General features: G+C 60.4%; 53 protein-coding genes (1 of these 53 running past the window's edge). 18 read left to right on the top strand and 35 right to left on the bottom strand.

The window, feature by feature from the left end; translation table 11 throughout:
- The 3 genes from clpB to rluD form a co-directional block, all read right to left on the bottom strand.
- A protein-coding gene (clpB, locus tag HX817_RS10625; protein WP_003215904.1) for an ATP-dependent chaperone ClpB crosses the window boundary here: on the bottom strand, positions 1-736 show its beginning. Its footprint begins 1829 nt before the window's first position; only the first 736 of its 2565 coding nucleotides appear in the window; its start codon is at positions 734-736; its stop codon lies beyond the left edge, outside the window.
- Positions 737-887: 151 nt separating this feature from the next.
- Complete coding sequence (pgeF, locus tag HX817_RS10620; RefSeq protein WP_177040205.1) at positions 888-1613, bottom strand: peptidoglycan editing factor PgeF; 726 nt, start codon at positions 1611-1613, stop codon at positions 888-890.
- Positions 1610-2572, bottom strand: coding sequence for a 23S rRNA pseudouridine(1911/1915/1917) synthase RluD (gene rluD, locus HX817_RS10615; protein WP_003215899.1), 963 nt, complete (start codon positions 2570-2572; stop codon positions 1610-1612). The genes pgeF and rluD overlap by 4 nt, the downstream gene beginning before the upstream one ends.
- Before the next feature lie 149 nt (positions 2573-2721).
- Here rluD and HX817_RS10610 point away from each other — a divergent pair, with 149 nt between their 5' ends.
- Positions 2722-3747, top strand: coding sequence for an outer membrane protein assembly factor BamD (locus tag HX817_RS10610; protein ID WP_102369923.1), 1026 nt, complete (start codon positions 2722-2724; stop codon positions 3745-3747).
- A gap of 126 nt (positions 3748-3873) precedes the next feature.
- On the top strand, positions 3874-4107 hold the full coding sequence (locus tag HX817_RS10605; RefSeq protein WP_003215896.1) for a PP0621 family protein: 234 nt from the start codon (positions 3874-3876) through the stop codon (positions 4105-4107).
- Here the strand turns inward: HX817_RS10605 and thiO are convergent.
- The 5 genes from thiO to pilV form a co-directional block, all read right to left on the bottom strand.
- Complete coding sequence (gene thiO / locus HX817_RS10600; protein ID WP_177040204.1) at positions 4094-5203, bottom strand: glycine oxidase ThiO; 1110 nt, start codon at positions 5201-5203, stop codon at positions 4094-4096. The two genes, HX817_RS10605 and thiO, sit on opposite strands and share 14 nt — an antisense overlap.
- Before the next feature lie 62 nt (positions 5204-5265).
- Positions 5266-5667 (bottom strand): type IV pilin protein, encoded by a 402-nt coding sequence (locus HX817_RS10595; RefSeq protein ID WP_177040203.1) that lies wholly within the window; start codon positions 5665-5667, stop codon positions 5266-5268.
- Positions 5668-5679: 12 nt separating this feature from the next.
- Positions 5680-6207, bottom strand: coding sequence for a PilX N-terminal domain-containing pilus assembly protein (locus tag HX817_RS10590; RefSeq protein ID WP_003215890.1), 528 nt, complete (start codon positions 6205-6207; stop codon positions 5680-5682).
- A 7-nt stretch (positions 6208-6214) separates the two neighbouring features.
- Positions 6215-6922: a PilW family protein gene (locus HX817_RS10585; protein WP_177040202.1), complete on the bottom strand. Its 708-nt coding sequence runs from the start codon at positions 6920-6922 to the stop codon at positions 6215-6217.
- A complete protein-coding gene (gene pilV, locus HX817_RS10580) occupies positions 6919-7395 on the bottom strand; it encodes a type IV pilus modification protein PilV (RefSeq protein ID WP_003215885.1) in 477 nt (158 codons plus the stop codon). Before pilV ends, HX817_RS10585 begins: the two co-directional genes overlap by 4 nt.
- Positions 7396-7613: 218 nt before the next feature.
- Between pilV and HX817_RS10575 the strand changes: the two genes are divergently transcribed.
- The gene (locus HX817_RS10575; RefSeq protein WP_003215883.1) at positions 7614-8195 is read left to right on the top strand and encodes a GspH/FimT family pseudopilin; all 582 of its coding nucleotides are present in this window, start codon (positions 7614-7616) and stop codon (positions 8193-8195) included.
- On the opposite strand, the gene ispH is transcribed toward HX817_RS10575, so the two are convergent.
- From ispH to murJ, 6 genes are all read right to left on the bottom strand, one after another.
- The gene (gene ispH, locus HX817_RS10570; protein WP_003215881.1) at positions 8149-9096 is read right to left on the bottom strand and encodes a 4-hydroxy-3-methylbut-2-enyl diphosphate reductase; all 948 of its coding nucleotides are present in this window, start codon (positions 9094-9096) and stop codon (positions 8149-8151) included. The two genes, HX817_RS10575 and ispH, sit on opposite strands and share 47 nt — an antisense overlap.
- Before the next feature lie 116 nt (positions 9097-9212).
- Positions 9213-9650 (bottom strand): FKBP-type peptidyl-prolyl cis-trans isomerase, encoded by a 438-nt coding sequence (fkpB, locus tag HX817_RS10565; protein ID WP_003215879.1) that lies wholly within the window; start codon positions 9648-9650, stop codon positions 9213-9215.
- A gap of 7 nt (positions 9651-9657) precedes the next feature.
- Entirely contained in the window at positions 9658-10167 is a 510-nt protein-coding gene (gene lspA, locus HX817_RS10560) for a signal peptidase II (protein WP_003215877.1), read from the bottom strand.
- Positions 10160-12991, bottom strand: a complete 2832-nt coding sequence (gene ileS, locus HX817_RS10555) for an isoleucine--tRNA ligase (protein WP_177040201.1) — start codon at positions 12989-12991, stop codon at positions 10160-10162. Before ileS ends, lspA begins: the two co-directional genes overlap by 8 nt.
- A gap of 13 nt (positions 12992-13004) precedes the next feature.
- Positions 13005-13943 carry a bifunctional riboflavin kinase/FAD synthetase gene (gene ribF, locus HX817_RS10550; RefSeq protein WP_003215874.1) on the bottom strand — a complete coding sequence of 313 codons (939 nt, stop codon included), beginning with the start codon at positions 13941-13943 and terminating at the stop codon, positions 13005-13007.
- 118 nt (positions 13944-14061) lie between these two features.
- A complete protein-coding gene (gene murJ / locus HX817_RS10545; protein WP_008432837.1) occupies positions 14062-15600 on the bottom strand; it encodes a murein biosynthesis integral membrane protein MurJ in 1539 nt (512 codons plus the stop codon).
- A gap of 254 nt (positions 15601-15854) precedes the next feature.
- Between murJ and rpsT the strand changes: the two genes are divergently transcribed.
- A complete protein-coding gene (gene rpsT / locus HX817_RS10540) occupies positions 15855-16133 on the top strand; it encodes a 30S ribosomal protein S20 (RefSeq protein WP_003215870.1) in 279 nt (92 codons plus the stop codon).
- 100 nt (positions 16134-16233) lie between these two features.
- On the opposite strand, the gene HX817_RS10535 is transcribed toward rpsT, so the two are convergent.
- The 5 genes from HX817_RS10535 to rplU all read right to left on the bottom strand — a co-directional run bounded on the left by HX817_RS10535 (position 16234) and on the right by rplU (position 19999).
- Entirely contained in the window at positions 16234-16698 is a 465-nt protein-coding gene (locus HX817_RS10535; RefSeq protein WP_008432835.1) for a CreA family protein, read from the bottom strand.
- Positions 16699-16715: 17 nt separating this feature from the next.
- Positions 16716-17834, bottom strand: coding sequence for a glutamate 5-kinase (gene proB, locus HX817_RS10530; protein ID WP_003215866.1), 1119 nt, complete (start codon positions 17832-17834; stop codon positions 16716-16718).
- Between the two features lie 123 nt (positions 17835-17957).
- Complete coding sequence (cgtA, locus tag HX817_RS10525; protein WP_003215864.1) at positions 17958-19181, bottom strand: Obg family GTPase CgtA; 1224 nt, start codon at positions 19179-19181, stop codon at positions 17958-17960.
- A gap of 193 nt (positions 19182-19374) precedes the next feature.
- Positions 19375-19650: a 50S ribosomal protein L27 gene (rpmA, locus tag HX817_RS10520; protein WP_003215862.1), complete on the bottom strand. Its 276-nt coding sequence runs from the start codon at positions 19648-19650 to the stop codon at positions 19375-19377.
- A gap of 34 nt (positions 19651-19684) precedes the next feature.
- Positions 19685-19999 (bottom strand): 50S ribosomal protein L21, encoded by a 315-nt coding sequence (gene rplU, locus HX817_RS10515; protein WP_003176051.1) that lies wholly within the window; start codon positions 19997-19999, stop codon positions 19685-19687.
- A gap of 239 nt (positions 20000-20238) precedes the next feature.
- Between rplU and HX817_RS10510 the strand changes: the two genes are divergently transcribed.
- The 3 genes from HX817_RS10510 to HX817_RS10500 all read left to right on the top strand — a co-directional run bounded on the left by HX817_RS10510 (position 20239) and on the right by HX817_RS10500 (position 22192).
- On the top strand, positions 20239-21207 hold the full coding sequence (locus HX817_RS10510; protein ID WP_003215860.1) for a polyprenyl synthetase family protein: 969 nt from the start codon (positions 20239-20241) through the stop codon (positions 21205-21207).
- A 188-nt stretch (positions 21208-21395) separates the two neighbouring features.
- Positions 21396-21737 carry a zinc ribbon domain-containing protein YjdM gene (locus HX817_RS10505; RefSeq protein WP_003215858.1) on the top strand — a complete coding sequence of 114 codons (342 nt, stop codon included), beginning with the start codon at positions 21396-21398 and terminating at the stop codon, positions 21735-21737.
- Between the two features lie 197 nt (positions 21738-21934).
- Positions 21935-22192, top strand: coding sequence for a hypothetical protein (locus tag HX817_RS10500; protein ID WP_003215856.1), 258 nt, complete (start codon positions 21935-21937; stop codon positions 22190-22192).
- 54 nt (positions 22193-22246) lie between these two features.
- On the opposite strand, the gene HX817_RS10495 is transcribed toward HX817_RS10500, so the two are convergent.
- Both HX817_RS10495 and HX817_RS10490 read right to left on the bottom strand, forming a co-directional pair.
- Complete coding sequence (locus tag HX817_RS10495) at positions 22247-22864, bottom strand: FKBP-type peptidyl-prolyl cis-trans isomerase (RefSeq protein WP_003215854.1); 618 nt, start codon at positions 22862-22864, stop codon at positions 22247-22249.
- Between the two features lie 113 nt (positions 22865-22977).
- Positions 22978-23466 (bottom strand): TIGR00645 family protein, encoded by a 489-nt coding sequence (locus HX817_RS10490; RefSeq protein WP_003215853.1) that lies wholly within the window; start codon positions 23464-23466, stop codon positions 22978-22980.
- Positions 23467-23632: 166 nt separating this feature from the next.
- Here HX817_RS10490 and HX817_RS10485 point away from each other — a divergent pair, with 166 nt between their 5' ends.
- Positions 23633-25468 carry a hypothetical protein gene (locus tag HX817_RS10485; protein ID WP_003215851.1) on the top strand — a complete coding sequence of 612 codons (1836 nt, stop codon included), beginning with the start codon at positions 23633-23635 and terminating at the stop codon, positions 25466-25468.
- A 57-nt stretch (positions 25469-25525) separates the two neighbouring features.
- Here HX817_RS10485 and HX817_RS10480 read toward each other — a convergent pair whose 3' ends face one another.
- Together HX817_RS10480 and HX817_RS10475 are read right to left on the bottom strand one after the other, a co-directional pair.
- On the bottom strand, positions 25526-25852 hold the full coding sequence (locus HX817_RS10480) for a hypothetical protein (protein WP_003215849.1): 327 nt from the start codon (positions 25850-25852) through the stop codon (positions 25526-25528).
- A 200-nt stretch (positions 25853-26052) separates the two neighbouring features.
- Entirely contained in the window at positions 26053-28491 is a 2439-nt protein-coding gene (locus HX817_RS10475; protein WP_003215847.1) for a Lon protease family protein, read from the bottom strand.
- Between the two features lie 267 nt (positions 28492-28758).
- On the opposite strand from HX817_RS10475, the gene HX817_RS10470 reads away from it, so the two are divergent.
- From HX817_RS10470 to HX817_RS10455, 4 genes are all read left to right on the top strand, one after another.
- Positions 28759-29247, top strand: a complete 489-nt coding sequence (locus tag HX817_RS10470) for a DUF3015 domain-containing protein (protein ID WP_003215845.1) — start codon at positions 28759-28761, stop codon at positions 29245-29247.
- A 93-nt stretch (positions 29248-29340) separates the two neighbouring features.
- Positions 29341-31194 carry a DUF4105 domain-containing protein gene (locus HX817_RS10465; RefSeq protein WP_177040200.1) on the top strand — a complete coding sequence of 618 codons (1854 nt, stop codon included), beginning with the start codon at positions 29341-29343 and terminating at the stop codon, positions 31192-31194.
- Between the two features lie 389 nt (positions 31195-31583).
- Positions 31584-31940 carry a hypothetical protein gene (locus HX817_RS10460; protein ID WP_003215838.1) on the top strand — a complete coding sequence of 119 codons (357 nt, stop codon included), beginning with the start codon at positions 31584-31586 and terminating at the stop codon, positions 31938-31940.
- A 70-nt stretch (positions 31941-32010) separates the two neighbouring features.
- Positions 32011-32508 (top strand): GreA/GreB family elongation factor, encoded by a 498-nt coding sequence (locus tag HX817_RS10455; protein WP_102606010.1) that lies wholly within the window; start codon positions 32011-32013, stop codon positions 32506-32508.
- Here HX817_RS10455 and gdhA read toward each other — a convergent pair.
- Together gdhA and ettA are read right to left on the bottom strand one after the other, a co-directional pair.
- Positions 32505-33842, bottom strand: a complete 1338-nt coding sequence (gene gdhA, locus HX817_RS10450; protein ID WP_003215835.1) for an NADP-specific glutamate dehydrogenase — start codon at positions 33840-33842, stop codon at positions 32505-32507. The genes HX817_RS10455 and gdhA overlap by 4 nt on opposite strands.
- A 349-nt stretch (positions 33843-34191) precedes the next feature.
- The gene (gene ettA / locus HX817_RS10445) at positions 34192-35856 is read right to left on the bottom strand and encodes an energy-dependent translational throttle protein EttA (RefSeq protein WP_003215833.1); all 1665 of its coding nucleotides are present in this window, start codon (positions 35854-35856) and stop codon (positions 34192-34194) included.
- A gap of 285 nt (positions 35857-36141) precedes the next feature.
- On the opposite strand from ettA, the gene HX817_RS10440 reads away from it, so the two are divergent.
- Both HX817_RS10440 and glyA read left to right on the top strand, forming a co-directional pair.
- Positions 36142-39993, top strand: coding sequence for a bifunctional diguanylate cyclase/phosphodiesterase (locus HX817_RS10440; RefSeq protein ID WP_023659180.1), 3852 nt, complete (start codon positions 36142-36144; stop codon positions 39991-39993).
- A 241-nt stretch (positions 39994-40234) separates the two neighbouring features.
- Positions 40235-41488, top strand: coding sequence for a serine hydroxymethyltransferase (glyA, locus tag HX817_RS10435; RefSeq protein WP_003215829.1), 1254 nt, complete (start codon positions 40235-40237; stop codon positions 41486-41488).
- A 197-nt stretch (positions 41489-41685) separates the two neighbouring features.
- Here the strand turns inward: glyA and yjiA are convergent, their stop codons facing one another.
- The 3 genes from yjiA to HX817_RS10420 form a co-directional block, all read right to left on the bottom strand.
- On the bottom strand, positions 41686-42645 hold the full coding sequence (yjiA, locus tag HX817_RS10430) for a GTPase (protein WP_177040199.1): 960 nt from the start codon (positions 42643-42645) through the stop codon (positions 41686-41688).
- 147 nt (positions 42646-42792) lie between these two features.
- Positions 42793-42990 (bottom strand): YbdD/YjiX family protein, encoded by a 198-nt coding sequence (locus tag HX817_RS10425; protein WP_003176208.1) that lies wholly within the window; start codon positions 42988-42990, stop codon positions 42793-42795.
- Positions 42991-43005: 15 nt separating this feature from the next.
- Positions 43006-45072, bottom strand: coding sequence for a carbon starvation CstA family protein (locus tag HX817_RS10420; protein ID WP_003215826.1), 2067 nt, complete (start codon positions 45070-45072; stop codon positions 43006-43008).
- 172 nt (positions 45073-45244) lie between these two features.
- Between HX817_RS10420 and HX817_RS10415 the strand changes: the two genes are divergently transcribed.
- Positions 45245-45613, top strand: a complete 369-nt coding sequence (locus tag HX817_RS10415) for a PilZ domain-containing protein (RefSeq protein ID WP_177040198.1) — start codon at positions 45245-45247, stop codon at positions 45611-45613.
- Positions 45614-45728: 115 nt separating this feature from the next.
- On the opposite strand, the gene radA is transcribed toward HX817_RS10415, so the two are convergent.
- The 3 genes from radA to katB all read right to left on the bottom strand — a co-directional run bounded on the left by radA (position 45729) and on the right by katB (position 49318).
- Positions 45729-47096, bottom strand: a complete 1368-nt coding sequence (gene radA, locus HX817_RS10410) for a DNA repair protein RadA (RefSeq protein WP_003215821.1) — start codon at positions 47094-47096, stop codon at positions 45729-45731.
- A 35-nt stretch (positions 47097-47131) separates the two neighbouring features.
- On the bottom strand, positions 47132-47671 hold the full coding sequence (locus HX817_RS10405) for an ankyrin repeat domain-containing protein (protein ID WP_008432819.1): 540 nt from the start codon (positions 47669-47671) through the stop codon (positions 47132-47134).
- A 105-nt stretch (positions 47672-47776) separates the two neighbouring features.
- A complete protein-coding gene (gene katB / locus HX817_RS10400; RefSeq protein WP_177040197.1) occupies positions 47777-49318 on the bottom strand; it encodes a catalase KatB in 1542 nt (513 codons plus the stop codon).
- Between the two features lie 286 nt (positions 49319-49604).
- Between katB and mscL the strand changes: the two genes are divergently transcribed.
- The gene (gene mscL, locus HX817_RS10395) at positions 49605-50021 is read left to right on the top strand and encodes a large-conductance mechanosensitive channel protein MscL (protein ID WP_087695253.1); all 417 of its coding nucleotides are present in this window, start codon (positions 49605-49607) and stop codon (positions 50019-50021) included.
- Between the two features lie 40 nt (positions 50022-50061).
- Here the strand turns inward: mscL and HX817_RS10390 are convergent, their stop codons facing one another.
- Positions 50062-50838, bottom strand: coding sequence for a ferredoxin--NADP reductase (locus HX817_RS10390; RefSeq protein WP_177040196.1), 777 nt, complete (start codon positions 50836-50838; stop codon positions 50062-50064).
- A 405-nt stretch (positions 50839-51243) separates the two neighbouring features.
- On the opposite strand from HX817_RS10390, the gene HX817_RS10385 reads away from it, so the two are divergent.
- Both HX817_RS10385 and HX817_RS10380 read left to right on the top strand, forming a co-directional pair.
- On the top strand, positions 51244-51954 hold the full coding sequence (locus tag HX817_RS10385; RefSeq protein WP_003215813.1) for a LuxR family transcriptional regulator: 711 nt from the start codon (positions 51244-51246) through the stop codon (positions 51952-51954).
- 128 nt (positions 51955-52082) lie between these two features.
- The gene (locus tag HX817_RS10380) at positions 52083-53207 is read left to right on the top strand and encodes a methyltransferase (protein WP_177040195.1); all 1125 of its coding nucleotides are present in this window, start codon (positions 52083-52085) and stop codon (positions 53205-53207) included.
- Positions 53208-53248: 41 nt separating this feature from the next.
- Here HX817_RS10380 and HX817_RS10375 read toward each other — a convergent pair whose 3' ends face one another.
- The 3 genes from HX817_RS10375 to HX817_RS10365 are packed head-to-tail and all read right to left on the bottom strand — an operon-like array spanning position 53249 to position 55879.
- On the bottom strand, positions 53249-53416 hold the full coding sequence (locus HX817_RS10375) for a DUF2474 domain-containing protein (RefSeq protein WP_003215809.1): 168 nt from the start codon (positions 53414-53416) through the stop codon (positions 53249-53251).
- Positions 53417-53428: 12 nt separating this feature from the next.
- Positions 53429-54436, bottom strand: coding sequence for a cytochrome d ubiquinol oxidase subunit II (cydB, locus tag HX817_RS10370; RefSeq protein ID WP_008432810.1), 1008 nt, complete (start codon positions 54434-54436; stop codon positions 53429-53431).
- A gap of 3 nt (positions 54437-54439) precedes the next feature.
- Positions 54440-55879 (bottom strand): cytochrome ubiquinol oxidase subunit I, encoded by a 1440-nt coding sequence (locus HX817_RS10365; protein WP_008432808.1) that lies wholly within the window; start codon positions 55877-55879, stop codon positions 54440-54442.
- Between the last annotated feature and the right edge of the window lie 400 nt (positions 55880-56279).

Below are 56279 nucleotides of genomic sequence, written 5' to 3'. Positions count from 1 at the left end.
TCAGCGACCCCATGTCCAGGGACAGCAGGCGCTTGCCTTTAAGGCCGTCCGGCACTTCACCATTAATGATGCGCTGGGCCAGGCCTTCGGCAATCGCGGTTTTACCCACGCCAGGTTCACCGATCAGCACCGGGTTGTTCTTGGTGCGACGCTGCAGGACCTGGATGGTGCGACGAATTTCGTCGTCACGACCGATCACCGGGTCAAGCTTGCCTTCTTCGGCGCGCTTGGTCAGGTCGACGGTGTATTTGTCCAGGGCCTGGCGGGACTCCTCGTGGTTAGGGTCATTTACCGCCTCGCCGCCGCGCAGGTTGTTGATGGCGTTTTCCAGGGCTTTTTTGCTCACGCCCTGGCCCAGCAACAATTTGCCAAGTTTGCTGTTGTCGTCCATCGCGGCGAGCAGCACCACTTCACTGGAGATGAACTGGTCACCCTTTTGCTGCGCCAGTCGATCCGCCTGGTTAAGCAGACGCGCCAGATCCTGGGACATGTTCACGTCGCCAGTCGGGTTTTGGATTTTCGGCAGTTGGTCGAGCTCTTTGCTCAACTCCTTGCGCAGGCTGTTGACGTCGAAGCCCACCTGCATCAGCAAGGGTTTGATGGAACCGCCTTGCTGCTCCAGGAGCGCTTGCATCAAGTGCGCAGGCTCGATGGCCGGATGATCCAGGCCAACCGCCAGAGATTGGGCATCGGATAAAGCCAACTGCAATTTGCTGGTTAAACGATCAATACGCATTAGTCACCTTCCTTTTGAGCAGGCCGGAGCTATGAACAAACACATCCTGAATGAAGAAACCTGCCAGATACCCTTATAGATGGGGTGGATTCTGGAAGATTCAAGCGGGCGACCGCTGACTTGCGTCAGGATTGACCCAAGTCAAAGGAGTCTAGCGTTCAAGCCAGACAAGGGAGGCAAACCGACCGGTGCGCGGGCTGCGACGGTAGGAATAGAAGCGGGGATCCGTCACGGTGCACAAGCCACCACCGTACACGGCAGTGACGCCGCGGGCGGCAAGCCGCAGGCGAGCCAGTTGGTAAATGTCGGCCATGAACTTGCCCGGGTTCTGACTGGGCACGAACGCCTCAATCGTTTCCGGAAGTTGCTGCATAAAGGCTTCACGCACTTCCGGGCCGACTTCAAAGGCTTGCGGACCGATGGCCGGCCCCAGCCACACCAATACGTCGGCAGGCTCGGTATCCAGGCTTTCAACGGTCGCTTCCAATACGCCAGCGGCCAGGCCACGCCAGCCGGCATGGGCTGCCGCGACGCGGGTACCGGCGCGATTGCAAAACAAGGCAGGCAGGCAATCAGCCGTCATCGAAGTGCAGGCGATGCCGGGAGTGCTGGTCCAACTGCCATCGGCTTCGGCAGTCCGGCCGGGATCCGCCTCAACTACAACCACGCCGTGAACCTGGCGCAACCAGGCGGGCTGGATATTGAAGGCAGCGCAGAGACGACGGCGATTTTCGAGCACGGCATCGAGGCTGTCCTCGACATGATCGCCGAGATTTAGCTTGTCGAACGGCGCCACGCTGACGCCGCCCGCACGGGTGGTAACGCAGGCTTTCACCCCGGCCGGCGCGGGCCAGTCAGGAATCAGCCAGTCACTCATCCGATAAACGCCTCGCGATCCTGCTTGAGCAGCGACAACAACCAGACAAAATCGTCTGGGAGTGGCGATTCCCAGCTCATCCGTTTACCGCTCGTCGGATGATCCAGCTCCAGGAAGCGTGCATGCAGCGCCTGGCGCGGGAAGGTTTTCAGCGAATCAACCATGGTTGCACTGGCCGCCGGCGGAATGCGGAAGCGCCCACCGTAGGCCGGATCTCCGACCAACGGGAAGTTGATGTGCGCCATGTGCACCCGAATCTGGTGGGTACGACCGGTTTCCAGCTTTACCCGCACGTGAGTGTGGGAGCGGAAACGCTCAAGCACGCGGTAGTGGCTGACGGCTTGCTTGCCGCCTTCCATCACCGCCATGCGCTGGCGCTGCTGGCCGTGGCGGCCGATCGGGGCATTGATTTTGCCACCGGCGGTTACCACGCCGATCACGATGCATTCGTAGATCCGGCTGACGCTGCGGCTCTGCAGTTGTGTGACCAGCTGCGTCTGCGCCTGAATGGTCTTGGCTACCACCATGAGGCCGGTGGTGTCCTTGTCCAGGCGGTGCACGATGCCGCAGCGCGGGACATTGATGATGTCCGGCACGTGGTGCAACAAGGCATTGAGCAGCGTGCCATCAGCGTGCCCGGCGGCCGGGTGAACCACCAGGCCGGCAGGTTTGTTGATCACCAGGATGTCGTCGTCTTCATAGACGATGTCCAGTTCAATGTCCTGGGCGATCCATTCTCCCTGGGCTTCCTGCTCGGCAGTCAGCTCAAGAATCGCACCACCATGGACTATGTCTCGCGGGCGGATAACCGCTCCATCCACAGTCAGGCGGCCGTCTTTGATCCAGGCGGAAAGGCGCGAGCGCGAGTGCTCAGCGAATAATTGTGCGGCGACTTGATCGAGGCGTTGGCCGCCCAATTCGGACGGCACCTCTGCGCGAAGTTCAATTTTATCGGACATGCTCAGACTAGGCGTGGCACAGCCTTTGGTTTCGGCTGCGCGCTTGTGGTTAAATACGGCGTCTTTTGCCCCGAGGCTTTCCAAGGGGCGCTCATCATAACAGGACGGCCCCGCCCAAGACAGCGGCCGTCATAGGGACGCAAGCCGCCATGCAAGTGAAACACCTGCTGCTGATCGCCATCCTCGCCATGACTGCTGCTTGCTCGTCAACAAAGGAAGTCGTCGACGAAAACCTGAGCGAGGTCGAGCTGTACCAACAAGCTCAGACCGACCTGAACAACCACAGCTACACCAGCGCCACGGCAAAACTGAAGGCACTGGAGTCGCGGTATCCGTTCGGGCGTTACGCCGACCAGGCCCAGCTCGAGCTGATCTACGCCAACTACAAGAACGCCGAGCCGGAAGCTGCCAAGTCCGCCGCCGAGCGTTTTATCCGCCTGCACCCGCAGCATCCGAACGTGGACTACGCCTACTACCTCAAGGGCCTGACCTCGTTTGACCAGGACGTTGGCCTGCTGGCGCGCTTCCTGCCGCTGGACATGACCAAGCGTGACCCGGGCGCTGCCCGCGACTCCTACAACGAGTTCGCCCAGTTGACCAGCCGCTACCCGAACAGCCGCTACGCGCCGGACGCCAAGCAGCGCATGATCTATCTGCGCAACCTGCTGGCTTCCTACGAGATCCACGTAGCCGACTACTACCTGACCCGCCAGGCGTATGTTGCTGCCGCCAACCGTGGCCGTTACGTAGTGGAAAACTTCCAGGAAACCCCATCGGTGGGTGACGGCCTGGCCGTGATGACCGAGGCTTACCAGCGCCTGCACCTGGACGCCCTGGCGGCCACCAGCCTGGAAACCCTGAAGCTCAACTACCCGGACCACCCAAGCCTGAAGGACGGCCAGTTCGTACCGCAGGTTGCCGAAGCGGACAACCGCTCGTGGTTGAGCAAGTACACCCTGGGCCTGATCGAGTCCCGTCCACCGCTGCCGCCGGGCGAAACCCGCGCCAACCAGGACATCATCAAGCAATACCAGGACGCCAAGGATTCGATTCCATCGGACCTCAAGCCGCGTGACGAAAACGGCGACATCATCGAAGAGCAAGGGCCTCAAGCCCTGGGCAATAACGAAGATCGCTCGTGGTTCAGCTACATGACTTTCGGCATCTTTGACTGATTGTTCGCCGCGATGCAAAAAGGGAGCTCTTCGGAGCTCCCTTTTTTATTGCGCTGCATAATTGCGCTGTGCGCCCATCACGTCCTTGGCTAAACTGCGGGATTCCTTGTCGAGAAGCTGCCCACCATGGTTCGTCTACTGTTCTGGATCGCCGTTATTGCTGCCGCGGTATGGTTTTGGCGCAAATTCAAAAGCCCGGCCGCCAAACAGCAGCGGCCCAGCGAACAGGGCCCGATCCAGATGGTTCGTTGCGCCCACTGTGGCCTTCACCTGCCACAGGATCGAGCCTTGAGCCTGCGCCAGGAATGGTATTGCACCCAGGCGCATCTGGAGCAAGGGCCGAAACCTATCCAGCGTTGATTCGGCCTGCCGGCGCATACGGGGCCGGATCAATGATCGGCTCATGTCCCAGCAACAAATCGGCAAACAGTTGGCAGGACGCCGGCGCCAGCACCAGGCCGTTGCGGTAATGCCCGCAGTTGAGCCACAGCCCGTCGAAACCTGGCACCTTGCCAATATACGGAATGCCCTCCGGCGAGCCGGGCCGCAAACCGGCCCAATGCCCCACCACTTCGGCATCGGCCAGGGCCGGAATCAACTCGACGGCAGAGGCTTTCAGGCTTTCCAGTGCAGAGTCGGTGGGCGTCTTGTCGAACCCCTCGTGCTCCAGCGTGCTACCAATCAGAATGTGCCCATCCCGCCGGGGAATCGCATAACGCCCCTTGGCCAGGACCATGCACGACAAGAAGTCCGACGCACACTTGTACAAGATCATCTGCCCCTTGACCGGCTCCACGGGCAACTCAAGCCCCAGGCGGCCCAGCAACTCACCGCTCCAGGCGCCGGCGGCCAGCACTACCTGATCGCCATGGATCGGCCCGAGCGCCGTATTCACCCCAACAACCTTGCCGCCCTGCTGAATAAACCCATCAACCGCACACTGCTCGTGAATCGTCACGCCCGGCAGGGCCAACAAGGCCGCCTTGAGGGATTTGACCAACCGCGGATTACGCACATTGGCCACATCCGCCATATAGATCGCCTGGGACAACCCGGCACCCAGCACCGGCACAGCGTCATGGGCAGCTGAAACATCCACCTTGCTCAGCGGGCGCCCTTCGCGGGCTGCCCAGGCAAGCGCCTCGGTTTCATCATCCAGGTCCAGCCAATACAGGCCGGTGGTGTGAACTTCCGGGTCAATGCCAGTAGCCGCGAACAGACGCTCTGCCAGTTGCGGGTAAAAATCCTGGGACCAGTGCGCCAGGGCCGTCACGGCCGGGCTGTAGCGCCACGGGTAGAGCGGGGAGACAATGCCGCCGCCGGCCCAGGAAGACTCCTGACCGACCGCCGAACGATCCAGCAGCACAACCGCTTGCCCTTGGGTCGCCAGGTTGAACGCCGTCAACAACCCGATTACCCCACCACCCACAACCACTACTTGCTGTTGCTTAGCCATTGTTCGATCCAGCCGATAAAAAGAAAAAGGCACGCCCGGCGCCCAATCGTCCAGCTTCCTCATCATTGCCCCCAGCACGCCTTGCGCGTCATATCAGGCGCGGCTCCCGGATTGCTTCGCGCACCGGTACTGCTCAGGCTGAAGGCGGCACAGGGATCGCCCGCCATCACCGAGTCAATTGCCGGCGTGGCAAGCAGAACGAAATCCTGAGGGTTCAATGCAGGGGTGATTCTATAGCGATCATTGCCGGCGATGACGCCAGTTGCATCAATAAAAGTGCCGTTCCTCGCGTAATAGCGCTCAAGGTACTGTGCCTGCTCACTCAGCAACCCGGCAATTTCCGCGCGATAGACCTTTTTCATATGGCTGAGATACCCGGGATAGGCGACGCCCGCCAGGAGTCCGACGATCGCCACGGCGATCATTAATTCGATCAGGGTGAAGCCTGTGCAATCCTTGCCCATCGTGCTGCTCACCTATTGAAGTTGTCGCCACATGATTCGTCGGAAACGCTCGCCGGGCCCGCTGCCCACACGGGCATACACAGACTCCAGGACCGAACGCGAGTGCCCACTGACGCCCACTGATGTCACGCGATAGACCGTGGCCTGGGCCTCTGCCGGGAGTTGAGCCAAACCCGTTCCCGGCCCCAGGTTTTGAATACCGTAGACGCCGTCTTTCATCCCTATCCAGGTCACAGTCGATACGGGATTCGTCCCCGGCCCCACTACCGAAACCGATTCGGCAGGTGGCGCGCACGCAGCCGTCGAGTGGCAAGGGCGCAGGGCGAAACCTGACGCCTGCACCAAAGACTCGCCAAGCCTGAGGCCGCTTTCGGCCTGCTGAAACGACTGGTTGCGCTGCCGAAGGCTGCCGGTAATTTTTTCTTGCGAGATTGCTCCCTGCATCGAAGACACTCCGAGGAGTGCCAACAACAGCAGGAATACCAGGCTGATCAGCAAAACCATGCCTGCCTGCCTCGAACGGGAGAGGTAATAACCCATGGGCACGCTACTCCAGGCGATTACGTAGTGCCGCGACCACGCTGTAGGCCTGGTCTTTCACCAACCCATTTGGATCCTGAAGTGTCAGCAGAATCCGCACGCTGCGGATGAGCGACTCATCGCCGGGGTTGGGGTCATATCGGCTGACAACCGTTGAGCCAGGCTTGTCGGCCACGCCGAAACTGATATCGAATGCCCCCACGTTATCCACCAGCACCGCTTTGCTCGGGGCCGCCAGCGTGCTGAACTTCAGCTGCCCGCCCTCAAAGGTGTAGGTCAGCTTGCGCAGTGGGAAGTGGATTTGCCCGGGCGTCGCTGCCGGCGGGCTTCCAACATAGGCGTGGGCAGAGCCGGTGCAATCGGAAAGCACCGTCCAGTCCGGCTTGCTGCCACCCTGCCCTACGTCGGCGGTCACCAGCGTCAGGGACCGGGAGCTGCCGGTGGTACTCCATCCAATGGGACGATCAAAACCTGCGGGAGCGTTGCTGATTGATGCAGCGGACAAGCAGCCAAACATGCCCGCCTGGCGTATTTCCTGAATCAGCTTGCCAAGGGCGAACCGTGCATCATCCTGCAACAGCGAAGCCGCACTCTGACTGGCATAAGTGGTTCGGGAGCTGAGTGCAATCTGGGTCACCCCCAGGATCAACATCAGGCCGAGGGCCAATGCCAGCAGCATCTCCACCAGGCTGAAACCGCATACTGGACCTCTCATGGCAACACCCTCGGGTCGACTGCAACCCGGCTGGTCAGGGTGAACGTTTCCCGGGTGCCTTGAGCCTTCGCTCCACGGGAGTCGTCCCAACTGATGCTGATGGTCACCTCTCGCTGATTGACCGCAACCGACCCCTTGGCGCTTTCCCCGGCGAACCCGACGATATTCGCTTCAAAGTCGTGCAGGTCCAGATCACGCACACTCGCGACCGAGGTGCTGGAGGGCGCGCGTTCACCCTGGCCCCAGGAGTAATCAGCACCCGAATTGGCGCGGATCCGGTCGAGCATGTCGTAGGCAATGAAACTGGCCTGACTGGTCATCCTGGAACTGTCGGTATATTTCAATGCATTGAGCTGAATGACTGCCGCCCCTAGCAGGCCGACAGCGAGGATCAGCACAGATACCAGGACCTCGATCAGCGTCATTCCGGCCTGGGTCGGTTGCGGGTGGGGCGTTACGGGGAAAGCGTTCATTACCATCGCCATCCATGTCGAAGGTCATCAGAAAGCAGCGCAAACCTGCTGTGCGACGCAAGACTAGCGCCGGTATTGCCTGAGCGCTGCCCCCCGGAACAAAGCGAAATACTTTGGACAGAATGGCCACCATTCGACCCGCCGGACTGGGCGCTATAACTATGTCTGCCATCCGGCACCGACTGAAAAAGCACACCGCGTCCACGGAGGGACGGCCCATGAAACAACGAGGTTTCTCGCTGATTGAACTGATACTCGGCCTGTTCCTGAGCGGCATCCTGGCCAATCTGGCAGTGCCGAGCCTCAAGGGGCTGCTCGAGTCGCAACGACGCCAGAGCGCCGCCGAATCCCTTGCCGGCGGACTGCGTTATGCCCGCACAGAAGCCATCGCACGCAATCGCACGGTGGTTATCCATGCATTGGACGATGACTGGAGCCGGGGTTGGAGGGTGATACTGGACCTGAACGGTCGCGGCCATCTGGACGACAAAAACCCGGTGCTGCTGGAGCGCCAGGACAGTGGGCAGATACCGATTGTGGGGAATACGCCGGTGAGAACCCAGATACGCTTCAGCAGCCTGGGTGAACCGCTGCTGTCAGCAGGGGCATTCAGCGCCGGCACCGTCCACGTGTGTGCGACGGACCAGCAACTGAGCCTGTATCAAATAGTGCTGGCCGCCAGCGGGCGTATCAGCCTGCGCAGTAACAAGACCGAGCAGGCTTTGTGCCGGGGATATGCCGGTACTCCGGGCCTCAGAGCAGCGAACGAACCCGCAGCTCCTTGGGCATGGAGAAAGTGATGTTCTCTTCACGGCCAGCCAGTTCATCAGCGCCCGTGGCGCCCCAGGCCTGCAGTTGCTGAATAACGCCACGCACCAGGACTTCCGGGGCCGAGGCTCCGGCAGTGATGCCAATGCGTTCGACACCGTCGAACCAGCTGCGCTGCATGTCTTCGGCACCATCGATCAGGTAGGCCGGGGTGGCCATGCGCTCGGCCAGTTCGCGCAGGCGGTTGGAGTTGGAGCTGTTGGGGCTCCCCACCACCAGCACAACATCGCATTCGTCGGCCAATTGCTTGACCGCATCCTGGCGGTTCTGGGTGGCGTAGCAGATGTCATCCTTGCGTGGACCGCCGATGGCCGGGAAGCGCGAGCGCAAGGCATCGATGACGCGGCTGGTGTCGTCCATGGACAAGGTGGTCTGGGTAACGAAAGCCAGCTTTTCAGGGTTGTGCACCTGCAATGCAGCGACGTCTTTTTCGTCTTCCACCAGGTAGATCGCACCACCATTGCTGCCATCGTACTGGCCCATGGTGCCTTCGACTTCCGGGTGGCCGGCGTGGCCGATCAGGATGCATTCACGACCATCACGGCTGTAGCGCGCGACCTCGATGTGCACCTTGGTCACCAGCGGGCAGGTGGCGTCGAACACTTTCAGGCCACGGCCTGCTGCTTCGGTGCGTACCGCCTGGGAAACGCCGTGAGCGCTGAAGATGACGATAACGTCGTCCGGCACCTGGTCCAGTTCTTCAACGAAGATGGCCCCGCGGCTGCGCAGGTCTTCGACCACAAACTTGTTGTGGACGACTTCATGGCGCACGTAAATCGGCGGCCCGAAAACTTCCAGGGCGCGGTTGACGATTTCAATCGCCCGGTCCACGCCGGCGCAGAAGCCACGGGGGTTGGCGAGTTTGATTTGCATGCTGTGCCTCGTGTCTTGCCCTGTAGGATCGAGCTTGTGTGGCGAGGGCGCTTGCTCCCGCTGGGCTGCGAAGCAGCCCCAACAAGCTCGCCCCTGCAGTAGGCCGATTTCGTTAGTTACAGCGCTTTAACGTCGATGATTTCAACATCAAAGGTCAAGGTTTTCCCGGCCAACGGGTGGTTGAAGTCGATGGTCACTTGCGCGTCATCAAAGGCTTTCACCACACCCGGCAGCTCGGTATTCGCCGCATCGTTGAAGATCACCAGCAAGCCTTCCGACAACTCCATGTCCTGGAACTGCGAACGCGGGATGATCTGCACGTTTTGCGGGTTGGGCTGGCCAAAGGCGTTTTCCGGCAGGATCTGCAGGTTGCGCTTGTCGCCGGCCTTGAAACCGAACAGTGCCGCTTCGAAACCCGGCAGCAGGTTGCCGTCGCCGACCTTGAAGGTCGCCGGGGCCTTGTCGAACGTGCTGTCGACCGTGTCGCCATTCTCCAGGCGCAATGCGAAATGCAAGGTGACTTCCGTGTTCTGGCCAATGCGTTGCTCAGCCAATACCTGTTCAGTCATGAACGGTCTCTCCGGTTTTCTTGCTTTTGAACATATCCAACGCCAGCATGATTGCACCGACGGTGATGGCGCTGTCGGCAAAGTTGAACGCCGGGAAGTACCAGCGGTTCTGCCAATGCACCAGAATAAAGTCGATCACATGGCCCAGGGCAATGCGGTCGTAGAGGTTGCCCAATGCGCCACCCAGCACCAGCGCCAACGCAACGGCCAGCCAGGTGTCGTTACGCCCCAGGCGCTTGAGCCAGACTACCAGCACGGCACTGACCACCACGGCGATCAGGGCAAACAGCCAGCGCTGCCAGCCGGAGCTGTCAGCCAGGAAGCTGAACGCAGCGCCGGTGTTGTAGGCCAGGGTCCAGCTGAAGTAGTCGGGAATCACCACGATCTGCTGGTACATCTCCAGGGCGCCTTCGAAGTGAGCCTTGCTGAGCTGGTCAATGACCAGCACCAGCACGCTCAACACGAGCAAGCCCAGGCGTCCAAAACGACTGGCTTCAGGCATAGTGACGAACCTCGCCAGCGCCAGAGATGTTGTCGACGCAACGACCGCAGATTTCCGGTTGCTCGGGGTTCACGCCGACATCTTCACGGCAGTGCCAGCAACGGGCGCACTTGGCGAAGGAGGACTTGACCACCTTGAGCTTGAGACCCGGGACTTCGGTCGCAACGGCATCTGCAGGCGCCTGGGCAAACGGCGCCAGGCTGGCGGTCGAGGTGATCAGGACGAAGCGCAGTTCGTTGCTCAGCTTGGCCAGGTCAGCGGTCAGGCCTTCCTCGGCAAACAGCGTGACCTCGGCCTGCAGGTTGCCGCCAACGGCCTTCGCCGCGCGCTGCACTTCCAGTTCCTTGTTCACGGCAACCTTGACGGCCATTACGCCTTCCCAGTACTCGCGGCCCAGCTCGAAGTCGGCCGGCAATTCGGTCAGGCCTTCGTACCAGGTGTTGAGCATCACGGACTCGTTACGCTCGCCCGGCAGGTATTCCCACAGTTCGTCGGCGGTGAATGCCAGGATCGGGGCGATCCAGCGCACCAGCGCTTCAGAGATATGGTACAGCGCGGTCTGCGCCGAACGGCGGGCCTTGCTGTTGGCGCCGGTGGTGTACTGGCGGTCCTTGATGATGTCGAGGTAGAAACCACCCAGCTCCTGCACGCAGAAGTTGTGGATCTTCGAGTAGACGTTCCAGAAGCGGTATTCGCCGTAGTGCTCTTGCAGCTCGCGCTGCAGCAACAGGGTACGGTCCACGGCCCAACGGTCCAGGGCGAGCATTTCCTCGGCCGGCAGGATGTCGGTGGCCGGGTTGAAACCGGTCAGGTTCGACAGCATGAAGCGTGCGGTATTACGGATCCGGCGGTAGGCATCGGCGCTGCGCTGCAGGATCTGCTCGGAAACGGCCATCTCGCCCGAGTAATCGGTAGAGGCAACCCACAGGCGCATGATGTCGGCGCCCAGGGTGTCGTTGACCTTTTGCGGCGCGATCACGTTGCCCAGGGACTTGGACATCTTGCGACCGTTCTCGTCGACGGTGAAACCGTGGGTCAGCAGCTCGCGGTACGGGGCGTGATCGTCGATCGCGCAACCGGTCAGCAACGAGGAGTGGAACCAGCCACGGTGTTGGTCCGAACCTTCCAGGTACAGGTCGGCACGCGGGCCGGTCTCGTGGCCCATCGGGTGCGAGCCGCGCAGTACGTGCCAGTGGGTGGTACCCGAGTCGAACCAGACGTCGAGGGTGTCGCTGATCTTGTCGTACAGCGGCGCTTCGTCGCCCAGCAACTCGGCGGCGTCCAGCTTGAACCAGGCTTCGATGCCCTCTTGTTCAACGCGCTGGGCAACCTCTTCCATCAGCTCGACGGTACGTGGGTGCAACTCGCCGCTTTCCTTGTTCAGGAAGAACGGAATCGGCACGCCCCAGTTGCGCTGGCGGGAGATGCACCAGTCCGGACGGTTGGCGATCATCGAGTGCAGGCGCGCCTGGCCCCAGGCCGGAACGAACTTGGTGTCTTCGATCGCCTTGATCGCACGCTTGCGCAGGGTTTCGCCGCGGATAGGCTCCTTGTCCATGCCGATAAACCACTGCGCAGTGGCGCGGTAGATCAGCGGGGTCTTGTGACGCCAGCAATGCATGTAGCTGTGGGTGATGGTTTCGGTGTGCAGCAGCGCACCGACTTCCGCCAGCTTGTCGACGATCGCCGGGTTGGCCTTGAAGATGAACTGGCCACCGAAGAATTCCAGGGACGGCACGTACACGCCGTTGCTTTGCACGGGATTGATGATGTCGTCGTTGACCAGGCCGTACTGCTTGCAGATCACGAAGTCGTCAACGCCATAGGCAGGCGAGCAGTGAACCACGCCGGTGCCGGCGCCCAGTTCAACGTACTCGGCCAGGTAGATTGGCGACAGGCGGTCGTAGAACGGGTGACGGAAGTTGATCAGTTCCAGCGCGGACCCGGTAGTGGTCGCGATCACCGAGCCTTGCAGGTTGTAGCGGGCCAGGCACGCCTCCACCAGCTCTTCAGCCAGCACCAGCAGTTTGTCACCGACGTCCACCAGGGCGTAGGTGAATTCCGGGTGCACGTTCAGCGCCTGGTTGGCCGGGATGGTCCACGGGGTGGTGGTCCAGATCACGATGGAGGCTGGCTTGGCCAGGCTCGCCAGGCCGAAGGCTTGCGCCAGTTTGGCTTCGTCGGCGATCGGGAAGGCCACGTCGATGGTCGAGGACTTCTTGTCTTCGTACTCGACTTCGGCTTCAGCCAGGGCCGAGCCGCAATCGAAGCACCAGTTCACGGGCTTGAGGCCCTTGAACACGAAACCGCCCTTGACGATTTCGGCCAAGGCGCGGATTTCACCGGCCTCGTTCTTGAAGTTCATGGTCTTGTACGGGTTGGCCCAGTCGCCCAACACCCCCAGGCGGATGAATTCGGACTTCTGCCCTTCGATCTGCTCGGTGGCGTAGGCACGGCACAGTTCGCGGGTTTTATCCGCGCCCAGGTTCTTGCCGTAGGTCACTTCGACCTTGTGTTCGATCGGCAGCCCGTGGCAGTCCCAGCCCGGGACATAAGGCGCGTCGAAACCCGAAAGGGTTTTCGAGCGGATGATCATGTCCTTGAGAATCTTGTTCAGCGCATGACCGATGTGAATCGTGCCGTTGGCATAAGGAGGGCCGTCGTGCAGGACGAATTTCGGACGATCCTTGCCAATCTCGCGCAACTTTCCGTACAGGCCAATACTGTCCCAGCGCTGCAGGATCTGCGGTTCGCGCTGTGGCAGGCCGGCCTTCATTGGGAAGGCGGTGTCCGGAAGGTTTAGCGTGGCTTTATAGTCGGTCATTTAAGGCTCTTCATTAGCGATGGGCGCTAGGTGCGGCTAGTGCACGGGCGGCGGCGACATCCGCATTGATCGCCGTTTTCAACGCCTCCAGGGAGGCGAAACGCTGCTCTTCACGCAGCTTTTGGTGGAAAGCCACCGTCAAACGCCGGTCATACAAATCACCGGCAAAATCCAAAAGGTGAACTTCCAGGTGGGCTTTGCCATCACCTGCAACCGTGGGCCTGACGCCTATGTTGGCGACTCCGGGCCACGATTGGCCGTCGATGTCGACACTCACCAGGTAAACCCCGGTCAGTGGCACACGACGGCGCTTGAGCTGCACGTTGGCGGTTGGCGTGCCCAGTTGGCGCGCCAGCTTCTGGCCGTGCAGCACCCGCCCGGCAATCCGGAACGGGCGACCGAGCAAACGCTCGGCCAAGGCGAAGTCGGCAGCGGCCAGGGCGTTACGCACCTGGGTACTGCTCACGCGCAGGCCGTCCAGTTCGACGGTTTGCGCGGCTTCGACGGTAAAACCCTGGGTGACGCCGGCCTGCTGCAGGAAATCGAAATCCCCTACCCGGTCGCAACCGAAACGGAAGTCGTCGCCGACCTCCAGATGCTGCACGCCGAGGCCGTCCACCAGGATACGGTCGACGAACTCGGCGGCGCTGAGGCTGCGCAAGCGCTGGTTGAAAGCCAGGCAGAGGACGCGGTCCACACCTTCTTCAGCCAGCAGTTGCAGCTTGTCCCGCAGGCGGGCCAGACGCGCCGGCGCCGTCTGCGGGGTAAAGAATTCGCGCGGCTGTGGTTCAAAAATCACCACGCAGCTGGGCACGCCCAACTCAACCGCACGCTCACGCAGGCGGGCCAGGATAGCCTGGTGGCCACGGTGAACACCGTCAAAGTTGCCAATAGTGGCGACGCAGCCCCGATGCTGGGGGCGCAGGTTGTGGAGACCTCGAACCAGCTGCATAACGCGCTTCTTGCTCATAAAGTGGTCGATTATAACCACACCCGGCCCCGGACGACAGGCAACAGCGCAGGCCATTTGCGCGAATCGATAAAACAACCGTCTTATCGACGAAAAGTCTCTAGCTCAGTGACTTGCGATTGAAATCCCGCAAGCGGAAGCCCATCAGCAGCAACATGCCGAAGTACACCAGCACACCAGCCGCCACCAACGCTCCCAGGCGCATGAAGCGCTCGAGCATATGGCCCTGCTCCCAGGCCGGCATGAAGTGCATCAGGCCCAGCAGTACCGCGGCCATCGTCCCCACCGCCACCACCAACTTGAGCGCAAACGAGCCCCAGCCCGCCTGAGGCTGGAACATTTTCTGTTTACGCAGCTGATAAAACAGCAGCCCGGCGTTGATGCAGGCCCCCACACTGATCGCCAGCGCCAGCCCGGCATGCTTCAGCGGACCGATGAACGCCAGGTTGAGCAGTTGGGTAACCACCAGGGTGAAGATCGCGATCTTTACCGGGGTACGGATGTTTTGTTGAGCATAAAAGCCGGGGGCCAGCACCTTGATCACGATAATGCCCAGCAGGCCGACGGAATAAGCGATCAGCGCACGCTGGGTCATCGAGGCGTCAAACGCAGTGAACTGGCCGTACTGGAACAGTGCGACGGTCAGCGGCTCGGCGAGCAACCCCAGGGCCACGGCACACGGCAGCACCAGCACGAAGCACAGGCGCAGGCCCCAATCGAGAATCCGCGAATATTCGTGGCGGTCTTTGCTGGCATAGGTACGCGACAGCGTTGGCAGCAGGATGGTGCCGAGTGCCACGCCGAGCACGCCGGACGGCAATTCCATCAGACGGTCGGCGTAGTACATCCACGACACCGAACCCGAGACCAGCAGCGAGGCGAAGGCGGTGTTGATGATCAGGGAAATCTGGCTGACGGAAACCCCGAGGATTGCCGGCAGCATGTTGCGCATCACCCGCCAGACGCCGGTGTCCTTGAGATTCAAACGCGGCAGCACGAGCATGCCGATTTTCTTCAGGTGCGGCAGCTGGTACAGCAGTTGTGCCAGGCCACCAGCCAGGACCGCCCAGCCGAGGGCCATCACAGGCGGATCGAAATACGGTGTCAGGAACAGCGCAAAAATAATCATGCTGACGTTAAGCAGGGTCGGCACGAAGGCCGGCACCGAGAAACGGTTCCAGGTATTGAGGATCGCCCCGGCCAGGGACGACAGGGAAATCAGCAATATATAAGGAAAGGTCACCCGCAACAGATCAGTGGTCAGGGCGAATTTTTCCGGTGTATTGGCAAAACCGGGGGCCGTGGCCCAGATCACCCAGGGCGCGGCGAGCATCCCGGCGATCGTCACCAGCGTCAGCACCAACGTCAGCAAACCCGAAACATAGGCAATGAAGGTGCGGGTCGCCTCCTCGCCTTGCTGGGCCTTGTACTCCGCCAGAATCGGCACGAATGCCTGGGAAAAAGCCCCCTCGGCGAAGATCCGCCGCAGCAGGTTGGGCAGTTTAAAGGCAATAAAGAAGGCATCCGTGGCCATGCTGGCGCCAAAAATACGCGCCAGCAGCGTGTCACGCACAAACCCCAGAACCCGGGAAATCATAGTGATAGAGCTGACAGCGGCCAACGATTTGAGCAGATTCATTGAAAGAGTTTTTGCCTATAGATAAAGAGCAGGCGAACAAACGGCCCACATATGCGATACTCCGCGCCTGCAACAAGCACAGAGCCAAAGCTCGCGAGTTTACAGGTCAAGCGCCGGAAATAAATCACCCGCCTCTTAAGATCGACCACTCAGCAGTTCGCATCACACGCCCTTGACAAGACTTCAACTCATCGGCATGATTCGCGGCCTATTTTGTTTGCTATTTCCTAAAAAGTCTTTCGAGGAGCTCGACGGTGGCCAACACACCTTCCGCCAAAAAACGTGCAAAACAGGCTGAGAAGCGTCGCAGCCACAACGCCAGCCTGCGTTCCATGGTTCGTACCTACATCAAGAATGTAGTTAAAGCCATTGACGCAAAAGACGCTGAAAAAGCTCAAGCTGCTTACGTTCTGGCTGTGCCAGTTATCGACCGTATGGCCGATAAAGGCATCATCCACAAGAACAAAGCTGCTCGCCATAAAGGTCGTCTGAATGGCCACATCAAGGCTCTGAACCTTGCTGCTGCAGCCTAAGCGATAAGCTTGTTAAAAAACCGACCCCAGGGTCGGTTTTTTATTGCCTGCGATTTGGGAAAGCCAAAAAAAGAGCCGGCATGCCGGCTCTGCTTCAGATTTATTGCGCTGTGGGCCACGGCAGGATCGGAATCGCCGTCACCGCATTCTGCGGGCTGCCTTCGATCAAGCGGTCGCTGTAGACCAGATACACCAGGGTATTGCGCTTCTTGTCGAGGAAACGCACCACCTGCATGGTCTTGAAGACCAGGGACGTGCGCTCCTTGAACACCTCATCCCCATCCTTCAGCTCGCCCTTGAAGCGAATCGCACCTACCTGGCGACAGGCAATCGACGCCTCGGCGCGATCCTCCGCCAGACCCAACCCACCCTTTACCCCGCCCGTCTTGGCGCGAGACAGGTAGCAGGTCACGCCATCCACCTTCGGGTCATCAAAGGCCTCGACCACGATCCGGTCATTGGGGCCGACAAACTTGAACACCGTCGACACCTGGCCAATCTCTTCGGCCGACGCCAGCAACGGCATCGCCAGCAGCAAACCGAGCAATCCCTTCATTACGCGCATCGAGACTTCCTTTTTACTTAAACCAGAATCAGGTTATCCCGGTGAACCAGCTCCGGCTCAGCCATGTAACCCAACAGACCGACAATCGCCTCAGACGACTGCCCGATGATTTTCTGCGCCTCAAGGGCGCTGTAGTTGGCAAGGCCACGGGCAATCTCACGACCATCCGGCGCCACACACACCACCATTTCGCCACGGCGGAAGCTGCCCTGGACCAGTTTTACACCCACCGGCAACAAGCTTTTGTTGCCTTGGGACAACGCTGAAACCGCACCAGCATCCAACACCAGGGTACCGCGCGTCTGAAGATGCCCCGCCAGCCACTGCTTGCGCGCCGCCAGCATTCCGCGCTCAGGCGACAGCAGCGTACCGATGCGCTCGCCCGCCTTGAGACGATCCAGCACCCGCTCAATCCGACCGCCAACGATGATGGTATGCGCGCCGGAACGCGCCGCCAGCCGTGCCGCACGCAGCTTGGTCTGCATGCCGCCACGCCCCAGGGCACCGCCGACACTGCCAGCCACCGCATCCAGCGCCGGATCATCGGCACGCGCTTCGTAAATCAGCTGGGCCTCAGGGTTATTGCGCGGGTCAGCGTCGAACATGCCGTCGCGATCCGTGAGGATCACCAGCAAATCAGCCTCAACCAGGTTGGCCACCAGCGCTGCCAGGGTGTCGTTGTCACCGAAGCGAATCTCGTCGGTCACCACGGTGTCATTCTCGTTGATCACCGGGATCACCTTGAGTTCAACCAGGGCGCGCAGGGTGCTGCGGGCATTCAGGTAGCGCTTGCGGTCGGACAAGTCGTCATGGGTCAGCAGAATCTGCGCCGTGTGGCGCCCGTGCTCGGCAAAGCTGGACTCCCAGGCCTGTACCAGGCCCATCTGACCAATGGCGGCGGCAGCCTGCAGCTCATGCATCGCGCTGGGTCGCGCGGTCCAGCCGAGGCGGCTCATGCCGGCGGCAACCGCCCCGGACGACACCAACACCAACTCGACGCCGGCCTCATGCAAGGCCACCATCTGGTCCACCCAGACACTCATGGCCGCACGATCCAGCCCCTTGCCATCCGCCGTCAGCAGCGCGCTACCGATCTTAACGACCCAACGCTGCGCACCTGTCACCTTGCTCCGCATCATCTTCAACCTTAGATAGAGGGCCGCGCGACCCAGCGCCGCCCATAACGTTATTCGTGACTACCGATTTCCAGATACCAAAACGCCGCTCGATTGAGCGGCGCTTAAGTTTACTGCAACGAATCAGTCGCGCACGTAAATGATTTCCGGACCATCTTCATCATCCACGTCTTCCTCGTCCCAATCATCGTCACCGATATCATGGACCGACTTGACGCCACTGCGACGCAGGGCACGCTGATCATCCAGCGCCTGCAACTGGGCACGAGCCTCGTCTTCGATGCGCTGATCCAGTTCAGCCAGCTCGGCCTTGTAGACAGGGTCGGCGGCCAGGCGATCGGCACGGTCTTCGAGGTAACGCATGATGTCGCGAGTCAGGCGCTCAGTGCCTTCTTTGGCAATGGCCGAGATCACGTAGACCGGACCGGTCCATTCCAGGCGATCAACGATCTCCTTGACGCGCTCTTCGTGCTCTTCCTCGAGGATCTGGTCGCACTTGTTCAGCACCAACCAGCGATCACGCTCAGCCAGGGACGGGCTGAACTTGGTCAGCTCGCTGACGATCACTTCAGCAGCGTCCGGTGCACTGGTGTCATCCAGCGGCGCCATGTCGACGAGGTGCAGCAGCAAACGGGTGCGGGACAAGTGCTTGAGGAAACGGATCCCCAGGCCTGCGCCGTCGGAAGCGCCTTCGATCAGGCCCGGAATGTCCGCAACCACGAAGCTTTTCCAGCGGTCAACGCTGACCACACCCAGGTTCGGCACCAGGGTAGTGAACGGGTAATCGGCGACTTTCGGCTTGGCAGCAGACACCGAGCGAATGAACGTACTTTTGCCGGCGTTCGGCAAGCCCAGCAGGCCCACGTCAGCCAGCACCTTCATTTCCAGCTTGAGGTCACGCTGCTCGCCTGGCTTGCCCGGCGTGGTCTGGCGTGGCGCACGGTTGGTACTGGACTTAAAACGGGTGTTACCCAGACCGTGCCAGCCGCCATGAGCCACCAGCAGGCGCTGACCGGCTTTGGTCAGGTCACCAATGACTTCCTGGGTTGCGGAGTCGATAACGGTGGTGCCGACCGGAACCCGCAGTACCAGTTCTTCGCCTTTTTTACCGGTGCAGTCAGTGCTGCCGCCGTTGGAGCCACGCTCGGCATCAAAGTGCCGGGTGTAACGGTAGTCCACCAGGGTGTTGAGGTTTTCGTCGGCGATCATGTAGACCGAGCCGCCATCACCGCCATCACCGCCGTTAGGACCACCGTTTTCGATGAATTTTTCCCGACGGAAACTCATGCAACCGTTACCGCCGTCGCCAGCTTTTACTCGGATCGAAACTTCATCAACAAACTTCATAACAAAACGCCTCTCGCCACACGGACGAGCTTAAGAAACCAAGACATAAGACTCTTGCAAAAATGAGCGCAGCGACCTCAAGCAACGACCGCAAACCCACTGCTTTCGCCCATCACAAACAGCTTTGCAAGAGACTCACCCCACAAACGAAAAAGCCCCGTCGCGAGACAGGGCTTTTCCAGCAACTACGTAATTATGCCGCGACGACTTCAGTCTTCGGGACAATGCTCACGTAACGGCGGTTGAAAGCGCCTTTTACTTCAAACTTGATCACGCCGTCGATTTTAGCGAACAGAGTGTGATCTTTACCCATGCCAACACCGTAACCGGCGTGGAATTGGGTGCCGCGCTGACGCACGATGATGTTGCCCGGAATGATAACCTGGCCGCCATACATCTTCACGCCAAGGCGTTTGGCTTCTGAGTCGCGACCGTTACGGGTACTACCACCAGCTTTTTTGTGTGCCATGAGTCAATTCTCCTAGTGAGGAATTAGGCTGAAATTAAGCCTGAATACCGGTGATTTTGATCTCGGTGTACCACTGGCGGTGGCCCATACGCTTCATGTGGTGCTTACGACGACGGAACTTGATGATGCGGACTTTATCGTGACGACCTTGGGAGATCACTTCAGCCACAACGGTAGCGCCTGCAACAACTGGAGCGCCGATGTTCACGTCATCGCCATTGGCGACCAACAGAACGCGATCAAAAGTAACGGATTCGCCAGTAGCGATTTCCAGCTTCTCGATCTTCAGGTATTCACCTGGGGCGACCTTGTATTGCTTGCCACCAGTAACAATTACTGCGTACGACATGGTATTTCTCCGATAATCCTGCTCACCCAGCGCTTTATAAGAAGAGGTATTGGCTGGCATGGCTGCATGGGATGGACGTCCCGAATGCAATTGCGTAAGGCAGGTGCTGCCCAGGAAGTTCAGGGTGCGCGATTGTACGCAAGCTATGGAGGTGTTGCAAGTAGCCGTCTATCGCGCCTTGACACTACGGGACGCGGGTCCTAGCATGCCGCGCAACCCTTCTGGAGCGACTGTCGCTGATGCAACCCCAAGCTTTCTACCGCGCGGTGGCGGACGATTTTAGCGCCGTCGACGGCATCATCAAGAAGCAGCTGACTTCTAAAGTGCCGCTGGTCTCCAAAATTGGCGACTACATTACGTCGGCCGGCGGTAAACGCCTGCGTCCTTTATTAGTGTTGCTGTGTGGCAAGGCCCTGGGCCGCGAAGGCGATGACCTGCGCCTGCTGGCCGCGACCATCGAGTTCCTGCACACCGCCACCCTGCTGCACGACGACGTGGTCGACATGTCCGGCATGCGCCGTGGTCGCGAGACGGCCAACGCGATGTGGGGCAATGCGCCGAGCGTGCTGGTGGGCGACTTCCTGTACTCGCGCTCGTTCGAAATGATGGTCGAGCTGGGCTCGATGCCGGTGATGAAGATTCTTTCACAGGCCACGCGCATCATCGCCGAAGGCGAAGTGTTGCAGCTGTCGAAGGTTCGCGACGCCAGCACCACCGAAGAAACCTACATGGAAGTGATTCGCGGCAAAACCGCGATGCTCTTCGAAGCCTCGACCCACAGCGCCGCCGCCCTGTGCGAAGCGACGCCCGAGCAGAGCGAAGCCCTGCGTACGTTCGGCGATCACCTGGGCGTGGCCTTCCAGCTCGTGGACGACCTGCTGGACTATCGCGGCGACGCCGAAACCCTGGGCAAGAACGTCGGTGACGACCTGGCCGAGGGCAAGCCGACCTTGCCACTGATCTACACCATGCGCGAAGGCACGCCGGAACAGGCCGCCCTGGTGCGCAAGGCGATCCAGAAAGGCGGGATCGAAGACCTGGAAAGCATCCGCGAAGCCGTGGAAGCCTCGGGTTCCCTCGAATACACCGCGCAACTGGCCCGTGACTACGTGGCTCGCGCGATCCAATGCCTGGAAGCCCTTCCAGCCAGCGAATACCGGGACGCCCTGGTTGAGCTGAGTGAGTTCGCGGTCGCCCGTACTCACTGATTCTGCTCTGCTCCATGTAGGAGCTGGCTTGCCTGCGATTGCATCACCGCGGTGTAACAGACAAACCGAGGTGCCTGCATCGCAGGCAAGCCAGCTCCCGCAGCGTTCTCTGGCGTTGCTGCCCCCTGCCCGGCTAAAACCCTATACAATGTGCGCTTTTTAGCCATCCTGAAACCAAAGGAGCTTTAGTGAGCACGTTGCCACCCTGCCCGAAATGCAATTCCGAATACACCTACGAAGATGGCGCCCAGCTGATTTGCCCGGAATGCGCCCATGAGTGGGCCGTCGGCGGCGAAGCCGAGGCGGCCAGCGATGAATCCGTGAAGAAAGACTCTGTGGGCAACGTCCTGCAGGACGGCGACACCATCACCGTGATCAAGGACCTCAAGGTCAAGGGCACGTCCCTGGTGGTCAAGGTCGGCACCAAGGTCAAGAACATCCGCCTGTGCGATGGCGACCACGATATCGACTGCAAGATCGACGGTATCGGCCCGATGAAACTCAAGTCCGAGTTCGTCCGCAAGGTCTGACTATGCTGCCTCCATCCCGTGCCCTGCACGGGATGGCGCTTCACCCTCCCCGCGTCACTTCCGCACTGGCGGCAAAAGGCCAGGCCTTTTGATCAAAAACAATATCCACACAGAAAAGTCCGGAAATGGCCAATAGGGACTTGCTATTCTACGAATAAGAATTATTCTCATTGAAACCCATCAAGGAGATACTTCCCATGACTTATTTGATCGATGCCTGGCTGGACCGTCCACACCCTTACCTGCGAATCCTCCATCGGGAAACCGGGGAAGTCTGCGCGGTGCTGGAAGAAGAGGCGTTAAGCGAACTGCAGGATCAGGGCGACCTGGACGTCAATGGCCTGAGTTCCAGTGAGCCCGGGGTGCTGAAGGAAGTGGTGAGAAATCTGTTTCTGTTCTGCTATGCCCGAGCGTTGCGCCCGGTGACGGATCTCAATGGCAAGTTTCATCCATGAGCAACCGCGCAAAACACTGCAGGAGCGAGCAGGCTCGCTCCTGCAGGTAAGGTCTTACAGAACGTCGAGCAGCTCGACGTCAAATACCAGAACGCTGTGCGGCGGGATGCTGCCAACGCCTTGAGCGCCGTAAGCCAGTTCGCTCGGCACGTACAGGCGCCATTTGCTGCCGGCATTCATCAGTTGCAGGGCTTCGGTCCAGCCGGCGATCACGCCGCCAACCGGGAATTCCGCAGGCTGGCCGCGCTCGTAGGAGCTGTCGAACACAGTGCCGTCGATCAGGGTGCCGTGGTAGTGAGTCCGCACCTGGTCTTCACGGGTCGGCTTGGCGCCGCTACCTGCAGTCAGCACTTCAAATTGCAGGCCGGAAGCCAGGGTGGTGATGCCGTCACGCTTGGCGTTTTCAGCCAGGAAAGCCAGGCCTTCGCCAGCAGCAGCTTCAGCCTTTGCAGCGGCTTCGGCTTGCATGATTTCGCGGATGACCTTGAAGCTGGCGGCCATTTGCTCCTGGTCCACACGGCTAGGCTTGCCGGCAAAAGCGTCGGTCAGGCCAGCCAGGATCGCGTCCAGGCTCACGCCCGGTGGCGGGTTGTCGCGCAGCTGGTCGCCCAACTGACGGCCAATGCCGTAGCTCACGCGGGTTTCGTCGGTGGACAGATTAACTTCGGACATGGAAAGGCTCCGCTGTAGGACGACACAGGTGCCGTCCAAACTAAAAGGGCGAGCAGACTAGCACACAAGCCACGCCCTTGATGAGCCCCGCGCAGGAGAGCGCCAGGGGCTGATTAATGCTTGGTAACCTTGTCCAGGTAGCCCATGGCAAACGCCGACACCACGAAGGTCATGTGAATGATCACGTACCATTTCAGGTGCTCGGGATCGACGTTCTTGGCGTCCATGAACACCCGCAGCAGATGGATCGACGAAATCGCCACGATGGACGCCGCGACCTTCATCTTCAGCGACGAGGAGTCCATGGTCCCCAGCCAGTTGAGCTTCTCCTTGCTTTCGTCGATGTCCAGCTGGGAGACGAAGTTCTCGTAGCCGCTGATCATCACCATCACCAGCAGGCCGCCCACCAGGGCCATGTCGATCAACGACAGCAGCACCAGGATCACATCCGACTCGCTCATGGTGAACACGATGGGAATCACATGAAACACTTCCTGGAAGAACTTCAGGCCCAGCGCCAGCAGCCCCAGGGACAGCCCGAAATAGATCGGCGCCAACAGCCAGCGTGAGGCATACATTGCATTTTCGATAAAGCGTTCCATTGAATCTCACACAGCTTGGCTAAAAATGGCGGCGAGTATACCAGCCGCACCCAAACCCCAGAAACCGTCGAGAAAACTGATCTGTACGGCATCTGTTAAGGAATTTTTCTGCTAGTGTCGAGCTCATCAACTCGGCTCGATGATGTCGGACAGGAAAACTCAGATAATGGATGTGCGATCCCCTTTGGCCAGCCTTGGCCTGTGTGCGGCGTTGCTGATGGGCAGCGGTTGTTCCCCAAGCGATGAACACAAGCAAGCCAGTCTCGAAGAGAAAACCGCCAAGTTCGAACAATCCCTGGACGCCATCCAGGACCCCAAGCTCAAGGACGCCGTGTCCGAGCTCGGAGGCTCGCTGCTGTTGCTGGAACGGGCGCGCGCCAAGCTCGCCACCAAGCCCATCGAGGCCGAGTACAGCGAAGACGCCCTGGCGCTGCTCAAGCATTACCCTACGCCGCAGGCCCTGGTCGATACCTACATCAATGGCCTGTTTGTCCTGCGCAAGGCGTCCCATTCGGACTACCTGACGGACCTGCAGCCGATCTTCCCGTTCAACTTCAACATGCCCGACCAGTTCCCCTTCCCACACGGCCTGGAATGGCAGTCGGTGACCCTGAGCAACAACAAGGTCATCCCGTTCCAGCCGGAATGGTCGGAAACCGATCCGGGCATCCAGTTGAGCCCCACCAGTTCCAACCTGACCAACCCCGATGACCTGACGGTGACCTACCCGTTCGTCGAAGGCGTCGAGACGGAGAACAAAAGCCAGCCGCAGCCCGTCACCCTCAAGGGCAAGGTGGAAGTGATTGCCCCGCGTAAAGTCTTCACCTTCGACTTGTCGAAAAAGGACGTGGGCCGCAAGCGCACCGAAGAAAACGTCACCGTCACCCTGCTGGCCCTGGAAAAGAACTACGCCGAGATCGAACTGACCAACAGCGCCCCGCTGGCGCCGGAAGTCGCGGACGAATCGCCGAACCCGTTGCTGGTGCAGGCTCGTGACACCACCGGGCAATTTCTCTCGCGCTCGGGCTCGATCAACGAAAACGCCGCGCAACTGGCGTTCTACGAGAAGCAACTGGCCGAAATGCAGAAGCAGAAGGCCTGGTCCGACGCCTTCGAGAAACAGCTGGAAGACGAGCAGAAAGCCTTCGAGCTCAAGCAGAACAGCCACTACACCAAGGTGTACTTCAATGGCCTGATCGACAATGTGCAAGTCAGCGTACTCGACTTTTCCCAGGCCACGGTGACCCGCAAGGACCTGGACCTGCCCGTACGGCGCTTCGACAAGAACAGCCTGGAAAAAACCGTACAGCCGTTGCCGATGCCCGTCACCGTGTATGACGACCAGGCCGCGGATTGGCTCAAGGACGCCACCCTGTCCGAAGACCAACTGAAGAAAAGCGTCACCATCAACCAGTCGGTGGATGACGCCAGTGCGGCGCACGTTGAGTTCGATCACCCCTACACCTTCAACGACGACCTGCTGGGCGAGGACCGCGGCGGCGGCGATGCCCCGGTGACGTTCCTCACCGCCAACGACGAAGGCAAGCTTGGCGAGCCGATCGAACTGCCCGCCGAAGCCTACGAGGTCGACCCGGGGCGCGGCACCATCACCTATGACCTGAACCTGTTCCCTGAAAACCCGGGGTTTGCCGTCGGATCAATGCCGCTGTTCCTGGCGACCATCGAGAAAGGCAGCCTCACTGCCGGGCAACTGCCCAAGGGCCTGGAGCTGAAGGACAACGCGCTGATTGTCGACCAGAAGCTGTTCCCCTCTGACAGCTGGCGGTTCTATGCCAAGGACGCCAGCGGCAACTACCTGAAGGAAATTCTCGGCGTCAGCCACCGCGCCGAGGAATACGGCACGGCGCTGTTCGACGTGCATTACTTCTACGGCCAGCCGACGACATTGGAAACCTACCAGCGCACCGGCCTGGACACGGTGCAGTATGGGTTTGAGGTGAAGCTGGACAAACCCGAGGCGGCCCCTGCCCCCAAGCCATAGCCCCTCCCCCGCCCCCGTAGCAGCTGTCGAGCGCCAGCTGCTACGGGGGGAGTGCGGTCAGCGGATATCGCTTAGCACCGTCTGCCGCCCACCGTTGAGTTGTCGCAAGTGCGCCTGCAGGTGCAGGCACCAGATCTGCGGGTCGTCAGCCAGCTCGTACCCGTGCAGGGTCAGGCTTTCAACAATCGAATCGAGGATGGTTTGTGCCACGAAAGGTCCGTGGAACGGGCCTTGGGACTTGATGGTGGAGGGTTGTTCGCCGGTCATTCCGGCGGCAAACAACAAGGTCCACATCCCGGTATCCCCCGCGAGAGGGCGAATGGAACATTCGATACGGGTGACCAGGCCCAGGCACTGGCGGGTGAGGCAGAGGTTGCGCGACATGGCGGCGACCCTCGGTAGATCCGGTATTCAGCCTCGCAAGGCAAGACTGTTTCTATCCAGCGACTCCTGTGGCTATCCCTTGAGCTGAGAATAGAAGAAACCCGGTACAAACCAAGGCTGGGGGACCAACGGATGACTGCCGTCACGACGGCGTCAAAAATATGCCGAAGGGACCTGGAACCAGGCCCCTTCGGCATTGATTACACCGGCTTGGTCTCAGCCAGTGCTTCCTGCGCCAACTCCTTCTCGGCTTCCTTCAGGTCATCTTCACTGATCATCTCGGCGATCGCCCGCAGACGCTCCACCACCCGCGCATTGACGCTGCCTTCGGGGAATTGCCCCTCTTCGTCGGGCGAACCCGCAGGCTCACCCACCAGCAGGCTCAAGGCCTCGTCGGCCTGACGCACGGCATAGACGTGGAATTGCCCCTGCCGCACGGCCTGCAACACCTTCTCATCGAGCATCAGTGTCGCGACGTTGGCCTGGGGAATGATCGCCCCCTGCTCGCCGGTCAGCCCGCGGGCCTCGCAAAGACGGAAGAAACCTTCGATCTTCTCGTTGACCCCGCCGACCGCCTGCACCTCACCAAACTGGTTGATCGAGCCGGTGATGGCAAAGCACTGCTTGAGCGGCGTCTTCGACAGGGCCGAGATCAAGGTGCAGGCTTCGCCCAGGGACGCGCTGTCGCCGTCGACATAGCCGTAGGACTGCTCAAGGGCGATACTCGCCGAGATCGCCAACGGGAATTCCTGGGCATAACGGCTGCCCAGGTAACCGGTGAGGATCATCACGCCCTTGGAGTGAATCGGCTGGCCGAGGTTAACTTCACGCTCGATATCGACGATGCCGCTGCCGCCCGGGTACACCGTGGCAGAAATCCGCGCCGGCACACCAAACGCCGAGTCACCCACCTCCAGCACCGTCAGCCCGTTGCACTTGCCCACCGCCGCGCCGGCGGTGTCGATCAGGATCACCCCGGCGAGCATGTCGTCGAGAATCCGCGCCGACACCCGCCCGGTGCGCGTGGCCTTGGCCTTGAGTGCGCGCTCGATGTGCCCGGAGTCGGTGCGCTCATCACCGGCCAAGTGACGAATGAAGTCCGCCTCGCTGACCAGCTGGAACAAATCACCGATACGCGCCGACAAGCGGCCCTGGTTCTCCGCCAACCGCGCGCTGTAGGTCGCCAGCCGCGCCACCGCATCGGAGGTCAACGGCGCCATGCCTTCTTCCGAGGTGCGGGTTTTCAGCAACTGGGCGAACTGCTCCAGGCTTTCATCCACCATCGGGATGTCTTCGTCAAAATCCACCAGTACCCGGAACATCTCCTGGAAGTCCGGATCCGCGTCCTGCAACGCGTAGTACAACTGGCGGGAGCCGATGATGATCACCTTGAGCTGCAACGGGATCACTTGCGGGTTGAGGGTCACCGTGGCCAGGCGGCCCAGTTCGCCCAGCGGTGATTCCATCTTCAGCTTGCGCGATTGCAAGGCACGCTTGAGGGCGTCCCATACAAACGGCTCGCTGAGCATCTTTTCGGCTTCAAGGATCAGGAAACCACCGTTGGCACGGTGCAGCGCACCCGGGCGCAATTGGCGATAGGTGGTGTAGAGCGCGCCCTGGTCGGTGCTGTATTCAATACGACCGAACAGGTTGTCGTAGGTCGGATGCGGCTCGAAGACCACCGGGGCGCCACCGTTGATCGGATGCCCCACCACCAGGCTCGGGCAGTACTGTTCTTCCAGCAACTTGCGGGCCTGGGCGTCGGTTTTCGCATCGTCCACCAGTTGCTCGACCACGGTTTTCAGCAGGTAGACCTGCATCGCCTGCAAGTAGCCGCAGACGGCCGCGTTCTCCGCATATTTTTCGGACAACGGCGCCAGCAGTGGCTGCAAGGCCAGCGTGATGGTTTCTTCGTTGAACTGGCGCATCTGGTTATTGGACTCGCGCTTCCACTGGGGCAGGCTGGCGAGTTCTTCGTTGAGGCGTTCTTCCAGTTCGGAAATATCGGTGTGGAAACGCTCGCGGTCGGCTTCGGGCAACTGCGAGAACTCGGCCTCGTCCAGGGCCTTGCCGTCGAGCATCGGGGTAAACGCAATGTTGGTGCTGTCACGGTACAGCGCCACGTCTTTTTCCAGGGCCAGGCGCTCGATGACGTCCAGGGCACGGTCGTAACGCTGGTTGAAGGCACGGTCGATGGCGCTTTTGCGCTGTTGATACGTCGGGTGTTCAAACACCGCCGGGAAGGTCGCGACCAGGTTGTCGATCAGGCCGTTGATATCGGAGATGAACGCGGCAGCACCGCCCGCAGGCAGTTCCAGCGCGCGGGGTTCGCGAGGCTCATCGAAATTATTGACGTAGACCCAGTCGGCCGGGGTCTGCAGGCGCTTGCCTTCGGCCTTGAGGTAGCGTTTGACGAACGAAAAGCGCCCGGTACCGGGCTCGCCCATCACAAATACGTTGTAACCGGGGCGTGGCATTGCCACACCAAACTGCAAGGCTTCGACCGCACGTTCCTGGCCAAGCACACCGCGAAAGGGCTCCAAATCATTGGTGGTCGAGAAGCTGAACTGTTCAGCGGAAAAAGGACGAGTCAGCGCTTCGGGCGCTAGACGCAAGCTGGCAGCAACAGGATCAGGCATCGGGCTTCCTTACATCAGGCGGGGCAGATGACGGCATTCTGGCGCCGGGTTGGGCCGGCTGGCAAGGACGGCTTGGGGAAAGCATAGACCCGTGTTCGGGGCTGTAAAAAAACCGAGTGTTTCCGGCTTGTTTCATAAAAAGTCACGGAACCCTTGGATCATGCCTAAACTCCAACCTGCTGCGGGTTGGACTAATAACCGACCCCTAGGGTGCTGTCAGGCACCTGAACCCTTGTCCATTGGTTTGCACACAAAGAGAACAAAGCTATGAAACGGATCCTTCTCGGTACTCTCTTCACCGTCGTCTCCCTCAATGCAATGGCAGAAGCGCCAGGTGGCCCGAACTGCGGTTGGGGCAACATGTTGTTCGAAGGCCAACGCGGCACTCCGGCTCACTTCCTGGCCTCCACCACCAACGGTACCTCGGGTAACGCCACGTTCGGCATGACCTCGGGCACCAACGGCTGCAGCACCAACAGCGCACTGACCTACGGGGGCAAATCGTGGATTGCCATGAATGGCATGATGAACGAGCTGTCCGAAGACATGGCCAAGGGTAACGGCGAAGCGCTGACTACCTACGCTGTAGTACTGGGCGTTGCTCCTGAAGATCGCGAGCACTTTGCCGCTGTGACTCACGAGCACTTCCAGCAAATCTTCAGCAAGGCTGACGTAACCGCTGATGACGTGCACAACAACACCCTGGCTGTACTGAAAAGCGACACCCGTCTGGCGAAATACGCTACCCAGGCTTAAGCTCGACCCGCCCGTGCCTTTCGAGGCACGGGTTTTATTATTTTTGGACCTGCCTCCCCTTTGGGTCTTTTTATCTCGACTTAAGTTGCCCACATGCTCAAACGCCTTGCCTACCTGGCACTCTTCGCCTGCGCCCCGCTTTATGCGGCGCCGCACCTTGATGATCAACGTTTGCAGCAACTGGCCAACGACCCGTTCTGGCTTTCGCTGGGGCACTACGAATCCGGCAAGTTCAAAGGCTGGCGCAGCTATGTCAGCGACAAGAAATTCTTCCTCGCTCCCGATGGCGCCCACCATCCGGACCAGGAGCTGAAGGCCACTGTCGAGGCGCTGTATGCCCCGGCCAGCCTCGGCGAAAAGCACGCCCAATGCGTTTACCCGGCACGTACACGCTGGCTCAAGGACCAGTTGCACCTGAGCGACTTGCCGACGCTGGACTGCAAGGAGTTCAAGCAATGGTTCAAGGACGTCGCCCCCCACAGCGCGGTGATGATCTTCCCGGCGGCCTACCTCAACAGCCCGTCATCAATGTTCGGCCATACCCTGCTGCGCATCGACCAGGCTGACGTGCAGAGCAACAACACCGCCCTGCTCAGCTACGCGATCAACTTTGGCGCCTATATCGAAGGCTCGGACAACAGCATCCTCTACGCCTGGAAGGGCCTGATGGGCGGCTACCCGGGCCTGTTCGCGCTGGTGCCCTACCAGGAAAAACTCTCGGAATACCGTAGCCTGGAGAACCGCGACCTGTGGGAATACCGCCTGAACCTGACCCAGGTCGAGACCGAGCGCATGGTCGAGCACGTGTGGGAACTCAAGCAGATCCAATTCGACTATTTCTTCTTCGACGAAAACTGCTCCTATCGCCTGCTGGAACTGCTGCAAGTGGCCCGCCCAAGCCTGCGGTTAACCGAACAATTCCCGCTGACCGCGATCCCTACCGACACGGTAAAAGCCGTGAAAGAAGCCGGCCTGGTGGAGAAAATCGATTACCGCCCTTCCCGTGAACGGGAGCTGCTGGAACGCGCCAAGCCGCTGGACAGCGACGAGCAGCAATGGGTGCTGAAGATCAGCGACGACCAGAAACAACTGCAGGACCCGGCGTTCAAGGCCATCGCCAAAGACCGCCAGGCCCTGATCATCGACGCCGCCTACCGCCTTGGCCGCTACCGCGCCAACGGCCTGGAGCGCGACACCGAACGCTCCCAGCGCAGCTTCGAACTGCTGCGGGCGATCAACCAGAACCCGGCGCCGGACCTGAAGATCGAACGCCCCGGCCTGCCCGAAGACGGCCACGAATCCCGCACCTGGCAAGCCGGCATCGGCACCCGGGGCGACAAGGCCTTCGGCGAATACGGCCTGCGCATGGCCTACCACGACCTGAACGACAACGCCGAAGGCTTTCCCTTGGGCGCGCAGATTGAAATCCTGCAAATGAAACTGCGCCAGTACGAAGGCAACCACTGGCAATTGCAGCAACTGGATCTGGCAACCATCCGCTCACTGACCCCACGCAACGAGCTGCTGCAGCCGTGGTCGTGGCAAGTCACCGGCGGCCTGGAGCGCGTACCGGGCAAGCATGACGACGAGACCCTCGTCAGCCACGTCAACGGTGGCGCGGGCGGCACCTGGCAACTGCGCGACGACATGCTTGGCTTCGCCCTTGGCACGGTGCGCGTGGAGCACAACAGCGACTTCGGTGAAGCCATCTCCCCGGCTGCCGGGTTCAATACAGGTGTGTTGTGGCGCAACCCGCTGGGCAACCTGAGCCTGGAAGCCAAGGGTGACTTCTTCACCAATGGCGAGGTGCGGCGCAGTATCAGCCTGAATCAACAGTGGGAATTGTCGCGCAACCTGGGGCTGAGACTGAGTGCGCAGCGGGATTACAGCCACCTCGCGACACCGGTGAACGAAGTGATGCTGGAAGTGAAGTGGTATCACTATTAATCCCTGAGCCGTAGATCGTTCCCACGCTCCGCGGGGGAATGCATCCTGTGACGCTCTGCGTCACGACCTTTAAAAGCGGACGCAGAGCGTCCAGAGCGGCATGCCCACGCAGAGCGTGGGAACGATCTCTAATTAGTCCATAAGGAGCTTGCTCCCGCAGGGCTGCGCAGCAGCCCCAAAACCAGACACCTCACCCTCTCTGTAATATCTCTATACCCTGAACAGGGGCCGCTTCGCGCCCCAGCGGGAGCAAGCTCCCTCGCCACAGGGGGCGCGTGATCGCCCGAAGCCGCAGCGTCACACGGATTTCTCACATCCGTTTCACATACCCCGAACGAATCCACTCCTACACTTCCCCCATCAGCCGTTCAACGGCCAGGGAGCAAGCGATGTGGCGGTACGCTGTAGTGCTGGGCCTGTTGGCCCTGCTGTCGGGTTGCCAATCAACCCATGAGGATTTGCTGGCCAAGGGTTATCCACCCGCCTTCGCCGATGGCTATGACGACGGTTGCAGCAGCGGCCGCCAGGCTGCCGGGGTGATCACCGGGGAATTTCGCAAGAACGTCCCGCGCTACCTGAAAGACCGCACCTACGCCGAAGGCTGGGATGATGGCTTTCGCCAATGCAAGGCCATGCGCGAGAACGAAGACCTGAACGACTACAAGAATCGCCACTGGGACGACCGCGAACGCGCCTGGCAACAGGAAAAAGACCGCGACGCTGCCAGGGCCTTTCGCTCGCAATAGGTCGCTTCCAGACATCCAGCGAAACTTAACCCCTGCGACCATGGCCCAAACTCCATAGCAGGAGAACGTCATGAGTCGAGCTTTCGTCAACGAAGACAGCGCCGCTGCCCAGGCCAGCCAACCGGTGGAACGCCAGGTCAGCGCGCAACCCAATCACCTCACTGCCCGCGGACTTGCACAATTGCAGGCCAGGGTCGCGCAGTTGCAGCATGAGCACAGCGAAGAATCCGCCAAGGGCGAGCAGGCCGATAAACAGCGCCAGGCCGACCTTGAGCGGGATTTGCGTTACTTCAACCAGCGCCTGCAAAGCGCACAGGTGGTGGCGCCGGCAACCTCCACCGACAAGGTGCAAATCGGCAGCTGGGTGACCTTTGCCAACGAACAGGACGAAGCGCAGCGCATTCAGTTAGTGGGCGAAGACCAGGCCGACGCCACGGTGGGCCTGATCAACTGGGGTTCGCCACTGGGCCGCGCTCTGCTGGGTGCACAGGTGGGCGACGAGGTGCTGTGGAGGCGCCCCGTCGGTGATCAGTTGATCGAAATCCTGCGCATCGAACCCGAGGGTTAAACGATGCCCTGGGCCAGCATTGCATCCGCAACCTTCACGAAGCCTGCAATGTTGGCGCCCTTCACGTAGTTGACCCGGCCGTTCTCTTCGCCGTAGTGCACGCACGCATGGTGGATCGACTGCATGATGTTGTGCAGCTTGCTGTCCACTTCACCGGCGGTCCACAGCAGGCGCATGGCGTTCTGCGACATCTCCAGCCCGCTCACCGCCACCCCGCCGGCATTGGACGCCTTGCCCGGCGCGAACAGGATGCCGGCCTCGATAAAGATATCCACCGCCTCCAGGGTGGTCGGCATGTTGGCGCCTTCGGCCACGCAGACGCAGCCATTGCGCAACAGGGTGCGCGCCGCTTCGGCGTCCAGTTCATTCTGGGTGGCGCAGGGCAACGCGATGTCGCAGGCCAGTTCCCATGGTGCTTTGCCGGCGCGGAATTCCAGGCCGAAACGCGATGCCAGTTCGCTGATGCGCCCGCGCTGTACGTTTTTCAGTTCAAGCAGTGCCGACCATTGTTCTTCGGTCAAACCGCTTTCGCAGTACAGAGTGCCTTCGGAGTCGGACAAGGAAATCACCTTGCCGCCCAGGTCCATGACCTTGCGCGCCGCGTACTGGGCGACGTTGCCGGAGCCGGAGATGGCCACGCGCTTGCCTTCGACCCGCTCGCCGTTGCGCTTGAGCATTTCTTCAGCGAAGTACACGCAGCCAAAACCGGTGGCCTCCGGGCGAATCAGGCTGCCGCCGTAGCTCATGCCCTTGCCGGTCAGCACCGAGGTGAACTGGTTGCTCAGGCGCTTGTACTGGCCGAACAGGAAGCCGATCTCCCGGGCGCCCACGCCAATATCACCGGCGGGCACGTCCACGTCCGAGCCGATATGGCGATACAGCTCGCTCATGAACGCCTGGCAGAAACGCATCACCTCGGCGTCGCTCTTGCCCTTGGGATCGAAGTCCGAGCCGCCCTTGCCGCCGCCCATGGGCAGCGAGGTCAGGGAGTTCTTGAAGGTTTGTTCGAAGGCGAGAAATTTCAGCACGCCCAGGTTCACCGACGGGTGGAAGCGCAGGCCACCTTTATAAGGGCCGATGGCGCTGTTCATCTGGATCCGGAACCCGCGGTTGACCCGTACTTTGCCCTGGTCATCTTCCCACGACACCCGGAACACAATCGCACGCTCCGGCTCGCAGATGCGCTCCAGGATGCCCGAGTTCAGGTAGTGGGGATTGGCTTCAAGAAACGGCCACAAACTGCGCAGGACTTCTTCCACGGCCTGGTGGAATTCCGGCTGGTCGGGGTCGCGTTTCTTGAGGCGGGCAAGGAAGGATTCAACGGATTCGATCATGAAAAGTCTCGGCAAATTTATTGTCGTTAAAGGAGATTTGTCCCGGACTTTATCAATTCATGTCGCACCGCGACAGGGCAAAATGTCGCTTTTGTGAATTTAAATGGTGCATTAGATATAAATACAGGCGTTTTTTGCACCTTAATGAGGATTTCAATCCAGGCTTTGCACCAACAGTTAATCCGCTATCGCAGGCAAGCCAGCTCCTACATTTGATCCAGTACATCCATGACAATGCGGTCAACTGTGGGAGCTGGCTTGCCTGCGATGCAGACGACGCGGTCCACCTGGAAACACGCAAAAAAAAGCGGAACCCGAAGGCCCCGCTTGTTCAAACCACCAACCCGAATCAGGCCAGTTTCTTGTGCCGTACACGATGCGGCTGGGCAGCTGCTTCGCCGAGGCGTTTCTTGCGATCGGCTTCGTATTCGGTGTAGTTGCCTTCGAAGAACACGGCTTGGGAGTCGTCTTCGTACGCCAGGATGTGAGTGGCCACACGGTCAAGGAACCACCGATCGTGAGAGATCACAATGGCGGCGCCCGGGAAGTCCAGCAGGGCTTCTTCCAGGGAACGCAGGGTTTCAACGTCGAGGTCGTTTGACGGCTCGTCGAGCAGCAATACGTTGCCGCCTTCTTTCAGGGTCAGGGCCAGGTGCAAGCGACCGCGCTCACCACCGGACAGGTCCTTGACGAACTTCTGCTGGTCGCCGCCCTTGAAGTTGAAGCGACCCACGTAGGTGCGCGACGGGATTTCGTAGTTGCCGATACGGATCTGGTCGGAACCGTCGGAAATCTGCTGGAACACCGTCTTGCTGCCGTCGAGGTCGTCGCGGCTCTGGTCAACGCAAGCCAGTTGCACGGTTTCGCCGACTTCGATGGTGCCCGAGTCCGGTTGCTCCTTGCCCATCAGCATGCGGAACAGCGTGGATTTACCCGCACCGTTACCGCCGATCACGCCAACGATGGCGCCTTTTGGCATGGAGAACGACAGGTTGTCGATCAACACGCGGTCGCCGTAGCCCTTGCAGACGTTCTTGAACTCGATGACCTTGTCACCCAGGCGCGGACCGGCCGGGATGTAGATTTCGTTGGTCTCGGAACGCTTCTGGAATTCCTGGGACTGCATCTCTTCGAAACGCGCCAGACGGGCCTTGGATTTCGACTGACGCGCCTTGGCGCCTTTACGCACCCATTCCAGCTCGTCTTTCATGGCCTTTTCATGGGCCGACTGTTGCTTGGATTCGGCGGCCAGACGGTCGGACTTGGCTTCCAGCCAACCGGAGTAGTTGCCCTCGTAAGGGATACCGGCGCCACGGTCGAGCTCGAGGATCCAGCCAGCAACGTTGTCCAGGAAGTACCGGTCGTGCGTGATCGCAACCACGGTGCCCGGGAAGTCGTGCAGGAAATGCTCCAGCCAGGCGACGGAATCGGCGTCCAGGTGGTTGGTCGGTTCGTCGAGCAGCAGCATGTCGGGGGCCGACAGCAGCAGGCGGCACAGGGCCACACGACGCTTTTCACCACCGGACAGGTGTTCAACCTTGGCGTCCCACGCCGGCAGGCGCAGCGCGTCGGCGGCGACTTCCAGTTGGCGGTCCAGGTTGTGACCGTCGGCGGCTTGCAGGATGGCTTCGAGCTTGGCCTGTTCTGCCGCCAGTTTGTCGAAGTCGGCGTCTTCTTCAGCGTAGGCCGCGTAGACCTCGTCCAGGCGGGCCTGGGCGTTCTTGATCACGCTGACCGCTTCCTCGACCACTTCACGCACGGTCTTGGTCGGGTCCAGGATAGGTTCCTGTGGCAGGTAGCCGATGTTCAGGTCGGGCATCGGGCGGGCTTCGCCGTCGAACTCGGTGTCGACGCCGGCCATGATTTTCAACAGGGTGGATTTACCCGAACCGTTGAGGCCGAGCACGCCGATCTTGGCGCCCGGGAAGAAGGACAGAGAAATGTTTTTCAGGATTTCCCGCTTCGGCGGAACAACTTTTCCCAGCCGATGCATGGTGAAGACGTATTGAGCCATGGTGAACCTAGCGTCAGTGACTGATGAATTAAGCGGGCGAAACCCGTGCCAGGCCATGCGCCGCGCGGGCCGTTGATGTCTATCAATGCCTGCGTGCGGTAGATGCCTGATTGTCTGGGGCTGGAACGCCCTCGCGTAACCGGCAAAGCTACCTGAATGCGGGTGGGCAGTCCAGCCAGGCGGGGCTGGCACTTTGCCACAACACAAGGCATGCTAGCCGCCCTCCGGGCGTCCGGCTTATAGTGCACGTCGCGCGCCAGTCCAGCCAAACCGCAGGATCACAGTTTGTCCAACGTAACGCCGCCAACTCCCCTGCGCGCCGCTCATATAGCGCCGGGAGCGCCCCTGCACGGAACCCTGAAGGGCGCATTGGCGACGCTGGTCCTGTTGCTGCTCGCGTTATTGTTCTGGCAACTGCTGGACCAGTTGCAGCAAAACCAGAAAAACCAGCAGCAATACACCATCGACTACAGCGCCGACCTGGCCGAACAGATCAGCCTGAACATGGCCCTCAGTGCGCAGATCGCGCTGAACCTGCTGCCGATCGTCGAACCGCCGCGGGACGCCGAACAGCAACAAATCCTGATGCGCACCTTGCAACGCTCCTTGCCGGAGTTGCGCAGCGTCGCCCTGCTCGCCCCCAGCGGCGCGATGATCAGTGACAGCGCCAGCGACAGCCAGGACAGCGCCTGGCTCGAAGAACTGGTCAAGCGCAGCCACGCCCAGTCCTATTACCTGAGCAACAACAACGACGGCACCGTCATCTACCTGCTGCTGCACCAGCCCAGCGGCGGCACCAAGATGTACTGGGCCTTGCGCCTGGCCCCCAATTACCTGGCCAACCTGACCCGCCAGGATGGCCAGGGCCAGCGCCCGATGTGGGTCATCGAAAACCGCCTGAACCACCGGGTGGTCAGCCGTGACAGCGGGATGCCGGCCCAATGGGCCACCGCGTTGACCCCGGACGAGTTGAACAAAAGTGTACTGGTCACGCCCCTGAGCAAGAGCGACTGGCAACTGCGCGGCCTGTTCGACCGCGCCGCCGTGCTGGAGCAACTGCTGCCAGCCTTTATCGGCAAATGCCTGTTGGGCCTGGCCTTCTCGCTGATCCCGGTGATCGTGCTGCTGAACATGCGCCGCCGCCAGCGCCAGGTGCACGAGGGGCGCCGGCGCTACCAGGATATTTTCGAAGGCACCGGCGTGGCGCTGTGCGTGCTCGACCTGTCGGGCCTGCGCGCGTTCTTCGATAGAGCCCGACTGCAAACCCGCGAGCAGTTGCAACAGTTGCTGCAAGACAACCCGGAACAGCGCCAGCAACTGCTCAAGGAACTGCGCATCACCGAGGTCAACCAGGTGGCGGTGCGCTTGCTGAATGTTGCCTCTTGCGAGCAGGCCTGGGAACGCCTGATCGACGCCTGCCCGTCGAGCCCGACCGCCATCGGCAACCAGGTGATCGACGCGGTGCTGACCCAGCAGAAGCAGCTTGAACTGGAAATCCAGCTCAGCGATATCGAAGGCAACGACCAATACCTGTGGCTGGTGATGCGCCTGCCGGAACAACAGGACGACTTCAAGGCCGTGATCCTGAGCATCAGCGACATCACCAGCCGCAAGCTGATCGAGTTGTCACTGGTGGAGCGCGAGAGTTTCTGGTCGGACGTGGTGCGCACCGTGCCCGATCACCTGTATGTGCAGGACGTGATCAGCCAGCGGATGATTTTCAGCAACCACCACCTGGGCCACACCCTGGGCTACAACAAGCCCGAGCTGCAGCAGATGGGCGAGTACTTCTGGGAGATCCTGCTGCACCCCGAAGACGCCGAGCGCTACCACGACCTGCGCCTGCAACAGCGCCAGGCCGGCTACCTGAGCCAGCTGCAGTGCCAGTTGCGCTTTCGCCACCGCAACAACCAATGGCGGCGCTTCGACATCCGCGAACAGGCCCTGGCCCGTGACAAGACTGACCAGGTGACGCGCATCATCGGCGTGGCCAAGGACATCACCGACCAGATCGAAGCCAGTGAATCCCTGCGTGACAGCGAACAGCGCTACCGCATGCTGGCGGAAAGCATCAGTGACGTAATCTTCTCCACCGACAGCAAGCTGGCCCTCAACTACGTCAGCCCTTCGGTGAACGCGGTGCTGGGCTATGACGTCGACTGGATCTTCGAAAACGGCTGGCAATCGACCATCGCCAACCCGCAGCAACTGACCGGTATCTACTCCCTGGTGGAGCAAGTCAGCCGCGCCCTGGACCAACCCGAATCCCTCGCGGCCTTGCGCAACGACGTGCAGACCCAACTGTTCCTGTTCGACTGCCTGCGGGCCGACGGGCGCAAGATCCCCATCGAACTGCGCCTGGTGCTGGTGTGGGACGAACATGGCGCGTTCGAGGGCATCCTTGGCGTGGGTCGCGATATCAGCCAGCAGCGCCGTGCGGAAAAAGACCTGCGCATGGCGGCCACGGTATTCGAACACTCCACCTCGGCGATCCTGATCACCGACCCGGCCGGCTACATCGTGCAGGCCAACGAGGCGTTCAGCCGGGTCAGCGGTTATGCGGTGGCGGACGTGCTCGACCAGTTGCCGAACATGCTCACCGTCGACGAACAGCAGGAAGCCCACCTGCGCTACGTGCTCAAGCAATTGCACCAGCACAGCACCTGGGAAGGCGAAGTGTGGCTCAAGCGCCGCAACGGCGAGCATTACCCGGCCTGGGTCGGAATTACTGCCGTGTTCGATGACGAAGGCGACCTGGCCAGCTACGTGTGCTTCTTCAGCGACATCAGCGAACGCAAGGCCAGCGAGCAGCGCATCCATCGCCTGGCCTACTACGACGCCCTGACCCACCTGCCCAACCGCACGCTGTTCCAGGACCGCCTGCACACCGCGCTGCAATCGGCGGAACGGCAGAAGTCGTGGGTGGTGTTGATGTTCCTCGACCTAGACCGCTTCAAGCCGATCAACGACTCCCTGGGCCACGCCGCCGGCGACCGCATGCTCAAGGAAATGGCCACCCGCCTGCTGGGCTGCGTCGCCGAAGACGACACCGTGGCGCGCATGGGTGGCGACGAGTTCACCTTGCTGCTGCAACCGCGGGTCAACCGTGAGATGGCGCTGAACCGGGCGATTCACGTGGCCGAGCAGATTCTGGCCAGCCTGGTGAAGCCGTTTGTGCTGGAGGGCCGCGAGTTCTTCGTCACCGCCAGTATCGGCATCGCCCTGAGCCCGCAGGACGGCAACGAACTCAGCCAGTTGATGAAAAACGCCGACACGGCGATGTACCACGCCAAGGAGCGGGGCAAGAACAACTTCCAGTTCTACCAGGCCGACATGAACGCCAGCGCCCTGGAACGCCTGGAGCTGGAAAGCGACCTGCGCCACGCCCTGGAACAGAACGAATTCGTGCTGTATTACCAGCCGCAGTTCAGCGGCGACGGCAAACGTTTGACCGGCGCCGAAGCCCTGCTGCGCTGGCGCCATCCGCGTCGCGGGCTGGTGCCGCCGGGGGACTTCATCCCGGTGTTGGAAGAGTTGGGGCTGGTGGTGGACGTGGGTGACTGGGTGATCAGCGAAGCCTGCCGCCAACTCAAGACCTGGCACCAGAACAAGGTGCGGGTACCCAAGGTCTCGGTCAACATTTCGGCCCGGCAGTTCTCCGACGGGCAACTGGGCGAGCGCATCGCCACCATCCTCAAGGACACCGGCCTGCCGCCGGCGTGCCTGGAGCTGGAGCTGACCGAAAGTATCCTGATGCGCGAGGTCAACGAAGCGATGCAGATCCTCGCCAGCCTGAAAAACCTCGGCCTGAGCATTGCGGTAGATGACTTCGGCACCGGTTATTCATCGCTGAACTACCTCAAGCAGTTCCCCATCGACGTGCTGAAGATCGACCGTACCTTTGTCGACGGCCTGCCGTCGGGTGAGCAGGATGCGCAGATTGCCCGGGCGATTATCGCCATGGCCCACAGCCTGAACCTGGCGGTGATCGCCGAGGGTGTGGAAACCCATGAGCAGCTGGACTTCCTGCGGGAGCACGGTTGCGATGAGGTGCAGGGCTACCTGTTCGGGCGACCGATGCCGGCGAACCGGTTTGAGGCGCAGTTCAGCAATGATGCGCTGTTTATGTTCGATTGAAATCCTCAGGTGATGCTGATGGCCTCATCGCGAGCAAGCCCGCTCCCACATTCGACCGTATTCCACCTGAAGGAACCCGATTGAATGTGGGAGCGGGCTTGCTCGCGAAGGAGCCCGAACAAACACCACCTATCCCCAGATGAGCCCCGCTTGTCCGCGACATGATGTCCTTTCATATGCCATCTAAAACCCATTGGGTTAGAATGCGCTTCTTTTCTGCCCCCGATCCTTGAGGACCGCCATGTTCAGCCGTGATTTGACTATTGCCAAGTACGACGCCGATCTCTTTGCCGCCATGGAGCAAGAAGCTCAGCGCCAGGAAGAGCACATTGAGCTGATCGCTTCGGAAAACTACACCAGCCCCGCCGTGATGGAGGCTCAAGGTTCGGTTCTGACCAACAAGTACGCCGAAGGCTACCCGGGCAAGCGCTACTACGGCGGTTGCGAGTTCGTCGACATCGTTGAGCAACTGGCCATCGACCGCGCCAAGGAACTGTTCGGCGCCGATTACGCCAACGTCCAGCCACACGCCGGCTCCCAAGCCAACAGCGCCGTGTACCTGGCCCTGCTGCAAGCGGGCGACACCATCCTGGGCATGAGCCTGGCCCACGGCGGTCACCTGACCCACGGCGCCAGCGTTTCCTCCTCCGGCAAGCTGTACAACGCCGTTCAGTACGGCATCGACGGCAACGGCCTGATCGACTACGACGAAGTCGAGCGCCTGGCCGTTGAGCACAAGCCAAAAATGATCGTGGCCGGTTTCTCTGCCTACTCGCAGATCCTGGATTTCCCACGCTTCCGCGAAATCGCTGACAAGGTCGGCGCCTACCTGTTCGTCGACATGGCCCACGTGGCCGGTCTGGTCGCCGCTGGCGTCTACCCGAACCCGGTGCCGTTCGCTGACGTCGTGACCACCACCACCCACAAGACCCTGCGCGGTCCACGTGGCGGCCTGATCCTGGCTCGCGCCAACGCCGAGATCGAGAAGAAGCTGAACTCCGCGGTATTCCCGGGCGGCCAGGGTGGCCCGCTGGAGCACGTGATCGCCGCCAAAGCGATCTGCTTCAAGGAAGCCCTGCAGCCTGAGTTCAAGACCTACCAGCAGCAAGTGGTGAAAAACGCCAAGGCCATGGCCGGCGTGTTCATCGAGCGCGGTTTTGACGTGGTGTCCGGCGGTACTGAGAACCACCTGTTCCTGCTGTCGCTGATCAAGCAGGACATCTCCGGTAAAGACGCTGACGCCGCTCTGGGCAAAGCCTTCATCACCGTGAACAAGAACTCGGTACCGAACGACCCACGTTCGCCGTTCGTCACCTCCGGCCTGCGCTTCGGCACCCCGGCTGTGACCACTCGTGGCTTCAAGGAAGCAGAGTGCAAGGAACTGGCTGGCTGGATCTGCGACATCCTGGCTGACCTGAACAACGAAGCAGTGATTGATTCTGTTCGTGAGAAGGTCAAGGCCATCTGCAAGAAGCTGCCGGTATACGGCGCTTGATTGCAGTAGCTTGAACAAAAAGCCCGGCTCAAGAGCCGGGCTTTTTTATGCCTGAAAACGCTGCTTTCTCAATTTGAAATGACATCAAATGTGGGAGCGGGCTTGCTCGCGAAAGCGCCGTGTCAGTTGATGCATGGGCTGACTGATACACCGCTTTCGCGAGCAAGCCCGCTCCCACATTTTGACTGCGTTTCAAGTCAGGATTGGTAAACCCGCGCAAAGCCTTCGCGAATCTTCTCTTCCGGCAACTCGTCAGCAATAAACACAATCACACTTTCCCGCGCTTCGCCTTCGGCCCATTCGGTGTCCCAATCGAACCCGTAGAGCTTCAGCACGCCCTGGAACACCATGCGCCGGTCTTCCCCGGCAATGTTCAGCACGCCTTTGTAGCGCAGCAATTGCTTGCCGTGGTCTTCCAGCAGCTCGTTCATGAACTCGCTGAGTTTGTCGATATCCAGCGGCTGGTCAGTGCGCAGCACCAGGCTGGAAATACGGTCGATGGACGGCGCCTGGCTCACCGGGCGCAGGCTCATGCCAGCGTTGAGGTTGAAGCCGCGCACATCCAGCAGTTCGGCGAGGTCGATCTTGCCGTGTTCCACCACACGAATCGGCGCCCGGCGGTTGATACGAGTCAGGCGCTCGCTGAGGGCGTCGAAGGTGGCATCGTCCACCAGGTCGCGCTTGCTCACCAGCAGGCGGTCGGCAAACCCGATCTGCGCCTGGGCGATGGTCTGGGTCAGGTGGTGCTCGGCGTGGGCCGCGTCCACCAGGGCGATGATACCGTCGAGGATGTAGCGCTCGCGCAGTTCTTCATCGATGAAAAAGGTCTGGGCCACGGGGGCCGGGTCGGCCAGGCCGGTGCACTCGATCACCAGGCGGTCGAACGCGATCTCGCCGCTGTCCAGGCGCTCCAGCAACAGGTACAGGGCCTTGGTCAGGTCAGTGTGGATGGTGCAACACACACAGCCATTGGACAGGGTCATGACTTGCACCGGCTCGCTGCCCAGCAATTGGGTGTCGATACCGGCGTCGCTGAATTCATTTTCGATCACGGCGATTTTCAAGCCGTGCTCGGCCTTGAGCAGGTGACGCAACAAGGTGGTCTTGCCAGCGCCGAGGAAGCCGCTGAGGACGGTGACGGGAATGGGAGAGGACAAAGAATTCTCCTTGAAGAAACACAAAACAAATGTGGGAGCGGGCTTGCTCGCGAAAGCGGCGTGTCAGTCAGCACATGCATCACTGAAAGACCGCCTTCGCGAGCAAGCCCGCTCCCACAAGGGATCACCGCAGCCCGAACTACCGGGCTAGCAGCACTTGGGCCCACCCTTGCCGCCGTAACGGGCTTCCTGGCGTTCCCGGAAGAACGCCTTGTAGTCCATCATCGGTTTGTCCGGGTGTTTGGTTTGCATATGCTCGACGTAGGTGTCGTAGTCGGGCATGCCGACCATCAGGCGCGCGGCCTGACCGAGGTATTTACCGAGGCGACTGATGTCATTGAACATGATTGCAATCCTCTATCAAGCGTCCGGGATGGCCTGGTATGGCGCTTCTTTATCCGTACGTTCCTTTTTGCCCCAGGCAGCAATGCCGACCTTGAGCGCATAGAACAGGATGCTGAAGACCACGAACAGGAACAGCGCCGTCAGCGTTGCGTTGGTGTAGGCGTTCCAGATCACGTGTTGCATCTGGTCGATGCTCTTGGCCGGTGCGAGGATCTGGCCACCGGCCAGGGCATCGCTGTATTTCTTGGCCAGCGACAGGAAGCCGATCGCCGGGTTGGCGTCGAACAGCTTGATGAAGCCTGCGGTCACGGTGCAGATCAGCAGCCATACGGCTGGCAGCATGGTCACCCAGATGTAGCGCTGGCGTTTCATTTTGATCAGCACAACCGTGGCGAGCATCAGCGCGATACCGGCCAGCATCTGGTTGGAGATACCGAACAGCGGCCACAAGGTGTTGATGCCGCCCAGTGGGTCGATCACGCCCTGGTACAGCAGGTAACCCCACATCGCCACGCAACCTGCGGTGGCGATCAGGTTGGCCGTCCAGGACTCGGTACGCTTGAGCGCCGGCACGAAGGAGCCGAGCAAATCCTGCAGCATGAAGCGACCGGCACGGGTACCGGCGTCGACCGCAGTCAGGATGAACAGCGCTTCGAACAGGATCGCAAAGTGGTACCAGAACGCCATGGTGTTTTCACCCGGCAGGACGCTGTGCAGGATCTGCGCGATACCGACCGCCAGGGTTGGCGCACCACCGGCACGGGCCAGGATGGTGGACTCACCAATGTCATGGGCCACCGCCTGCAACGCTTCCGGGGTAATTGCAAAACCCCAGCTGCTGACGGTTTGCGCCACAGCCACCACGTCACCGCCGACAATCGCGGCCGGGCTGTTCATGGCGAAGTACACCCCTGGCTCGATCACCGAAGCGGCAACCATCGCCATGATGGCCACGAACGACTCCATCAACATGCCGCCGTAGCCGATGTAACGGGCGTGCCCTTCACTGGCCAGCAACTTGGGCGTGGTGCCCGAGGAGATCAGTGCGTGGAAACCCGAGACCGCGCCACAGGCGATGGTGATGAACAGGAACGGGAACAGGCCGCCCTTCCACACCGGGCCGGTGCCATCGATGAACTGGGTCAGCGCCGGCATTTTCAGGTCGGGCATGGTCACCAGGATGCCAATCGCCAGGGCGATGATGGTGCCGATTTTCAGGAACGTAGACAGGTAGTCCCGTGGTGCGAGGATCAGCCACACCGGCAACACGGCAGCCACGAAGCCATAACCCACCAGCATCCAGGTGATCTGGATGCCGGTGAAGCTGAAGGCCTTGGCCCACACCGGGTCAGCGGCAATCTGCCCGCCCAGCCAGATCGAACCCAGCAGCAACAGCACGCCGACAATCGAGATTTCACCGATGCGGCCCGGGCGGATGTAGCGCATGTAGATGCCCATGAACATCGCGATCGGGATGGTTGCCATCACCGTGAAGATGCCCCACGGGCTTTCGGCCAGGGCCTTGACCACGATCAGCGCCAGCACCGCGAGGATGATGATCATGATCAGGAAGCAGCCGAACAGCGCGATGGTCCCGGGCACACGGCCCATTTCTTCGCGGACCATGTCCCCCAGGGAACGGCCGTTGCGACGAGTGGACAGGAACAGGACCATGAAGTCCTGCACCGCCCCGGCCAGCACCACGCCGGCGATCAGCCACAACGTGCCGGGCAGGTAGCCCATCTGCGCAGCCAGTACCGGGCCGACCAAAGGCCCTGCGCCGGCGATTGCTGCGAAGTGGTGACCAAAAAGGATGTGTTTGTTGGTCGGCACATAGTCCAGACCGTCGTTGTTCAGCACAGCGGGGGTAGCCCGCAGTGGATCGAGCTGCATCACATGGTTAGCGATGAACAGACTGTAGTAACGGTAAGCAACCAGATAAATGGCCACTGCTGCGACCACGATCCACAAGGCGTTGATCGCCTCGCCGCGGCGCAAGGCCACTACGCCCAGGGCGCACGCTCCTACGATTGCCAGCAGCAGCCAGGGTAGATGGCGTAGCAGGCTATTATTATTTTTCATTTTTATATTCCAGCCAGGGTGGACAGAAAGACAGCCATCCCGAGTTTAGCGCTACTGGCCTTAAAGGCCACCCCCCTACGTTGGTCTAGAGCCTTGCCGGGGCAAAAAAAGCAGAAAAACCGCCCCATGATGGCGCACGGCTACAATTCCTTTATCCACAGAGGGTTTCACCATGAGCGAACAGCCTTCAGACCGACGCCGTTTCCGACGCATTGCCTTCGACGCCAGGACCGAGCTCACGCAAGACGGCCGTGTCTGGCCGGTGCAATTGGTAGATTTGTCGCTCAAGGGCTTGCTGGTGCAACGGCCGCAAGAATGGCACGGCCATCGCTACGAATCGTTCGATGTGGACATTCATCTCGACGCCGAGACCGACGTGAAGATGCAGGTGCGGCTGACCCACGACGATCATGGGCAGCTCGGCTTTGTGTGCGAACACATCGACCTCGACTCCATCAGCCACCTGCGGCGGATAATCGAGCTGAACCTCGGTGATCAGGCAGAGCTAGAGCGGGAATTCGCCGCCTTGCTGGAGATCTGAGCATGTGGGAGCTGGCTTGCCTGTGATGGCGGTGTGTCAGTTTGCATATCAATCAGCTGATACACCGCCATCGCGGGCAAGCCCGGCTCCCACAAGGGGGATGTGTGGCTGGCGACTATTCGAACAGGGCATCCAACGCCTGCTCCAGGCGCGTTACCCCGATCACTTGCAGCCCCGGTGGCATTTCTTTCGGCGCATTGCCCTTGGGCACGATGGCGCGCTTGAAGCCATGCTTGGCCGCTTCCTTCAGGCGCTCCTGGCCGCTGGGCACCGGGCGCACTTCACCCGACAGGCCCACTTCGCCAAACACCAGCAAGTCATGGGGCAACGGCCGGTTGCGCAGGCTGGACATCACCGCCGCCATCAACGCCAGGTCAGACGCGGTTTCCAGCACCTTGACCCCGCCCACCACGTTGAGGAACACGTCCTGGTCATGGGTGGGAATGCCGCCGTGGCGGTGCAATACCGCCAGCAACATCGCCAGCCGGTTCTGGTCCAGGCCCAGGGTGACACGACGCGGGTTGGCCAAGTGGCTGTCGTCCACCAGCGCCTGGACTTCCACCAGCATCGGTCGGGTGCCTTCCCACGTTGCCATCACCACACTGCCCGGGACTTCTTCCTGGGCGCGGGTAAGAAAAATCGCTGACGGGTTGGAGACTTCTTTCAAGCCCCGGTCAGTCATGGCGAACACACCCAACTCGTTGACCGCGCCAAAACGGTTCTTCACCGCCCGCAACAAACGCAACCGCCCGTCGGACTCGCCTTCGAAATACAGCACGGTGTCGACCATGTGTTCCAGCACCCGCGGGCCGGCCAGTGCGCCTTCTTTCGTCACGTGGCCCACCAGGAAAATCGCCGTGCCGCTCTGTTTCGCATAGCGCACCAGCAGCGCGGCACTTTCCCGCACCTGGGACACGCCACCCGGTGCCGATTGCAGTTGTTCGGTGAAAATCGTCTGGATCGAGTCGATCACCATCACCTTGGGCTTTTCCAGGCGCGCGGTGGCGATGATGCTTTCGATGCAGGTTTCGGTCATCACCCGCAGTTGGTCCTGAGGCAAGCCCAGGCGGCGCGCACGCATGGCCACCTGCTGCTGGGATTCTTCGCCGGTGACATACAACGCCGGCATGCGGCTGGCGATGCTGCACAGGGTTTGCAGCAGGATCGTGGATTTACCGATGCCCGGGTCACCGCCGATCAGTACCACCGAACCATCCACCAGGCCGCCGCCCAGCACCCGGTCCAGTTCACCGGAAGCGGTGGAGAAACGCGGGATTTCTTCGACGCTGACTTCGGCCAGGGTCTTGATCTGGGTTTGTTGCCCGGTCCAGCCGGAACGGCCACTGGGGGCCACGGCACCGCCGCTCTCGATCATTGTTTCGGTCAGGGTGTTCCACGCACCGCATTCCGTGCACTGGCCGGCCCACTTGGGAAAGGTCGCGCCGCACTCCGTGCAGCCATACATGCGCTTGGCCTTTGCCATTTGAGAACCTCCAACCGAAAAACCGCGATGATAGCTCAGCGCGGCGCCGGGGTACGGATTTCACCGCTGGCCAAACGTGAAGCGCTGTTACCGATCGGGTCTTCGGCATTCAGATCGGCGCCCTTGGCTTTCAGTTCATCCAGCAGTTCCACGCGCTTGAACAGCCCGGCATACATGGCCGCCGTTTGTCCGGCGCCGTTGCGCTGGTCGGGGTTGCAGTCGGTGGCGAGCAGGCGCTGGGCGATTTTCAGCTCACCCTTGAAGATCGCGCCCATCAAGGCGGTGTTGCCGCGTTTGTCCTGCACGCAGGCATCGGCGCCGGCGGCGAGCAATCGGTCCACGTAGGCACTTTCACCGTGATAGGCGGCGAGAATCAGCGCCGTGTAGCCTTTTTCATCCTGGGTGTTCAGCGAATAGCCGGATTCGATGAAGGTGTTGAGCATTTCCACGTCGCCACGGCGGGCGGCGTCGAAGTAGTAATCCTGCAGTTGTGCCTTAAGCGCGGCCGGGTCAGCTTGTTCGGCCAATACGCTGAACGACAAACACGCAAGGACAGCGCCTATAAAGATTCGCATGGCAAATTCTCAGTGATGTGCCACCTGTAGGAGCCGGCTTGCCGGCGATGGCGTACTTGTGGGCGCTATCGCCGGCAAGCCGGCTCCTACAGGGAGCGTGGGCGGTTAGTCGGTCAGCTTTTCGGCCAGTGCTTTGACGCGGGCCAGGTCGCCCTTGGCCACTTTGGTCACGCCAGTGCCGTACTCCGGATCCGCCTTGTAGAGGAACGACAGGATGATGTGCTTGCTCTCGTCATCGGTGGTGGCCAGGGAGCCGCCGAAGTTGTCGATCAAGTCCTGACGCTCTTTCTTGTTGAACGAGCGGTACAGGTCGCCGGCTTGCTTGAAGTTCTGCTCACGCTGGATCTTCGCTTGCTGGGTACTGCCCGACAGGGCCGACTGGCTGTACCGCGCGGTTTGCGGCTCTTCCCGTGGCAGCAGGCGGCTTGGCTGGTAGTTCACGCCAGTGGTGGTCTTGCCGAAATTCATCGCGCCGTCCTGGTTACCGTTGTTGACGGTCACCCGGGGTGCGTTGATCGGCAGTTGCAGGGCGTTTGGCCCCAGGCGGTACATTTGCGTATCGGCATAGGAGAACACCCGGCCTTGCAGCAGGCGGTCTTCCGACGGCTCGATGCCCGGCACCAGGTTGGCCGGCGCCATGGCGACTTGCTCGGTTTCCTGGAAGACGTTGGCCGGGTTGCGGTTCAGCACCATCTGCCCGACTTTGCGCTCCGGTACGTTTGGCCAGATCTTGGTAGCGTCCAGCGGGTCGAAATCAAACTTGGCCAAGTCCTCAGGTTTTAGCACTTGCACATACAAGTCCCACTTGGGGAAATCGCCCTTGTTAATGTGCGTGACCAAGTCATTGGTCATATGGCTGTAATCGCGGCCCTGGACTTCAACCACTTGTTTGGGATCGAGGTTCTTGATGCCTTGCAGGCTCTTCCAATGGAACTTGACGTAGTGCACTTCGCCCTTGGCGTTAATCAACTTGTAGGCATGTACACCGTTACCGTCCATTTCCCGGTAACTGGCTGGAGTACCGGAGTCCGAGTACAACTCGGTCAACGTACGAGTGGACTCCGGAACATGGGAGAAGAAGTCAAAGCGACGGGAATCATCGTCCAGGTTAGTGCGCGGATCGGGTTTAAAGGCGTGAACCATGTCCGGAAACTTGATCGCATCGCGAATAAAGAATGTCGGGAAGTTATTACCGACCAGGTCCCAATTACCTTCGGCGGTGTAGAACTTGGTGGCGAAGCCGCGCGGGTCACGCAGGGTTTCCGGCGAATGGTTGCCGTGAACGACCGCAGAGAAGCGCACAAATACCGGCGTGGCTTCGCCGGCGGCAAACACCTTGGCCTTGGTCAGGTCGCTGAGGTTATCGGTGACGGTGAAAGTACCGTGAGCGCCGGTGCCACGGGCGTGCACAACGCGCTCCGGAATACGCTCGCGATCAAAGCGCTGCAACTTCTGGATCAGTTGCACGTCTTGCAACAGGACCGGGCCATTCGCACCGGCGGTTTGCGAGTTTTGATTGTCACCGACCGCCGCGCCATTATCGCGCGTGAGGTTGGCGGCGTGTACGGACAGCGAAAGAAGACTGGCGCTCACTGCAAACAGCACCTGTCGCGCAGAAATAGGCCCGCGGCTAATAGGGTTTTTCATCGAGGTATCCTCTGGTTTTTTTAGTGCACATTGAGTTGTGCTTGCCAGAGGCTAGTGACCCGCGAGTCAGAAGATAAATAGAAAAGCCGTACCACCCCGATAAAGAAAATAGTGTGGTAACCCACTGAAATAGCGGGTATTCCGCGCGCGATTGGTGGCACTTTGCAAACTATTTGCGATTTAATGTGTCGATAAAAACGGACACTGTTAGCAGTTGTGTCGAGCAAGCCTCGCCACACTGTCTTACACTGGCTTCTACCTCCTCATCTGTAACAAGGAATAACCTATGGGCGTGTTAAGTGAGTTCAAGGCCTTCGCGGTCAAAGGTAATGTGGTCGACATGGCGGTCGGTATTATCATCGGCGCCGCCTTCGGCAAAATTGTTTCATCCTTTGTAGGCGACGTGGTGATGCCACCTATCGGCCTGTTGATCGGGGGTGTCGACTTCGGCGACCTGGCCGTAACGCTTAAAGCCGCCCAGGGCGATGCGCCGGCCGTCGTACTGGCGTACGGCAAGTTCATCCAGAGCGTGATCGACTTTGTGATCGTTGCGTTTGCGATCTTCATGGGCGTGAAGGCCATCAACCGCCTGAAGCGTGAAGAGGCCGTGGCACCTAGCCTGCCGCCGGTCCCGACCAAGGAAGAAGTGCTGCTGGGGGAGATCCGCGATCTGCTCAAGGCACAGAACAGCAGGCCCGAGTAAGCTCGGCAAAAAGTAAAGGCGCCTGCAGGGCGCCTTTGTTTTACCAGTAGTTTTCTACCGCGACCTGCCCCGGACGGCGGGTCAGGCTCAGTTGCATGTCGCGCTGTTTCAGCAACTGACGCGTGTCGTCGATCATCTGCGGGTTACCGCAAATCATCACCCTGGAATGCTCGGGGGTCAGCTCCACACCGGCGGCGCGTTCCAATTCACCGTTCTCGATCAAGGTGGTAATCCGACCGTTCAGCGCGCCCGGATGTTGCTCGCGGGTGACAATGGGAATGTAGGTGAGCTTGTGGGCGTATTCTGCCAGGTACTCACGTTCGCCCAGTTCATGGATCAACGACTGGTAAGCCAACTCCCTTGCTTCGCGGGCACTATAGACGAGGATAATCCGCTCGAATTTCTCCCACACTTCGAAGTCCTGCAGGATCGAGAGAAACGGCGCAATACCGGTCCCGGTGCCCAACAGCCACAGATCACGACCATCCACAAACCGGTCCAGGGTCAGAAAGCCCGTGGCCTGACGTTCCACCAGCAGGGTATCGCCCTCGCGCAGGCGGCTCAGCTCACTGGTGAACTCGCCACCCGGCACGACGATAGAGAAGAAATCCAGGTGCTCGTCAAAGGGCGAGGACACCACCGAATAAGCACGCCACACAATGCTGCCATCGGCCTTGGTCACCCCCAGGCGCACGAATTGCCCGGCGCAAAAGCGAAAGCCCGGGTCTCGGGTAGTACGCAGGGTAAACAGGCTGGGAGTCAGCGATTTCACGTCGAGCAGGGTCTGGCGGGTGTATTTTTCAGCACTGGCCGTCATGGGAAACTCCATTTGCAGAGGCCCCTAGTGTCCCCCAAAGCGCCGCCTGGAAACACCGATGGTTTGTGCTGGCATTGCCGCTGCCCATTGTGGCAACCGCTGGGCGGTACTAAATATTTGGCTATTAGTCGCCTTCCAACAAGCCATTAGATGAGGGAGTGTAACTAAATACTAACAAGGCGCATTTAGAGCAAGTTCTTAAAACTAATGGAAAAAAATCTTATCGAACGCCTGAAACCTGTACACCGTAGCCAGGTTGTACAAATGTTATTGGCCTAACGCCCGCTTGAACATAACCAAATTTTTATTCCGAGCTGTAGCCGTTGTCCTACACTATTTTTTCACGTTGTAACCGGGGGCCTTGGAAGTACCCCATGTAAAAACCGTTCGCATGGAGAGTTACCGATGGTCAACTGGCACAACACTCGCCTGCCCAAACTCGAAGGGGAAAGCGAAATAACCAGTATGTACGAAGCTGCCCTCAACCTTACCTACGAGCTTGGCTTCCAATACTGCGCATTCACCCTTAGTTCCCATCTACCCAACAACCAAACGAAAACTATCAACCTCAACAACTATTCCAATGAATGGAATACGCTGTACAGACAAGAGCACTACTTTGATCTCGACCCTGTGGTTGCGCATTGCAAACGCTCGGTTCTACCGATCGTATGGGACGAGAAAACCTTTTCTTCGGTACCGGACTTATGGGCCCATGCCCAGTCCAACGGACTGAATTTCGGATGGACCCAATCGGTTCATGACTTCCAGGGTGTTTTCAGCATGTTGAGCCTGGGGCGTGCCACCGGCCCAGTGGGCCCTGAAGAACTCTATGAAAAAGCCGGGCAAGTGCTCTGGATTTGCCACGCCATGCACGCGGTGGTGGCCAAAAAATACGCAGACAATCCCAGCCCGCAAGCGCCCAGCAAATTGACCCCGCGGGAAACCGAAATCCTGCAATGGTCGGCCTTGGGCAAGACCGCCTCGGACATCGCCACCATCCTGTGCCTGTCCGAACGCACGGTCGGCTTCCATATCAGCAGTGCGATGAAGAAACTGGGGGTCAGTAACAAGATTGCCGCAGTGATCACGGCAGTCAAATGCGGGTTGTTTTAAACACCGCATGTAATCCAGGGGAAAAAAACGTAACATTTGCGGCCAGTTCCGGGTGATGACGCGAGCCCCTGATGCGCCTCGCGTCGCCGCTCACCCCGATGGTTCGCTTACCCAGAGTCTCACCCGCCATGCCCCTGCTCGACAGCCCCTTCGCCCAACTCGACCTGATCCGTCAGCCAGAACAGCACAACGACCCGCTGCAAGCGTTTGACGCAGCCGATGAGTATTTGCTCAGCTACCTGGCGGAACAACAGCTGACGACGGCGACCCGCGTACTCGTGCTCAACGACAGTTTCGGCGCGCTGGCGGCCAGCCTCGAAGGGCATGTGCAGGTCACCTCCAGTGGTGACTCGTTCCTCGGCGCCCTGGGCCTGGAGAAAAACCTGGCGCGCAACGGCAAGGCTTTCGACGCGGTAACGTTCCTGCCCGCCAGCCAGACACCTGCCGGGCCGTTCGACCGCGTACTGATCCGCGTGCCGAAAACTCTGGCCCTGCTCGAAGAACAATTGATTCGCCTGCAAGGCCAACTGGCACCCGGCGCCGAAGTGATTGCCGGGGCGATGGTCAAGCACCTGCCACGGGCTGCCGGCGAACTGCTGGAGCGCTATGTCGGCCCGATGCACGCCTCACTGGCGGTAAAAAAGGCCCGATTGCTGATCGCCACCCTGGCCGATCGGCCACACGCCGTATCGCCCTACCCTACGCGCTACAGCCTGGAAACCCCGGCCATCGAACTGCTCAACCACGCCAACGTGTTCTGCCGCGAAGGCCTGGATATCGGCACCCGGGCCTTCCTGCCGCACCTGCCACAAAACCTGGGCGGCGCCCGCGTAGCCGACCTGGGTTGCGGTAATGGCGTCCTGGCGATTGCCAGCGCGCTGCAAAACCCCGAGGCGCAGTACACGCTGGTCGACGAGTCTTATATGGCGGTGCAATCGGCGGCCGAGAACTGGCGTGCGGCGCTGGGCGAACGTGACGTGCTGATTCGCCCCGGCGACGGCCTGGCCGATCAGGAAGCGCAGTCACTGGATGTGGTGCTGTGCAACCCGCCGTTCCACCAGCAGCAAGTGGTGGGAGACTTCCTCGCCTGGCGCATGTTCCAGCAAGCGCGGGAAGCGTTGGTGGTGGGCGGCGCCCTGTACATCGTCGGCAACCGTCACTTGGGTTATCACACCAAGTTGGCGCGGTTGTTCCGTGGCGTCGAGCAAGTGGCGACCACGCCGAAGTTCGTGGTCCTCAAGGCGCGCAAATAAAAAAGCCCTCCATAAAGGAGGGCAATAGTTACAACGGGATGTCAGTGGGTGGTCAGGCCCGCGGCATTCATGAACATGCGCATCAGGCTGGCCACCACGAACAGGGCCAGGACGCTGCCGGTCCAGATCATCGCCAGCCAGCCCAGGCGCTGCCAGAGCGGCTTTTTCTCGGCCTGTTCGATGTCGTGCAACGAAGGTTTGCCGGACATGAGTCAATCCTCCTAGTGATAACCGTCTTCGTGGGTGACCTTGCCGCGGAACACGTAGTAGCTCCAGAAGGTGTAGCCCAGGATGAACGGAATGATGAACAAGGTGCCCACCAGCATGAAGCCCTGGCTTTGCGGCGGTGCGGCGGCGTCCCAGATCGAAACTGACGGCGGGATGATGTTCGGCCACAGGCTGATCCCCAAGCCACTGTAGCCAAGGAAGATCAGCACCAGTGTCAGCAGAAACGGCGTGTAGTGCGCATTGCGGGCCACGGCGCGAATCAGGCCGTACATGGTCACCAACACCAGGATCGGCACCGGCAGGAACCAGAACAGGTTCGGCAGGGTGAACCAGCGCGAGGCGATTTCCGGGTGGGCCAGCGGCGTCCAGAGGCTGACGATACCGATCACCGCCAGCACCACGAAGGCCAGGGGCCGGGCCAGGTTGTGCATCTTCTCCTGCAAGCTGCCTTCGGTCTTCATGATCAGCCAGGTGCAGCCCAGCAGCGCATACGCCACGATCAGGGCCACGCCGCAGAACATCGTGAACGGCGTCAGCCAGTCCAGGGAGCCACCGGCAAACTGCCGGTCGACCACCGGGATGCCATCAATGAACGCCCCCAGCGCCACGCCCTGGAAGAACGTCGCTGCCAGCGAGCCGCCGATGAAGGCCTTGTCCCACAGGTGACGCTTGTCGTCCTTGGCCTTGAAGCGGAACTCAAACGCCACGCCGCGAAAGATCAGCCCGATCAGCATCAGCATCAGTGGCAGGTACAGCGCCGAGAGCACCACCGAATAGGCCAGCGGGAACGCGCCAAACAACGCCGCGCCGCCGAGTACCAGCCAGGTTTCGTTGCCGTCCCACACGGGGGCGACGGTGTTCATCATCACGTCACGGTCGGTCTTGCCCGGGATGAAAGGGAAGAGAATGCCGATCCCCAGGTCGAAGCCATCCATGACCACGTACATCATGATGCCGAAGATGATGATCACGGCCCAGATCAGCGGAAGATCAATACCCATGGCTCAGTTCCCCTTGTTCAAGGTGTCGCCGTGATCGGCATCGGCACTGTCATCAGCCGCCGACAACGGACGCGCCGGTGTGCGTTTCTGCCCAGGGCCACCGTGGGTGGGCTCGGTGCTTTCGTGGGTCACAGGCCCTTTGCGCACCAGGCGCATCATGTAGCCCAGGCCCGCGCCGAACAGCGCGAAGTACACCACCACAAACAACACCAACGTAATGCTCATCTGCGCAAAACTGTGGTTGGACGAAGCGTCTGCCGTGCGCATCAGCCCGTAGACCACCCACGGCTGACGGCCGATCTCGGTGGTGAACCAGCCGGCGAGAATCGCGATCAGGCCGGACGGGCCCATCCACAGCGCCAGGTACAGGAACGGCTTGGATGTGTACATTTTGTCGCCACGGCGCAGCCAGAGGCTGAACAGGCCGGTGAAGATCATCAGGAAGCCCAGGCCCACCATGACCCGGAACGACCAGAACACGATGGTCGAGTTGGGACGGTCCTCAGGCGGAAACTCCTTGAGGGCCGGCACCTGCTTGTCCAGGGAGTGGGTCAGGATCAGGCTGCCCAGGTACGGAATTTCTACTGCGAACTTGGTTTTTTCAGCCTTCATGTCCGGCCAGCCGAACAGGATCAGCGGCGTGGGCTCGTTGCCGATATTTTCCCAGTGGCCTTCAATCGCGGCGATCTTCGCCGGCTGATGCTTGAGGGTATTCAGGCCGTGGAAGTCACCGATGACCGCCTGGATCGGTGCAACGATCAGCGCCATCCACATTGCCATCGACAGCATGGTGCGGATCGCCGGGTTGTCCTTGCCGCGCAGCAAGTGCCAGGCCGCCGAGGAGCCGACGAAGAACGCGGTAGCGACGAACGCGGCCGTGGCCATGTGCATCAGGCGGTAGGGGAACGACGGGTTGAAGATCACGGCCAGCCAGTCGGTTGGAATCACCCGGCCATCAATGATTTCAAAGCCCTGTGGCGTCTGCATCCAGCTGTTGGAGGCAAGAATCCAGAAAGTCGAGATCAGCGTGCCGACGGCCACCATCACCGTGGCAAAGAAGTGCAGCTTGCGTCCGACCTTGTTCCAGCCGAACAGCATGACCCCAAGGAAGCCGGCTTCGAGGAAGAACGCCGTGAGCACCTCATAAGTCAGCAACGGCCCGGTGACGGCACCGGCGAAGTCCGAGAAGCGGCTCCAGTTGGTGCCGAACTGATAGGCCATGACCAGGCCGGAGACCACGCCCATGCCGAAGTTGACGGCAAAGATCTTCGACCAGAAATGGTAGAGGTCACGGTAGGTGTCGTTGTGGGTCTTGAGCCACAGGCCTTCCAGCACCGCAAGGTAACTGGCCAGGCCGATGGTGATGGCCGGGAACAGGATATGGAATGAGATGGTGAACGCGAATTGAATTCGGGCGAGATCTAGCGCCTCCAAACCGAACATAAGTCTTCCTCTGTCAGGTAATACCGAATGCTGGCTGGAGGCCTGCACCCACTGCCCCCACGGATATGGAGTGTGGCGAATTCAAATTCGTTTCTTTTTATAACCAACCACGCAGGGATTCTGGCCTTGCGGCCGCCAGAGCAATCCCGGCAAAGGTTTTGATCTGGATCAAGCATTGCTGAAAGAGTAGTCCCATTTTCGCGAGAGCAAGGCGTGGTCTTTTGCCGCGTGACAGGTTGCCTCAGTGGTCACTGGGTGTTGTCTTTGGTGAGATTGGGCGTGTTTTGGGTGTATATCCGTTATTTGGGTGATGGCTGGTATTGGTTCCGCTCTTACAGCGGCTCACTTTTGAACAGCGCAAAAGTAAGCAAAACGCTCTTGCCCCACCACTCGGCACCTC

The organism is Pseudomonas sp. C6002 (assembly GCF_013385805.1).
Classification (GTDB): Bacteria; Pseudomonadota; Gammaproteobacteria; order Pseudomonadales; family Pseudomonadaceae; genus Aquipseudomonas.
This window is presented reverse-complemented; position numbering and strand designations above follow the sequence as displayed.

What these genes read in the sequence shown, in the direction of transcription:
- HX817_RS10385 (WP_003215813.1), top strand. Translation starts at nt 51,244, where the DNA reads ATGGTCAACTGGCACAACACTCGCCTGCCCAAACTCGAAGGGGAAAGC.
- mscL (WP_087695253.1), top strand. Translation starts at nt 49,605, where the DNA reads ATGGGCGTGTTAAGTGAGTTCAAGGCCTTCGCGGTCAAAGGTAATGTG.
- HX817_RS10535 (WP_008432835.1), bottom strand. Translation starts at nt 16,698, where the DNA reads ATGCGCGTAATGAAGGGATTGCTCGGTTTGCTGCTGGCGATGCCGTTG.
- HX817_RS10575 (WP_003215883.1), top strand. Translation starts at nt 7,614, where the DNA reads ATGAAACAACGAGGTTTCTCGCTGATTGAACTGATACTCGGCCTGTTC.
- HX817_RS10425 (WP_003176208.1), bottom strand. Translation starts at nt 42,990, where the DNA reads ATGTTCAATGACATCAGTCGCCTCGGTAAATACCTCGGTCAGGCCGCG.
- ettA (WP_003215833.1), bottom strand. Translation starts at nt 35,856, where the DNA reads ATGGCTCAATACGTCTTCACCATGCATCGGCTGGGAAAAGTTGTTCCG.
- HX817_RS10420 (WP_003215826.1), bottom strand. Translation starts at nt 45,072, where the DNA reads ATGAAAAATAATAATAGCCTGCTACGCCATCTACCCTGGCTGCTGCTG.
- HX817_RS10495 (WP_003215854.1), bottom strand. Translation starts at nt 22,864, where the DNA reads ATGTCCGAAGTTAATCTGTCCACCGACGAAACCCGCGTGAGCTACGGC.
- HX817_RS10610 (WP_102369923.1), top strand. Translation starts at nt 2,722, where the DNA reads ATGCAAGTGAAACACCTGCTGCTGATCGCCATCCTCGCCATGACTGCT.
- pgeF (WP_177040205.1), bottom strand. Translation starts at nt 1,613, where the DNA reads ATGAGTGACTGGCTGATTCCTGACTGGCCCGCGCCGGCCGGGGTGAAA.
- HX817_RS10475 (WP_003215847.1), bottom strand. Translation starts at nt 28,491, where the DNA reads ATGCCTGATCCTGTTGCTGCCAGCTTGCGTCTAGCGCCCGAAGCGCTG.
- HX817_RS10500 (WP_003215856.1), top strand. Translation starts at nt 21,935, where the DNA reads ATGACTTATTTGATCGATGCCTGGCTGGACCGTCCACACCCTTACCTG.
- lspA (WP_003215877.1), bottom strand. Translation starts at nt 10,167, where the DNA reads ATGCCTGAAGCCAGTCGTTTTGGACGCCTGGGCTTGCTCGTGTTGAGC.
- HX817_RS10605 (WP_003215896.1), top strand. Translation starts at nt 3,874, where the DNA reads ATGGTTCGTCTACTGTTCTGGATCGCCGTTATTGCTGCCGCGGTATGG.
- rpmA (WP_003215862.1), bottom strand. Translation starts at nt 19,650, where the DNA reads ATGGCACACAAAAAAGCTGGTGGTAGTACCCGTAACGGTCGCGACTCA.
- rplU (WP_003176051.1), bottom strand. Translation starts at nt 19,999, where the DNA reads ATGTCGTACGCAGTAATTGTTACTGGTGGCAAGCAATACAAGGTCGCC.
- thiO (WP_177040204.1), bottom strand. Translation starts at nt 5,203, where the DNA reads ATGGCTAAGCAACAGCAAGTAGTGGTTGTGGGTGGTGGGGTAATCGGG.
- HX817_RS10470 (WP_003215845.1), top strand. Translation starts at nt 28,759, where the DNA reads ATGAAACGGATCCTTCTCGGTACTCTCTTCACCGTCGTCTCCCTCAAT.
- HX817_RS10405 (WP_008432819.1), bottom strand. Translation starts at nt 47,671, where the DNA reads ATGCGAATCTTTATAGGCGCTGTCCTTGCGTGTTTGTCGTTCAGCGTA.
- glyA (WP_003215829.1), top strand. Translation starts at nt 40,235, where the DNA reads ATGTTCAGCCGTGATTTGACTATTGCCAAGTACGACGCCGATCTCTTT.
- HX817_RS10390 (WP_177040196.1), bottom strand. Translation starts at nt 50,838, where the DNA reads ATGACGGCCAGTGCTGAAAAATACACCCGCCAGACCCTGCTCGACGTG.
- gdhA (WP_003215835.1), bottom strand. Translation starts at nt 33,842, where the DNA reads ATGATCGAATCCGTTGAATCCTTCCTTGCCCGCCTCAAGAAACGCGAC.
- rluD (WP_003215899.1), bottom strand. Translation starts at nt 2,572, where the DNA reads ATGTCCGATAAAATTGAACTTCGCGCAGAGGTGCCGTCCGAATTGGGC.
- HX817_RS10590 (WP_003215890.1), bottom strand. Translation starts at nt 6,207, where the DNA reads ATGGGTTATTACCTCTCCCGTTCGAGGCAGGCAGGCATGGTTTTGCTG.
- HX817_RS10510 (WP_003215860.1), top strand. Translation starts at nt 20,239, where the DNA reads ATGCAACCCCAAGCTTTCTACCGCGCGGTGGCGGACGATTTTAGCGCC.
- murJ (WP_008432837.1), bottom strand. Translation starts at nt 15,600, where the DNA reads ATGAATCTGCTCAAATCGTTGGCCGCTGTCAGCTCTATCACTATGATT.
- HX817_RS10365 (WP_008432808.1), bottom strand. Translation starts at nt 55,879, where the DNA reads ATGTTCGGTTTGGAGGCGCTAGATCTCGCCCGAATTCAATTCGCGTTC.
- ispH (WP_003215881.1), bottom strand. Translation starts at nt 9,096, where the DNA reads ATGCAAATCAAACTCGCCAACCCCCGTGGCTTCTGCGCCGGCGTGGAC.
- HX817_RS10465 (WP_177040200.1), top strand. Translation starts at nt 29,341, where the DNA reads ATGCTCAAACGCCTTGCCTACCTGGCACTCTTCGCCTGCGCCCCGCTT.
- HX817_RS10595 (WP_177040203.1), bottom strand. Translation starts at nt 5,667, where the DNA reads ATGGGCAAGGATTGCACAGGCTTCACCCTGATCGAATTAATGATCGCC.
- pilV (WP_003215885.1), bottom strand. Translation starts at nt 7,395, where the DNA reads ATGAACGCTTTCCCCGTAACGCCCCACCCGCAACCGACCCAGGCCGGA.
- HX817_RS10415 (WP_177040198.1), top strand. Translation starts at nt 45,245, where the DNA reads ATGAGCGAACAGCCTTCAGACCGACGCCGTTTCCGACGCATTGCCTTC.
- cydB (WP_008432810.1), bottom strand. Translation starts at nt 54,436, where the DNA reads ATGGGTATTGATCTTCCGCTGATCTGGGCCGTGATCATCATCTTCGGC.
- proB (WP_003215866.1), bottom strand. Translation starts at nt 17,834, where the DNA reads ATGCGGAGCAAGGTGACAGGTGCGCAGCGTTGGGTCGTTAAGATCGGT.
- HX817_RS10460 (WP_003215838.1), top strand. Translation starts at nt 31,584, where the DNA reads ATGTGGCGGTACGCTGTAGTGCTGGGCCTGTTGGCCCTGCTGTCGGGT.
- cgtA (WP_003215864.1), bottom strand. Translation starts at nt 19,181, where the DNA reads ATGAAGTTTGTTGATGAAGTTTCGATCCGAGTAAAAGCTGGCGACGGC.
- ileS (WP_177040201.1), bottom strand. Translation starts at nt 12,991, where the DNA reads ATGACCGACTATAAAGCCACGCTAAACCTTCCGGACACCGCCTTCCCA.
- ribF (WP_003215874.1), bottom strand. Translation starts at nt 13,943, where the DNA reads ATGCAGCTGGTTCGAGGTCTCCACAACCTGCGCCCCCAGCATCGGGGC.
- HX817_RS10375 (WP_003215809.1), bottom strand. Translation starts at nt 53,416, where the DNA reads ATGTCCGGCAAACCTTCGTTGCACGACATCGAACAGGCCGAGAAAAAG.
- HX817_RS10490 (WP_003215853.1), bottom strand. Translation starts at nt 23,466, where the DNA reads ATGGAACGCTTTATCGAAAATGCAATGTATGCCTCACGCTGGCTGTTG.
- HX817_RS10480 (WP_003215849.1), bottom strand. Translation starts at nt 25,852, where the DNA reads ATGTCGCGCAACCTCTGCCTCACCCGCCAGTGCCTGGGCCTGGTCACC.
- radA (WP_003215821.1), bottom strand. Translation starts at nt 47,096, where the DNA reads ATGGCAAAGGCCAAGCGCATGTATGGCTGCACGGAGTGCGGCGCGACC.
- HX817_RS10455 (WP_102606010.1), top strand. Translation starts at nt 32,011, where the DNA reads ATGAGTCGAGCTTTCGTCAACGAAGACAGCGCCGCTGCCCAGGCCAGC.
- HX817_RS10585 (WP_177040202.1), bottom strand. Translation starts at nt 6,922, where the DNA reads ATGAGAGGTCCAGTATGCGGTTTCAGCCTGGTGGAGATGCTGCTGGCA.
- HX817_RS10380 (WP_177040195.1), top strand. Translation starts at nt 52,083, where the DNA reads ATGCCCCTGCTCGACAGCCCCTTCGCCCAACTCGACCTGATCCGTCAG.
- katB (WP_177040197.1), bottom strand. Translation starts at nt 49,318, where the DNA reads ATGAAAAACCCTATTAGCCGCGGGCCTATTTCTGCGCGACAGGTGCTG.
- HX817_RS10485 (WP_003215851.1), top strand. Translation starts at nt 23,633, where the DNA reads ATGGATGTGCGATCCCCTTTGGCCAGCCTTGGCCTGTGTGCGGCGTTG.